Origin of the sequence: Streptomyces sp. CAU 1734, assembly GCF_039888735.1 — a bacterium.
GTDB lineage: Bacteria > Actinomycetota > Actinomycetes > Streptomycetales > Streptomycetaceae > Streptomyces.
In genome coordinates, this window is record NZ_JBDQQP010000021.1 from 1 (window position 1) to 57671 (window position 57671).

Consider the following 57671-nt stretch of genomic DNA (forward strand, 5'->3'; position numbering starts at 1 on the left):
GATGCGAGCATCCTGCGGTGGGCGGCCAACTCGGCACGGGCCGTGACTTCCTGATCTTCAGCCAAGGGAACTCCATGTGTGAGGAGACTTGAAGAGACTACGTGCTTTCTCAATGTTCAGCCTGCTCTCCACCGGTGTCGACATGCAGACCTCGCTCGCGCTCTTCCAGCGCATCTTCGAGTATCTGGATCTGCCCGTGGACATCACCGAGCCCGAGCAGCCGGTCCGGCTGGAGACGATCCGGGGCGAGGTCCGCTTCGAGAAGGTCGTCTTCTCCTACGAGCCCGGTCAGGAGCGCCGGACGCTGGACGATGTGGAGGTGACCGTCCCGGCCGGCGGCAGCCTCGCGGTCGTCGGTCCCACCGGATCCGGCAAGTCCACCCTCAGCCATCTGGTGCCCCGGCTCTACGACGTCACCGGCGGCAGGGTCACCCTCGACGGCGTGGATGTGCGCGAGCTGGACTTCGACACCCTGGCCCGGGCGGTGGGAGTCGTCTCCCAGGAGACCTATCTCTTCCACGCCTCGGTCGCCGACAACCTCCGCTTCGCCAAGCCGGACGCCACCGGCGCGGAGATCGAGGCGGCGGCCCGCGCCGCACAGATCCACGACCACATCGCGGCACTCCCGGACGGCTACGACACCCTGGTGGGGGAGCGCGGGCACCGGTTCTCCGGCGGCGAGAAGCAGCGGCTGGCCATCGCCCGCACCATTCTGCGCGACCCGCCGGTACTGATCCTGGACGAGGCGACCAGCGCGCTCGACACCCGTACCGAGCGGGCGGTGCAGCAGGCCATCGACGCGCTCTCCGCGGGCCGCACCACCATCACCATCGCGCACCGGCTCTCCACCGTGCGGGGCGCCGACTCCATCGTCGTGCTCGACGCGGGCCGCATCGCCGAGCAGGGCACCCATCAGCAGCTGCTCGATCTGGACGGCCGCTATGCGGCACTGGTGCGCAGCGACGCGCGGGCGTCCCTTCCGGTCGCCTCCTGAGCGGGCCGTTCCGGGCTCACCCCGCCGGCGCGGGCTCGCGCTCCAGCAGCCGCCCGATCTCGCGGACCGCCGCCCGCCCGGCCCGGTTGGCGCCGATGGTGGAGGCGGAGGGCCCGTACCCGACCAGATGGACCCGGGGATCCCGGACGGCACGGGTGCCGTCCATCCGGATCCCGCCGCCCGGCTCGCGCAGCCGCAGCGGGGCGAGATGGCCGGTCGCCGGCCGGAAGCCGGTCGCCCACAGGATCACATCGGCGGAGACCGGGCCGGTGGCGCCGTCGTCCCAGGCCACCCCGGAGGCGGTGATCCGGTCGAACATCGGCAGCCGGTCCAGCACCCCCTCCTCCCGGGCCCGCCGGACGGCGTCATTGAGCGGCAGCCCGGTCACCGAGACGACACTGAGCGGCGGCAGCCCCAGCCGTACCCGCTCCTCCACCCGCGCCACCGCCGCCCGGCCCGCCTCCTGGTCGAAGGTGCCCTCCACGAAGACGGGCGGCCGGCGGGTCACCCAGGTGGTCTCCGCCGCGTACGGCGCGATCTCCATCAGATGCTGGGTCCCCGACGCGCCCCCGCCCACCACGATCACCCGCTGCCCGGCGAACTCCCCGGGACCCCGGTATCCGGCGGTGTGCAGCTGCCGCCCGAGGAAGGTCTCCTGCCCCGGGTGGCGCGGCACGAAGGGCCGGTCCCAGGTGCCGGTGGCGCTGACGACCGCCCGCGCCGACCAGATCCCCTCGGAGCTGTCGACCAGCAGCCGGCCGCCGTCCCCCTCCCGCACCGAGGAGACCGCGACGGGCCGGTGCACCCGCAGGCCGAAGCGCTCCTCGTACGCCGCGAAGTACTCGCCGATCACCTCGGAGGAGGGCCGGGACCCGTCCGCGCCGGTGAGCTCCATGCCGGGCAGGGCGTGCATGCCGTGCACCCTGCCGTAGGTCAGCGAGGGCCAGCGGTACTGCCAGGCGCCGCCCGGCCGGGGCGAGTGGTCGAGCACCACGAAGTCCCGGTCCGGGACCAGGCCGGTCCGGCGCAGATGGTGGGCGGCCGAGAGCCCCGCCTGCCCGGCGCCGATGACCACCACATCGATCTCACGCACCCCAGAGTTGTTCACGTTTCTACCAACCGGGGGGTCGCGATGATTCTTCCCGCGCGCCGTGCGCCGTGCGGAGCGAGCCGTGAGGACCGGGCCGCGCGGTACGGATGCGGGCGTGCCGCATCCGTACCGCATCCCGCCACCGGGTCAGGCGTCGTCGCCCTCCAGCCGTCCTTCCGTCTCCAGGTAGACGGCGCGCAGCGCGGCCAGCGTCTCCGGATCGGGAGTGGCCCACATGCCGCGCGACTCCGCCTCCAGCAGCCGCTCCGCGATCCCGTGCAGCGCCCAGGGGTTGGCCTCCTGGAGGAACTTCTGGTTCACCGGGTCCAGGACATAGGTCTCGGTGAGCTTGTCGTACATCCAGTCGGCCACCACACCCGTCGTGGCGTCGTAGCCGAAGAGGTAGTCGACCGTCGCCGCCAGCTCGAAGGCTCCCTTGTAGCCGTGGCGGCGCATCGCCTCGATCCACTTGGGGTTCACCACCCGGGCCCGGAAGACCCGGGAGGTCTCCTCCACCAGCGTGCGGGTGCGGACCGTCTCGGGGCGGGTGGAGTCACCGATGTACGCCTCCGGGGCGGTGCCCCGCAGCGCGCGGACGGTGGCCACCATGCCGCCGTGGTACTGGAAGTAGTCGTCCGAGTCCGCGATGTCGTGCTCACGGGTGTCGGTGTTCTTCGCCGCCACCGCGATCCGCTTGTACGCCGTCTCCATCTCGGCCCTGGCCGGACGGCCCTCCAGCTCCCTGCCGTAGGCATAGCCGCCCCACACCGTGTAGACCTCCGCGAGATCGGCGTCGGTGCGCCAGTTCTGGGAGTCGATCAGCTGGAGCAGCCCCGCGCCGTAGGTGCCGGGACGGGAGCCGAAGATACGGGTGGTGGCCCGGCGCTCGTCGCCGTGCTCCGCCAGATCCGCCTGGGCGTGGGCGCGGATGAAATTGCTCTCCGCCGGCTCGTCGAGCCCCGCGGCCAGGCGCACGGCGTCGTCCAGCAGCCCGATGGTGTGCGGGAAGGCGTCCCGGAAGAAGCCGGAGATCCGCAGGGTCACATCGACACGGGGACGGCCGAGGTCCGCGAGCGGAATCGCCTCCAGCCCGGTCACCCGGCGGGACGCGTCGTCCCAGACCGGCCGTACGCCCAGCAGTGCGAGGGCCTCGGCCACATCGTCACCGGCGGTGCGCATCGCGCTCGTACCCCAGAGGGAGAGCCCCACCGAGGTCGGCCAGTCGCCGTTGTCCGTGCGGTAGCGGTCGAGGAGGGAGTCCGCCAGCGCCTGCCCGGTCTCCCAGGCCAGCCGGGACGGAATCGCCTTGGGGTCGACCGAGTAGAAGTTCCGGCCGGTCGGCAGGACATTGACGAGCCCGCGCAGGGGCGAGCCGGACGGGCCCGCCGGGACGAAGCCGCCGTTCAGCGCGTGGACGACATGGTCGAGCTCATCGGTGGTCGCCGCGAGCCGGGGCACCACCTCCAGGGCCGCGAACCGCAGAATGTCCGCGACCGCATCGCCGTGCCCGTCCGGCACCGCCGCCGGGTCCCATCCGGCGTCGTCCATCGCCTGGACGAGCGCCCTGGCCGCCTCCTCCGCCGCGTCCGCCGTGGTGCGGGTGGCCGCCGACTCGTCGAGTCCCAGCGCCTCCCGCAGCCCCGGCAGCGCCTGGGTGCCGCCCCAGATCTGACGGGCCCGCAGAATCGCGAGGACCAGATTGACCCGGTCGGCACCGGCCGGCGCCTGGCCGAGCACATGCAGCCCGTCCCGGATCTGGGCGTCCTTGACCTCGCAGAGCCAGCCGTCGACATGGAGCAGGAAGTCGTCGAAGCCGTCGTCGTCCGGGCGGTCCGCGAGACCGAGGTCGTGGTCGAGCCGGGCGGCCTGGATCAGCGTCCAGATCTGGGCACGGATCGCCGGGAGCTTCGCCGGGTCCATGGAGGAGATCTGCGCGTACTCGTCGAGCAGCTGCTCCAGCCGGGCGATGTCCCCGTAGGAGTCGGCCCGCGCCATCGGCGGCACCAGATGGTCGACCAGGGTCGCGTGCACCCGGCGCTTGGCCTGGGTGCCCTCGCCCGGGTCATTGACCAGGAAGGGGTAGACGAGGGGCAGATCGCCCAGCGCCGCGTCCGGTCCGCAGGCGGCGGAGAGACCGGCGTTCTTGCCGGGCAGCCATTCGAGATTGCCGTGCTTGCCCAGGTGGATCATGGCGTCGGCGCCGAAACCGCCGTCCTCGGCGGCGGCCGCGATCCACCGGTAGGCGGCGAGGTAGTGGTGCGACGGCGGCAGATCGGGGTCGTGGTAGATCGCGATCGGGTTCTCGCCGAAGCCGCGCGGCGGCTGGATGACGATCAGCAGATTGCCGCGCCGCAGCGCCGCGAGGACGATGTCGCCCTCCGGATTGCGGCTGCGGTCCAGGAACATCTCGCCCGGGGCCGGACCCCAGTGCTCCTCCACCGCCGTGCGCAGCTCCTCGGGGAGCGTCGCGTACCAGCGCCGGTAGTCGGCGGCCGGGATGCGGACCGGGTTGCGGGCCAGCTGCTCCTCGGTGAGCCAGTTCTGGTCGTGGCCGCCCGCCTCGATCAGCTCGCGGATCAGTTCGTCGCCGTCGCCGGAGGCGAGCCCGGGAACCGCACCGTCGGTCTCGGCGTTCCCGAAGTCGTATCCCTCCTCGCGCAGCCGGCGCAGCAGCGCGACCGCGCTCGCGGGGGTGTCGAGACCGACCGCGTTGCCGATCCGGGAGTGCTTGGTCGGGTAGGCGGAGAGCACCAGGGCGATGCGCTTCTCCGCCGCCGGTATGTGGCGCAGCCGCGCGTGCCGGACCGCGATCCCGGCGACCCGCGCCGCCCGTTCGGGGTCGGCCACATAGGCCGGGAGCCCGTCCGCGTCGATCTCCTTGAAGGAGAACGGCACGGTGATCAGCCGCCCGTCGAACTCCGGCACCGCGATCTGGCTCGCGGCGTCCAGCGGCGAGACACCCTCGTCGTTCCGCTCCCAGTCGCCGCGCGACCCGGTCAGACAGAGCGCCTGGAGGATCGGTACGTCGAGTCCGGTCAGCGCGCCCGCGTCCCAGGAGTCGTCGTCACCGCCCGCGGACGCCTCGGCGGGCTTGGTGCCGCCCGCCGCGAGCACCGTGGTGACGATGGCGTCCGCCGCCCGCAGCTCCTCGATCAGCTCCGGCTCGGGGGCGCGCAGCGAGGCCACGTAGAGGGGCAGCGCCCGCGCGCCCGCGTCCTCGATCGCGCCGCAGAGGGCGTCCACGAAAGCCGTGTTCCCGCTCATGTGGTGCGCGCGGTAGTAGAGCACCGCGATGGTGGTGTTCCCTGTGCCTGTCCCTGTGCCTGTCCCTGTGCCTGTGCCGGTGCTCCGGGGGGTGCGCTCCAGCGGGCCCCAGGAGGGCGCGGAGGCCGGTGCCTCGAAGCCGTGGCCGGTCAGCAGCACGGTGTCGGAGAGGAATCGGGCGAGTTGTTCGAGATTGTCCGGTCCGCCGTGTGCCAGATAGGCATGGGCCTCGGCGGCCAGGCCGACCGGAACCGTGGAGGCCGCCATCAGCGAGGCGTCCGGAGCCTGTTCGCCGGTGAGCACCACCAGCGGCAGCCCGCTCGCGCGCACCTGGTCGAGCCCCTCCTCCCAGGCGCGCACCCCGCCCAGCAGGCGGACCACCACGAGTTCCGCGCCGTCCAGCAGTTGGGGGAGCTCGTCCAGCGGGAGGCGGGCGGGGTTGGCCCAGCGGTAGGCCACCGGGCCCCCCGCGGCGCGTGCGCTGAGCAGGTCGGTGTCCGACGTCGACAGAAGCAGTATCATGCGCGTTCGGCCTTCCTCGGGGTGTCCACGCCCCGGGCGGTGTCGGGCGACGGGAGTTCCTGGCTCACCGGCTCCGGGTACGGCCGGGTTCACAGTGGCGGGACCGCGCCGGATTCACACCGGGCTTCCTCCCCTGTCGCCTGCTGCGGCGATGGCGGGCCGGGTGGCCCGCCGATAGGCATAGTAAGGGTCACTGAGCGGGTGTGCCTCATACCGGCTGGGATGAGGTCGGTATGCTCGCCGCCATGCCGACCAACCCCAGCGACGCCATCCTCGCAGAGAAAGCCCCGTTCCGGGGCCGGGATGACGCCTGCCCGGGTTCGCTCCGTCTGCACAGCGCGGACGACGGCGCCCTCGCACGGGTCCGAATACCCGGCGGAGAGCTGACCACGGCTCAGGCGGACACCCTCGCGGACGCGGCCCTCGGGCTGGGGGACGGCGACCTCCATCTCACCTCGCGCGGCAATGTGCAGCTGCGCGGCCTCGGCGGTGAGTGCGGCGGCGAACTCGCCCGGCTGCTCGGCCGGTCCGGGCTGCTGCCCTCCCCGGCGCACGAGCGGATGCGGAACATCGTCGCCTCCCCGCTCGCCGGTCTCGACCGCCCCGCCGACCGGTCCCGGACGGACACCGGGGACTGGCCCGCGCGCCTGGACGCCCTTCTGTGCGGCAGCGAGCGCGCCGCCGCTCTCTCCGGCCGCTTCCTCTTCGCGGTGGACGACGGCCGGGGCGATGTGGACGCCCTCGGCGCCGACCTCACCCTCCTCGCCCGCGACCGGGGCACGGCCGCCCTGCGGGTCGGGGGCACCCCGACCCTCGTCCTGCTCCCGGCGGCGGAAGCCCCGCGCGCCGCGCTGCTCGCCGCCGAAACCTTTCTCTCGGCGGCTGCCGATTTCTCCGCGGCCGCCGAGGGGGCGGGCGCCTGGCGGGTCGCCGATCTGCCGCACTCGGGCGCGGGGTTGCCGGACGCGGTCCTGGCCGCGCTGCGGTCGGCCGGAATCACGGTCCTGGGAACCGTCGACCACCCCCGCCCGGCGGAGGTGTCCCCGCCCGCGCACGGCGTGCTGGGCGGCGCGGATCCCGCCGGAGAGGGAGTGGGTGCTCCGGGCGCCGCGCGCGGGGCCGACGCGATCGGGCTCGTGCCGTCGTTGTCCGCCGTCGCCGATGGCGGTGCGGTGCGCCCGTCCGCCGGCGCCGCCGGGGCGGGTGGTTCGGACGAGACCGAAGCGGCCGGGCCCGTGTCGCCGTTGTCCGCCGCAGCCGATGGCGGTGCGGTGCGCCCGTCCGCCGGCGCCGCCGTGCCGGGTACGGACGGGGAGGGAGCGGGTGCTCCGGGGGCCGTGACGCCGCCTCCGGCGGGTGCGGGCGGTCCGGTGCGGCTCCCGGACGAGACCGGTGCGGCCCGCTCCGTATCGCCGTTGCCCGCCGCGGCGGACGGTGGTCCGGTGCGCTCACCCGCCGACGCCGACGCCGACACCGCCGGTGCGGGCGCGGACGGGGGCGTACCGCGTGCTCCGGAGTCCGTGCCGGTGCGCTCACCGCACGCGGCCGGGCCCGTACCACCGGCGCCCTCCACCGGGGACGGTGGTCCCGCGTACGCCGCCGGGACGCCGGCGCCGGCCCGGCCGCCGCACGGTGCCGGTGCGGCCCGCCCCGTAACGCCGTTGCCCGCCCCGGCGGACCCGGACAGCGGTCCGGCGCACCCGCCCGCGGACACCGGCGGCACGACCACGACCCCGAGGACACCCGAGCCCCCCACCCGCGTCGCGCTCAGCGTCGGTGTCCCCCTCGGCCGGATCACCCCCGGCCAGTGGCGGATCCTGACCGACACCGCCCGCCGGTACGGCAACGGCCGGCTCCGGCTGACCCCGTGGCGCGGGGTGATCATTCCGGGGCTGGCGCCCGGAGAGGCGGACGCCCGGCTCGCCGCGCTCGCCGCCGCCGGGCTGATCACCGGGCCGGAGTCCCCCTGGACCGGTGTCGGCGCCTGTATCGGCCGGCCGGGCTGTGCCAAATCCCTCGCCGATGTGCGCGCCGCGGCGCGGGAGACCGGACCCGCCGCCGCCCCGCCCCCCGGAGCGGTGGCGCTCCCCGTGTACTGGTCCGGCTGTGAACGCCGGTGCGGCCACCCCCACGGGGAGTGGACCGATGTGCTCGCGGTCCCCGGCGGATACCGGGTCACCCGGGTCCGCGTCACCGGCACCGTCACCGGCACGGCCCTCCTCGACGATCCCGCCGAACTCGCGGACGCGGTGCGCACCGCCCGCCGCCCCCAAGGCTGACCCGCCGCCCCGGCACCGGCCTCCCGAACAGAACGAAGAAAGTGACAGCAGAGTGTTCGAGTACGAGAAAGACGGACCGGCGATCTACCGCCAGTCCTTCGCCACCATCCGCGCCGAGGCGGATCTCGCGGGACTGCCCGCCGATGTCAGCCAGGTCGCGGTACGCATGATCCACGCCTGCGGCATGGTGGACCTGGTACGCGATCTGGCCTGGACCCCGGGGGTGGTGGCCCGCGCCCGCGAGGCGCTGCGCGCCGGCGCGCCCGTCCTCTGTGATGTGGCCATGGTCGCCAGCGGGGTCACCCGCAAACGGCTCCCCGCGGACAACGAGGTGATCTGCACCCTCTCCGACCCCTCGGTGCCCGCGCTCGCCGCCCGCCTCGGCACCACCCGGAGCGCCGCCGCGCTCGACCTCTGGCTCGACCGGCTCGACGGCGCCGTGGTCGCCGTCGGCAACGCCCCCACCGCCCTCTTCCGGCTGCTCGAAATGATCGAGGCCGGCGCCCCCCGCCCCGCCGCGGTCATCGGTGTACCGGTCGGCTTCATCGGAGCCGCCGAGTCCAAGGACGCGCTCGCCGCGCACCCGTCCGGCCTGGAACACCTGGTCGTGCGCGGCCGGCGCGGCGGCAGCGCCATAGCCGCCGCCGCGCTCAACGCCATCGCCAGCGAGGAGGAGTGAACATGCCAGCCGGCGGCAAGGTCCTGCTGTACGGAGTCGGGCTCGGGCCCGGCGATCCGTCGCTGATGACCGTACGGGCCGTGGAGGTCATCGCCGCGGCCGATGTGGTCGCGTACCACTCGGCCCGGCACGGCCGCTCCATCGCCCGCTCGATCGCCGCGAAGCACCTCCGCGCCGATCACATCGAGGAACCGCTGGTCTATCCGCTCACCACGGAGACCACCGACCACCCCGGCGGCTACCGGGGCGCCCTCAACGACTTCTACGAGGAGGCGGCGGCCAGGCTGGCCGTCCATCTCGACGCCGGGCGCACCGTGGCCGTGCTCGCGGAGGGCGACCCGCTCTTCTACGGCTCCTACCAGCACATGCACAAGCGGCTGGCCCACCGCTATCCGACCGAGGTGATCCCCGGTGTGACCTCGGTGAGCGCCGCCGCCGCCCGGCTCGGCGAGCCGCTGGTGGAGGCCGATGAGGTGCTCACCATCCTCCCCGGCACCCTGCCCGAGGAAGAGCTCACCGCACGTCTCGCGGCCACCGACTCCGCGGTCGTGATGAAGCTGGGCCGCACCTTCACCAAGGTGCGCGGCGCGCTGGAGAGCTCCGGCCGGCTGGACGAGGCCCGCTATGTCGAGCGCGCCACCATGCCGGGCGAGCGCACCGGCGCGCTGGCCGCGATCGACCCCGAGTCGGTGCCGTATTTCTCGGTGGCCGTACTGCCGAGCCGGATCGACGCCGCGCCGAGGGAGCACACCCGGGGCGAGGTCGTCGTGGTCGGTACCGGACCGGCCGGACCGCTCTGGCTCACCCCCGAGAGCCGGGGCGCGCTGGCCGCCGCCGATGATCTGGTCGGCTATGTCACCTATGTGGACCGGGTGCCGGTGCGTCCGGGGCAGCTCCGGCACTGCTCCGACAACCGGGTCGAGTCCGAGCGCGCCGAGTTCGCGCTCCAACTGGCGATGCGCGGACGCCGGGTGGCGGTGGTCTCCGGCGGCGACCCGGGAATCTTCGCGATGGCCACCGCCGTACTGGAGGTCGCCGCACGGCCCGAGTACGCGGATGTGCCGGTGCGCGTGCTGCCCGGAGTGACCGCGGCCAACGCCGCCGCCGCCCGCGCGGGCGCGCCGCTCGGCCACGACTACGCCACGATCTCGCTCTCCGACCGCCTCAAACCCTGGGAGGTCATCGCCGAACGGCTGCGCGCCGCCGCGTCGGCCGATCTGGTGCTCGCGCTCTACAACCCGGGCTCCAGGAGCCGCACCTGGCAGGTGGGCAAGGCCCGTGACCTGCTCCTGGAGATCCGCGCCGCGGAGACCCCGGTGGTACTCGGCCGGGACATCGGCGGTCCGGAGGAGTCCGTACGGATCGTGGCCCTCGGCGAACTCGACCCGGCGGAGGTCGACATGCGCACCGTGCTGCTGATCGGCTCCTCGCAGACCCGGACCGTACGGCGCGGAAACGGCGAGCGGATCGTCTGGACCCCGCGCCGCTACCCGGAACGCTGACCCCCGACGCCTCCGGGCCCTCTGGTGAGAGGGGCCGGAGGCGGTCGCGGTCAGTACGGCCGGGGGATCCCGTGGGCCTCCAGAGCCGCGGCATACCGCGCGAGCAGGGCATCGAGATCGGCGGCCAGATAGCCCGCGGTCTCCCGCGCCAGAGCGAGATCGCCCTGGTCACAGGCGTCCAGCACCTCGGCGAGATCGCCGCGGAGCACACTGAGCGAATCGCCCTGCACCACGATCCCGGGGAACTGGCGGCCCGGCATCCGCACCACGGCGTCATTCCCGCCGTCCGTGAACAGTTCGATCTCCACCCGCTTCATGGCGCTATCCCATCCGATGCGTGCGTGCTGCACCAACAGTTTCACGGAGCCGCCGGGCGGCTCTGCGGAGATCCCGCGCCGAGCCGTTCCCGTACCCACCGGGCCGCCGCCCCGGCGTCCGGCACGACCGGGATCCCGCCGGGCGCCGGCGGCCTGCGGACCACCACCACCGGCAGTCCGGCCTCCCGGGCGGCCGTCAGCTTCGGCGCGGTCGCCGCACCCCCGCTGTCCTTGGTCACCACCACATCGACACGGTGCCTGCGCAGCAGCTCCCGCTCCCCGGCGAGCGTGAAGGGCCCCCGGGCCGGCAGCACCTCCATCCGCGCGGGACACGGCCCCTCGGGCGGATCGACGGAGCGGACGAGAAACCAGAGCGCGTCGAGCCCGGCGAAGGCCGGCAGACCGGTGCGGCCGGTGGTGAGGAACACCCGCCGCCCGAGCGCGGGCAGCATCCCGGCGGCCTCCTCCAGCGATCCCGCCGTGTGCCAGTCGTCCCCCTCGACCGCCGTCCACCCGGGCCTGCGCAGTGCCAGCAGCGGTACGCCGCCGGCCGCCGCCGCCCCGGCCGCGTGGAAGCTCATGGTGCCGGCGAACGGGTGCGTGGCGTCGACCAGCAGATCCACCCGGTGCTCGCGCAGCCACCGCGCCAGCCCGTCCGCCCCGCCGAAACCGCCCACCCGGACCTCACCCGGCGGCAGCCGGGGCGCGGCGACCCGCCCGGCGAGCGAACTGGTCACCCGAGGCGGCGCGGCGGACGTCCCGGCCGGGGCGCACAGCAGCTCCGCCAGCCCCCGGGCCTCCGTCGTCCCGCCCAGAATCAGTACATGCACACCGGACCCCCGCTCACCGGGGCGGAGCGACGGCCGGCGGCAGGCACGCGTGCCGCTCGCGGCCGGCCGAATACAGATGGCTGTCGCCGAACTGCACGGCGCCCAGCGTCCGGCCGACCATGATGACGGCGGTCCGCAGCACCCCCGCCTCCCTCACCTGGTCGGCGATGGTCTCCAGCGTGCCGCGCAGCACCAGCTCATCCGGCCGGGAGGCCAGCGCGACCACGGCGGCCGGGCAGTCGGCGCCGTAGTGCGGTGTCAGCTCCGCCACCACCCGCTCCGTGTACCGCATCGCGAGATGGAGCACGATCAGCGCTCCGCTCCGCCCCAGGGTGGCCAGATCCTCGCCCGCCGGCATCGCGGTGGCCCGGTTGGCGACCCGGGTGAGGATGACGGTCTGGCCGACCGTGGGCACCGTCAGCTCCCGCTTGAGCGCCGCCGCCGCGGCCGCGAAGGCGGGCACCCCGGGCACCACCTCATAGGGCACCCCCGCCGCGTCCAGCCGCCGCATCTGCTCGGCGACCGCGCTGAAGACCGAGGGGTCACCGGAGTGCAGCCGGGCCACATCGTGCCCGGCCTCGTGCGCGGCGATCAGCTCGGCGGTGATCTCGTCCAGATTGAGCCGCGCGGTGTCCACCAGCCGGGCGTCCGGCGGGCACTCGGCCAGCAGCTCCGCCGGGACCAGGCTCCCCGCGTACAGACAGACCCGGCAGGCGGCCAGCGTCCGGGCGCCGCGCACCGTGATCAGGTCGGCGGCGCCGGGTCCGGCGCCGATGAAGTACACGGTCATGCGATCTCTCCTGAGGGGACGTGCGCGAGCGAGGGGGACGGCTTGGTGACGGACCACTGGGTCACCGGCATCGCCTGCCGCCAGCCGGTGAAGCCGCCGACCGGCACCGCGTGGGCGACCGCGAGCCGGACGAGTTCGCCGCCGTGCCGCCGGTACCACTCGGTCAGCACCGCCTCGGACTCCAGGGTGACGGTGTTGGCCACCAGCCGGCCGCCCGGCGGCAGCGCGTCCCAGCAGGCGCCGACCATCCCGGGCGCGGTCAGCCCGCCGCCGATGAACACGGCGTCCGGCACCGGCAGTCCGGCCAGCGCGGCGGGTGCCCGGCCGGTCACGACATCGAGCGCGGGCACCCCGAGGCGTTCCGCGTTGCCGCCGATCCGGGCGGCGCGCACCGGATCGCGCTCCACACTCAGGGCACGGCAGGAGGGGTGGGCGCGCATCCACTCGACGGCGATCGAGCCGGAGCCGCCGCCGATGTCCCACAGCAGCTCCCCGGGGGCGGGCGCCAGCGCGGCGAGGGTCGCGGCGCGCACGTACCTCTTGGTGAGCTGGCCGTCGTGCTCGTACGCCTCGTCCGGCAGCCCGGGCACGGCACCGAGCCGCGGTGTCCCCGGGTCGCGCCGGCACTCGACGGCGACGATGTTCAGCGCGGCGCCCGGCGGTGCGTCCCAGCCCTCGGCCGTGCCCGCCGTCACCGTCTCGTCCGGGGCGCCGAGCCGGGCGAGCACCCGCATCGGACTCGCCCCGAAACCGCGCTCCCGCAGCAGCCCGGCCACCTCGCCGGGGGTGGCGGCACCCGCGCTCAGCACCAGGACCCGGCGGCCGTCGTGGAGCACCGCGGCGAGCCGCGCGAGCGGCCGGCCGACGGCGCTGACGATCTCGGTCTCCTCCACCGGCCAGCCGAGCCGGGCACACGCGAGGGAGACGGACGACGGATGGGGCAGCACTCGCAGGCGCTCCGCCCCCACCTCTTCGGCGAGGGCCCGCCCGATGCCGTGGAACATGGGGTCACCACTGGCCAGCACGGCGATCCGGCGCCCCGCATGCGCCGCCAGGAGCCCGGCCACGGCGGGCCGCAGCGGCGACGGCCAGGCCACCCGCTCCCCGGCACAGGACTCCGGCACCAGCTCAAGCTGCCGCGCCCCGCCGATCAGCACCTCGGCCCCGGCCAGCGCCGCCCGCGAGGTCTCCGGCAGCCCCGCCCACCCGTCGGCCCCGATCCCGACCGCGGTCACGATCCCCGGGGCGGACGCGGATGGGGCTGGTGGTACGGAAGTCACGGCCGGGTTCCTTGCTCTGGGACGGCCGACGCCGGACGCGTCGGGGCACACCGGCCTCGACGGCCCGTGCAACCGGAACTTTACTGGCCGGGGTGCGCCCGGCCCCGCCCAGGTACGGCCCGTCCGGCGGTCGAACCACGCCGCCCGGAAGCCGGGTGAATCCTCCGGCGCCCCTCGTGCCTCTCATACATGTGCCCACACCATGGTGGGCGGTGAACACGGAGGTCCTCATGCTCGTCGCTGCCGTCACAACCGCGGCTGTACTCATCTGCCTCTGCACGGTCCTCGTGCTCCGCCGCCGGGCGCGCTCCCGTGGCTGACCCGACCTGGCCCGGCGAACAGCTGGTCATGGCCGCCCAGGGCGGCGACCCCGAGGCGACGGCGGCGCTGGTCTCCGGCTCCCATCCGCATGTGCGCCGCTTCGCCCACTCGCTGTGCGCCTCACCCGAGGACGCGGAGGACGCGGCGCAGGAGGCGCTGATCATCCTCTACCGGAAGATCGGGATGCTGCGGGCGGCCGGCGCGCTGTCCTCCTGGATGTTCCGGATCGTCCGCAATGAATGCCTGCGCCGGGTGAAGCAGTTGCGCCGCCCGGAGGAGTCCGCCGCCCCGCCGCGCGAGGGCCCCTCGGCCGAGGAGGAGGTACTGGAACGCCTGGAGGCGGACTGGGTGGTGAACGCGATCCTCGCGCTCCCCGCCGACCAGCGCCAGGTACTGATCATGCGCGACATCCAGGGCCGCAGCGGCCGCGCGACGGCCGCCGCCCTCGGCCTGACCCCGGCCGCGATGAAGTCCCGCCTGCACCGGGCCCGCGCGACCCTGCGGGCCGGTCTGCGTACCGGGGGAGAGCACTGATGGCCGGCCCTCCTCCCGCCTTCGCGAGCACCTCGGTCCCGCGCCATCTGGTGCGCGGGGCGGCGGGTTTCGGCGCCCTGGCGGGGTCGGTGCTGCTGTTGCCCGCGGTCGGCGTCTGGAGCCTGCTCCTGGCACCGCTGGGGCTGCTGGCGCTGCGGGGCTGTCCGATGTGCTGGACGATCGGGCTGGTGCGGACGGTGTCGATGGGGCGGCTGAAGCGGTCCTGCACCGACGGGCGGTGTGACATCACCGCAGGGAAGGGGTGAACCGCCGGGAAGGGATGAACCGCCGGATTCCCGCCCCGCGGCACCGGCGAAACGGCGCGGCCCCCGCGACAACGTGTCGCGGGGGCCGCCCCCGTGCGTGAGTCCGGGCGTCATCGGCGATCCCGGCCCCTGGTGATGCGGTCGCTATCCGGCGGCCCTGCGGTGGCGCGCGGCGCGGGCCGTGCGTTCGGCGGTCCGGGCGGGGCGGGCGAGGCGTTCATCGGCCGCCACGGCCAGGCAGGCGGCGATCAGCACCACGTTCTTGATCACGTACTGGCCCTCCAGGGTGGGAGTGGCCAGCTGCCCGTCCCACATCTCCCCGGGGAGGAAGAGCAGGGCTGAGAAGGTCCCGGCCATGTGGAGGAAGAAGGCGACGAGCACCGGGCGGAGCAGGATCCCGGTCAGCAGGCCCACGCCGATGGTGGTCTCGAAGAGGGCCAGCAGCGGGCGGGTGGCCTCCATCGGGACCAGGCCGAAGCAGAGGATGTCCATGGTTCTGGTGGCGACATCCTCCGCCGGGCTGGCGCTCGGCACGAACTTCATCGCCCCGAACCAGATGAAGATGAGACCGACGGAGACTCTGATCACGGTGGTGCTGTGCGGGCGGTAGTGACCCAGTGCGGTGCTGAGGACGGCCCGGCTCCGCGGGAGCCTCCCCGGCCGGTCCATGTGGAGGGGGTGCTCGGTGACGCTCTCCCGCGTGGTGGTGCCGGTCCGTCCTCCGATGTGACCCGTCATGGTGGAGTCCTTCCTGATGACGTGGGTCCCCGCGGGCGGCCCGCCGCGCGCTCGGCACGGGCGGGAGCCGTTCGTTTCCGTCTCGATCGATGGGCCGCGGGACGGCGCCCGGGGAGGGGACGTCTCCGGATCGAGTCGCGGGGATCGCTGTCGCACGCCCTGCCGCGCCGGTCGAGCGCGGGTCCCCAGGGTGTCGATGAGGGGACACCGCGGCGCGGTGGAGGCCGCGTCACGGTGCGGTACGGAAAGTGCCGGGTCGGGCGGTCGCCGCCCGGAGCGGTGGCCGAAGTGTCGTGTCCCGGCGGTGAGTTGATGTCCGCCGGCCCCGTGCCGTCCCCCGTGGACGGTGAGGTGTTCCGGCCGCCCCTCGGACGGTGTGCCGTTACCCGGGCGTGGTCGACACCGCCGGGTGCCCGGCGGCATCCGGCGGCGCGGTGGTCAGTGGCGGCCCGTACGCCGCTGGGGTGGGTACGCGGTGGTCCGCGCGGGTCTCATGCCGTCGGCGCCGGTCCGGACTGCCGGCGGGTACGCGGGAATCGCGGCGTGATCCACTCGGATCGGTGGCAGGCCGGCGTGACCGGTCCCGGCGGACGGGCCGTTCGGGCTCGCGCTCGGCACCGGCGAGGTGGGGGTTCGCCGGTTACGGGGCGTGAGGTGTGCGAACGGTGGTCGCGGAGACCCGGTCCCTGGTCCGGAGTCGTCGTCGGGGGAGTGGGGCTGAGGCGGGCGCGTCACTCCGGAGCGCTCCGGAGGCTTGTGTGCCCTCATGTGCGGCGTGATGGACGCCGACAGAATGCCTGTCAACGTGTAACTCCTTGTGGGGGGTTGATGAAACGGCGGCATGCGCTTGCATCGGATGACACGTTATAAGTTCGTATCCACTTCCGTAAAGGTCTGGACCAATATCCCTTTATCGCGCACGGCCGCGCGTGAATCGGCGCCGCAGGGCGAAGCGGTACCAAAAGTGATGCTCAGGCATGAATAGCTTCATCATCTTCCATTCACGGCAATCGGGCTGCCAGCATCGGCGCACCGTCACCGCATGAGGGAGAAACGATGACAAACCTCAGACGTCTGACCGCCACTGTCCTGCTGGCGGCCGTCGCTCTCGGGGCCACCGCCTGTGGCCGCTCCGACAAGGCCGGACCGGGCTCCGGCGGCGAGCCCGCCGCCGGGGGAGGATCCGGGACCGCCGCCGAGCTGCTGCCGGCCCAGTACAAGAAGAGCGGTGTGCTCCGGGTCGCCACCGCCGTCGGGTACCCGCCGATGGAGATGTACAAGCCCGGCACCACCGAACTGACCGGTGTCGACCCCGATCTGGCCGAGGCCATCGCCGGCGAACTCGGGCTCGAACTCGAACTCACCAACGCGGCATTCGACGGACTGATCCCCGGACTGAAATCGGGCCGCTTCGACCTGGTGATGTCGTCCATGACCGACAGCCCCCAGCGCCGGCAGGCCGTCGACTTCGTCGACTACTTCCGCACCGGCGGCGTGATCATGACGGAGAAGAAGAACCCCCAGGGGATCAAGACCCTGGCGGACCTCTGCGGAAAGGCCGTGGTCCTCGCCAAGGGCAGCTCCAACCTCGCCATCGGCGAGGAGCAGAACGCCAAATGCACGGAGAAGATGCGCATCTCGCAGAGCGAGGACGCCCCCACCGGCCTGCTCCAGCTCGGCAGCGGGCGAGCCGTCGCCACCATCGTCGACTATCCCGTCGCCCAGATGTTCGCCAAGAAGAACACGGCCTACCGGGTCCTGCCCACCCAGTACGGCACCGCGCCCTGGGGCATCGCCGTGGCGAAGAACCAGAGCGGACTCCGCGACGCCGTCCAGAAGGCCCTCCAGGGCCTCATCGACGACGGCGGCTACAAGAAGATCCTCGACACCTGGGGTGTCGGCGGCAGTGCGGTGCCCAGAGCCACCGTCAACGACGGCCAGTGAGGCGGGCGATGAACACCGACACGACCCCCGGCCGGCCGGGGCCCCCGCTCCACAAGGAGAGCACCGGGCCGGGAGGGGACGACGACCTCGCCCTGCGGGTGACCCGCAGGCCCCGGCCCGCGCGCTGGTTCGCCGTCGCCGGCGCTCTCCTGTTCACCGGCTGGCTGACCTGGACCGTCATCGTCAACCCCAACCTCCACTGGGACATCGTCGCCCGGTACCAGTTCGACGCGGTGATCCTGCGCGGCCTCTGGGTGACCGTCCAGCTCACCCTCGTCTCGATGATCACCGGTATCGCCATCGGTGTCCTCATCGCGGTGATGCAGCTCTCCGAGAACCCGGTGCTGCGCGTCATCGCCGGCGCCTACACCTGGTTCTTCCGGGGCACCCCCCTGCTGGTCCAGCTCATCTTCTGGTTCAACCTCGCCCTGCTCTTCCCGGTGATCAGCATCGGCGTCCCCTTCGACGGGCCGAAACTCGTCGAGTGGCAGACCAACGCGGTCATCACCGGATTCGTCGCCGCACTGCTGGGCCTCTCCATCAACGAGGGCGCCTACATGGCCGAGATCGTGCGCGCCGGAATCCAGAGCGTGGATCCCGGCCAGCGCGAGGCGGGTGCCTCCATCGGGATGTCGAACCGGCAGATCCTCTCCCGGGTCATCCTGCCGCAGGCGATGCGGGTGATCATCCCGCCGTTCGGCAACCAGTTCATCTCGATGCTCAAGACCACCTCGCTCGTCTCGGTCATCGCCGGAGCCGATCTGATGACCGTCTCCCAGCATCTCTACCTCGCCAACTTCGAGGTCATCGCCCTGCTGATGGTCGCCTCCATCTGGTACCTGGTGCTCACCACGGTCGCCAGCGTCGCCCAGCACTTCATCGAACGCCGGTACAGCCCCGGCGGCCGGCCCGTCCGCCGCAGAGTCCTGGCCAACCTGGTGCCCGGACGCACCGGAAAGGGAGCCACCGCGTGAACACCCCCACCACCCCCGCCGGCACCCCCGCCGAGGACACGGCGCCCGCGGACGGCGTCGTCCTCCGCGCCCGCGGCATACGGAAACGATTCGGCGACACCGAGGTCCTGACCGGTATCGACCTGGAGGTCCGCACCGGCGAGGTGCTCTGCGTCATCGGCCCCTCCGGATCCGGCAAATCCACCCTGCTGCGCTGCTTCAACCATCTGGAACGGATCGACGCCGGACGCGTCTGGATCGAGGGCGAACTCGTCGGCTGGGAACACCACGGCCCCGCCGGCCGGCTGCTGCGCGAACGCCGCCCCCGCGACATCCGGCGGCAGCGGGAACGCATCGGCATGGTCTTCCAGCGCTTCCACCTCTTCCCGCACCGCACCGCCGTCCAGAACGTGATGGAGGGCCCGCTCGCCGTCAAACGACGGTCCCGCGCCCTCGCCGCCGAACAGGCCCGCGAACTCCTCGACCGGGTCGGACTCGCCGACCGCGCCGACCACTACCCCGCCCAGCTCTCCGGCGGACAGCAGCAGCGCGTGGCCATCGCCCGCGCCCTCGCCATGGAACCCACCCTGATGCTCTTCGACGAACCCACCTCGGCGCTCGACCCCGAACTCGTCGGCGAGGTCCTCGGCGTCATGCGCGACCTCGCCCGCAGCGGAATGACCATGATCGTGGTCACCCATGAGATGGGCTTCGCCCGGGAGGTGGCCGACCGGGTCCTCTTCATGGACCAGGGCGCCGTCGTCGAATCCGGACACCCGGACGACCTCTTCACCGCCCCGCGCCACGACCGCACGCGGGCCTTCCTCTCGACGGTGCTGTGATGGGAGGCTCCCCCGGCCTGCTGCTGCGCGGCGGCACGGTCGTCGACGGAACCGGCGCCCCCGGCCGGGCGGCGGACGTCGCCGTCACCGACGGGCGGATCACCCTCCACCCGCCCGGCCGGTGCCGCGACGCCGCCGAGGTCATCGACGCAGGCGGGCAGATCGTCACCCCCGGATTCATCGATGTGCACACCCACTCCGACGCCCTGGCCACCACCCCGGACGACGCCCTCGAGGAACTGCGCCTGGCACCCCTGCTCCAGGGCGTCACCACCGAGATCTCCGGAAACTGCGGCACCAGCCTCTTCCCCGCCCTCCCCGAACGGCTCCCCGAACTCGCCGACCAGCTCCGTGTGGTCTTCGGGCTCGGACCCGTCCGGCCCGCCGCCGGCTTCGGCGCCTTCGCCGCCGCGCAGCTCCCGGCCCTGCGCCGGACCCACATCGCCTCGCTCGTCGGCCACGGCACCCTGCGCGCCGGGGTCATGGGCTTCGCCGCCCGCCCGCCCCGGCCCGCCGAACTGCGCACCATGTGCGCCCTCCTCGACCAAGCCCTCACCGAGGGCGCGGCCGGTTTCTCCACCGGGCTGATCTACCCGCCCGGCGCCTATGCCGACACCGGGGAGATCGTCGCGCTCGCCCGCGTCGCCGCCCGGCACAACAAGCCCTATGTGACCCATCTGCGGGATGAGATGTCCCAGGTGGAGACCGCGATCGAGGAAGCCCTGGAGATCGCGGCGCGCTCCGGGGCGCCCCTCCAGATCTCCCATCACAAGACCGCCGGCCGGCATGCCTGGGGAGCCACCCTGCGCACCCTGCCCCGGCTGGAGAGGGCCCGCGCGGAAGGAGTGGACGTGCTCTGCGACGTCTACCCGTACACCGCGGGCAGCACGGTCCTGCACGCCATGCTGCCGCCCTGGACCAATGACGGCGGAGTCGCCGCGCTGCTGGCCGGGCTGGACCGGAGCGAGGTGCGCGACCGGATCCGCAGGGACATCGCCGGCGGTGTGCCCGGCTGGGAGAACACCGTCGGCAACGGCGGCTGGGACCTCATCACCGTCGCCGCCGCCCGCACCCGGCCCGGGGCGGAGGGCCGCAGCATCGCCGAACTCGCCGCCGGCGCGGGGACCGACCCGGTGGAGTACGTCTGTGATCTGCTCCTGGCCGAACAGGGCGAGGTGACCATCATCAGCCACTCCATGCGCGAGGACGATGTCCGCCGGGTGCTCACCAGCCCGCTCTCCATGATCGGATCGGACGGGGTGCCCAAACCGGGCCGCCCGCACCCCCGCTGGGCGGGCACCTTCGCGCGGGTGCTCGGGCACTATGGGCGCGAGGAGCGCCTGCTGTCCCTGGAGAGTGCCGTGCACAAGATGACCGGTATGCCCGCCCGCCGGTTCGGGCTCACCGGGCGCGGAACCGTCCGCGACGGAGCCCGCGCTGATCTCGTCGTCCTCGACCCGGCCACCGTGCTGGACGCCGCCACCTTCGACCGGCCGCTGCTGCCCCCGGAGGGCGTCACCGCCGTGATCGTGGCGGGCCGGACCGCGGTACGCGACGGGCGGCCCACCCCGGTCCGCGCCGGAGAGGTGGTGAGGGTCCGATGAGCCTGGCCAGGCTGACCGCGGCGGCCCGCCGTTCGGCCGCGCTGCCGCTGGTCCTCGCCGTCTGGGCGGTCGATGTGGAGAGCGGGGAGAGCGCGGGCACCGACCAGGACACCGTCCTCCCGGTCGCCTCCGCCGCGAAACTCCTGCTGCTCGCCGAGGTCGCCCGCCGGCTCGACACCGGTGAACTCGCCCCCGAACAGCCCGTCGCCGTCCTCACCGGGGACCGGGCCGGCGGCACCGGACTGCTGGACCGGCTCAGCCGGCCCGGCTGGACGGTGGAGGACCTGTGCCGGCTCACCGCGGCCGTCAGCGACAACACCGCCACCAATGCCCTGCTCCGGCTGGTGGGCCGGGAGTCCACCGCGCGGCTCGCCGAACGGCTCGGCCTCACCCGACTCACCCTGCACGACCGGGTCCGCGACCACCGCGGCCCCGGCGTGCCGCCCGTCTTCGCCACCGGCACCGCCCGCGACCTGGCACTCCTGACCGCCCACGCGGTACGCGGGACCATGACCTCACCCGCGGCCTCCGCCCGCCTCCTGGACTGGATGCGCGGCAACACCGATCACGGTCTGGTCCCCGCCAACATCAGCCATGACCCGTACGCCCCCGGCTTCCCCGCCCCGCTCCCCGGCACCCTGCTGGTGGCCAACAAGACCGGCACCGACCCCGGCGTCCGCGCCGACGCGGGTGTCGTCGTCGGGGCGCGCCGGCTGGCGTACGCGGTGATCGCGCACTGGGACACCGCCCTCGGCCCCAGCACCGAACGGGCCGCCGTCCACGCCATCCGCGACATCGGCCGCACCCTCGCCTCCTGCGCCGGGCCGGGACGGACCCCGCCGGGGTGAGCACCGGGGCCGTACGGACACGGCGGTGTGCGCGCGGAGGCGGCCGTACGGGACACGATCGCCGGGTGAGCACCGGCCGCACCGACACGGCCGCGCACGCGCGGAGCCGGTCACCCGGGAGGGGTGACCGGCTCCGGCCGTGCCGCGGGGGAAGCACGCGCACGGCCGCTCAGGACCACTGCGTCTCCAGCAGCGAGCCGACCTCGCCCGCCGCCGCCCGCAGCTCCGCGAGAAAGGCCCGCAGCAGCGGGTTGCGATTGGTCGCCCGGGTGGCCACCCCGATCCGGCGGTGCAGCTGCGGATGGTCCAGCCGGCAGACGTGCACCCCGGCGGTGTCGCCCAGACCCAGCGCCGGAACGAGGGCGATGCCCATGCCCGCCCGCGCCAGATTGATCGTCACCTGGTAGTGGTCGCTGCGGCAGCGCACCCGGGGCAGAAAGCCCTCGGCCGCACAGGCCCGCTCCAGCACCGGCTCACCGGTGTCACCGCCCCGGGTGCCGATCCAGGTCTCGCCCTCCAGCGCGGCCAGCCGCACCACGGAGCGCCGCCCGAGACGGTGCCGCAGCGGCACCACGATCAGCTGGGGCTCGTCGAAGAACATCTCCACATCCACCGTCGCCCGGCGGCACCAGGGATCCAGCGGGTGCTCGAACACCACGGCGGCGTCCAGCCTGCCCCCCTCCAGATCCGGCACCAGCTCGTGCGGCTGGCCCAGGATCAGTTCCAGCTCCACCTGCGGACGGTTCGCCGCGAAGACGGACAGCGCCCGGGGCAGCAGCTCCAGCCCGGAGGAGGCGAAGAAACCGAGCCGCAGCAGCCCCGCCTCACCGGCCGAGTGCCCGCGCAGATCGTCCTGGGCCACGGCCATCAGATCCGCGATGGCCTGGGCATGCTCGGCCAGCCGCCGCCCGGCGGCGGTCAGCCGCAGACTCTGCGGCGCCCGCTCCACCAGCGCCACCCCGAGCTCCTGCTCCAGCCGTGCGAGCTGGTGCGAGATCGCCGACGGGCTCAGATGGAGCGCCTGGGCGGCACCCACGATGGTGCCGCTGCGGGCGATCTCCAGCAGCACGAGCAGACGGGCACTGTTCAGCATCGCCTCAGGCTAATCCGTCCGGCCGGTCCGCCCCGGAACACTCCCTACTCCCGCGCCGCGACGAGCTCACCGGCGACGGCGCCGAGGTCGTCGGCGGGGCCGCCCACATCCAGCCGGAGCAGATCGTTCTCGGTCTCCCGGCGCACCACCAGACGGGCCCGGCCGTCCCGGACGAAGACCACCGCCGGGCGCGGGAGCTTGTTGTAGTTGGAGGCCATGGCATGGCCGTACGCGCCGGTCACCGGGGTGGCCAGCAGATCCTGGACGCCGATGTCGGCGGGGAGCGCCGCATTGTCGATGATCACGTCGCCGCTCTCGCAGTGCTTGCCGACCAGCCGGGCCCGCAGCGGGCGCGGCGCCCGGGGGCTGCGCGGGAGAAACGCCTCGTACCGGCTGGAATAGAGCGCGGGACGCGGGTTGTCGCTCATCCCGCCGTCCACGCTCACATAGGTCCGCACACCCTCGATGCGCTTGACGGTGCCGACCCGGTACAGGGTCAGACCGGCGCGGGCGGCGATGGAGCGGCCCGGTTCGACGGAGAGCGGCCCCGTCCAGCCCGCGCCGCGCGCCGCCTCCCGTACCGCGTCCGCCCACTCGGCGAAGGACGCGGGCCGCCGGCCGGCCTCGTACGCCACGCCGAGTCCGCCGCCGACGGTGAGTTCGCGTACGCCCGTGTCCACCGCGAACCGTGCGATGGCCGCGGCGCCCGCGGCCAGCTCGGCCGCGTCCAGCACCTGGGAGCCCACATGGGCGTGTACGCCTTCGAGGATCATCGCGGGCGACTTCGCCGCCCGCCCGACCGCCACCAGGGCGACCCCGTCGGCCAGGCCGAAACCGAACTTCGAATCGTGTCCGCCGGTCCTGATGGACTCGTGGGCACCGGCGGCGACACCGGGCGCGACCCGCAGCAGCACCCGTACCGGGGGCAGCGCCTCGGTCCCGTGCAGACGCTCGATCCGGTCCATCTCGTCGAAGCTGTCGACCACCACATGACGCACCCCGGCGCGGGCGGCGGTGCGCAGCTCCGCCTCGTCCTTGTTGTTGCCGTGCAGCACGATCCGGCCGGCGGGAACCCCCGCCGAGAGCGCCACCCGCAACTCGCCCCCGGAGGCGACATCGAGCAGTACGCCCTCCTCATGGGCGAGGCGGGCCATCGCCGTGCAGAGAAACGCCTTGGAGGCGTACGCGACCCGGTCCCGGCCGAACGCGGCGACCGCCTCGCGGCAGCGCTGCCGCAGATGCTCCTCGTCGTACACGAAGAGGGGGGTGCCGAACCGCTCGGCGAGTTCGGTGAGCGCGACCCCGCCCACCGACAGACCCTCCGGGCCCTCCCGGGCGGTGAGCGGCAGCAGCTCCGGATCGATGGGCTCGGTGACCGGTGACATGGTTCCTCCCGTGGACGGACTCACCGGCCATCCTCCGGGGCCGGGCGGAGGCCGAAAAGCGCTTTCTTCCGGTGGTGAGCCTCAGCTTTTCCGTTGCTCGCGCGACACGGCCGGGCCGGCCGCCCCCGGTGACCGGCGGTGACCGGTTCCGTACGGAGGGGGTGCGGAGGCGGATGCCGCTCCGCCGGATCACCGGCGGGCGGGCCTCCGCGCCGGCCGGAAAGCGGCGCCCGGGAGTGCCGGGGCGCGCCGGGCGCCCGGAAACACCGGGGGGAAACAGGGGAAGCCGCCGAAGTGAACCCGGCGCGCCCGGCCGGTAAATTCCTTGGTACGCGGCGAGTGCGGATGGTTTCGGCACCCCGGAAAGGGGCCGGTGCTGTCCCTTCACTCGCACATCGTGCTACTGTGTATGAGTTGCAGTTGTGGTTCCCAAAGACTTCAAGTGCCTTGGATGGTTCGCCATCCGTCGGGCACTTTTGTATTTCCGGTTCTTTTCCGGATGGGGCAATCATCACGGCGACGCCGCGGATCGCAAGTTGCGGACCGCGAGCTCTGCCCCAGAAGGAGATTTTGACATGGCTACTGGCACCGTGAAGTGGTTCAACGCTGAAAAGGGCTTCGGCTTCATCGAGCAGGAGGGTGGCGGCCCGGACGTGTTCGCCCACTACTCCAACATCGCCACCCAGGGCTTCCGTGAGCTCCAGGAGGGCCAGAAGGTGAACTTCGACGTCACGCAGGGCCAGAAGGGCCCGCAGGCCGAGAACATCGTTCCCGCCTGACGCTTGAAGCGCGTATGACGTGACCGGGGCCCGCACCCAAGGGTGCGGGCCCCGGTCCGTTGCTGTGTGAGCGGGGCCGGCCCGAGGCCGTTCGCGCGGTGCCGTGTCCGCACGGTTCCCGCCGGCCATGGCGCGGGCCCCGCGTCGCCCGGGACACCGGGTGACACGGGTGTGCCGGGCCGCCTTCGCGGCGGCCCGGCCTCCCATGAAGCAGGCGGATACTGGTCGGTCCGCCCCCGTCCCCATGAATCCGGGCAGCTCTTGCCCATTCCGGTGGATCCCCGGCAGCTCATTGCCGGGCGGCGCTGCGCAGCACGCCGACGCGGCCGGTTGTCACCAGTTATGCAAACGGCTCGTTCCTGCAATTCATTCGGCTTTTCACCGCCGGGAATTCCTCGATACGTGCCCTGTCGAGGAAGGTTTTACATGAACCGCACCCCCCGTACCAACGACCGCTCCGCCAATTCCCGCAGGGGCGGCCCCGCCGCTTCCGGCCGCGGGACGCAGAACCGGAGCGGTGGCCGTTCCGGCGGCCAGGGCGGCCGCTCCGGCGGTCAGAACAACCGTTCCGGCGGCCAGGGGCGACGCCCCGCCGCGCTCCAGGGCGAGTTCGCCGTACCGGACACCATCACCCCCGCGCTTCCGCCGGTCGCCGCCTTCAGCGAGCTGGAGCTGCCGGAGGAGCTGCTGAAGACGCTCACCGGCCTCGGGGTGACCGAGCCCTTCCCCATCCAGGGCGCCACCCTGCCGAACTCGCTCGCGGGCCGCGATGTGCTCGGCCGCGGACGCACCGGATCGGGCAAGACCCTCGCCTTCGGCCTGGCGCTGCTCGCCCGGCTGGCGGGCGAGCGCGCCGAGTCCCGGCAGCCGCTGGGTCTGGTGCTGGTCCCCACCCGTGAGCTGGCCCAGCAGGTCACCGACGCGCTCACCCCCTACGCCAAGGCGCTGCGGCTGCGCATGGCGACCGTGGTCGGCGGACTCTCCATCGGCCGCCAGGCCGGTGCCCTGCGCGACGGCGCGGAGATCGTCGTCGCGACGCCCGGCCGCCTCAAGGACCTGATCGAGCGCAAGGACTGCCGCCTGGACCGGGTGCGCATCACCGTGCTCGACGAGGCCGACCAGATGGCCGACATGGGCTTCATGCCGCAGGTCACCCAGCTGCTCGACCAGGTGCGCCACGACGGGCAGCGGATGCTGTTCTCGGCCACCCTCGACCGCAATGTCGACCTGCTGGTGCGCCGTTACCTCCACGACCCGGTCGTGCACTCCGTCGACCCGTCCGCGGGCGCGGTCACCACGATGGAGCACCACGTCCTCCATGTGCAGGCGGCCGACAAGTTCGCCACGACCACCGAGATCGCGGCCCGCGACGGCCGGGTGATCATGTTCCTGGACACCAAGCGCGCGGTCGACCGGCTCACCAAGCACCTGCTGAGCAGCGGTGTGCGGGCGGCCGGCCTGCACGGCGGCAAGTCGCAGTCCCAGCGCACCCGCACGCTCGACCAGTTCAAGACGGGTCATGTGACCGTGCTGGTGGCGACCAATGTCGCCGCGCGCGGTATCCATGTCGACAATCTCGACCTCGTCGTCAATGTCGACCCGCCGGCCGACCACAAGGACTATCTGCACCGCGGCGGCCGTACCGCCAGGGCCGGTGAGTCCGGACTGGTCGTCACCCTCGTCCTGCCCGAGCAGCGCCGCGAGATGAACCGGCTGATGTCGGACGCCGGTATCGCCCCCCAGACCACCCAGGTCCGCTCGGGCGAGGCCGAACTGAGCCGTATCACCGGCGCGCAGGCCCCCTCCGGTGTACCGGTGACCGTCAGCGCGCCCGTGGTCCAGCGGCCCAAGCAGCGCGGCGGAGCGCCGTTCCGCGGCCGGGGCACCCGCCCGGGCCAGCCCGGCCGCGCCGCCGGCACCTCCCGCCGCACGGCGGAGTCGCGCCAGACCGCCGAGGCCCGCAAGGCCGCGCGGGTCCGCCGCAGCGCCTGATCCACCGGGGCCCCGGCCGGGGCCCGATGCCGTACGGCTCTCTCCGGCACCCGCCGGGGAGAGCCCCCGACAGGACGTCTCGCCGAGGCGTCCTGTCCGCGTTTGCGGCAATGGCCGCCTCTGCCGAGTACCGTCCCTTGCCGTCTCATCGGTGACCCGGTATTGACGCGGTACTGAAAGAGGATGATGAGCTCCGGCTCGTAAGGGCCGGAATGCCGAATATGGCTGCACCGGATTCATCGCCCGATGCGGGGCGGAATCCGGCTTTCCCGCCCGCTGTCCTCCCGTCCGGCCGGATCGCTTTCGCGGTCATGCATTCCGGCGGGGGAAACGGGCGAATCAGCCGTACCCGTCGGCGTCTTCCCGGTGCGCCGCACGTGTTCCGCCGGACGCCGGGGCGGGCGGGCGGCGGCCCGGCCGGGGCTCGCGGAGACCCCCGTACGCCCCCTGTGAGCCGCCCCACCGGCCCGCCGCCGCCCTGCCGGGCGACGAAGTCCGGCACGGGCGTCCCGGCGGGCGGCGGTGCCGCCGAGGGCCCTCTCGCGCCCGTGCGCCGGGGCTCCGCATATCGCGGTCGGGATGCCGCCCCGCTATCATCGGGCAATGGTTCATCGGGCACGGGGCCCGATGCTTGTTGGGGGTTGTCGTGGTAGCTGGTCGTGTGGTGCGTTTCGACGGTGTACGGGGTTATGGATTCATCGCTCCCGATCACGGCGGGGAGGATGTATTCCTTCATGTGAACGACATGCTGATGCCCGAGTCGCAGGTGCATTCGGGTGTCGCGGTCGAATTCGAGATCGAGATGGGTGACCGCGGTCTGAAGGCGTCGTCCGTCCGGCTCGCGAAGGGGGCCGTGGGCGCCGCTCCCGCGGTGCCGGCCGCGGCCAGGCATCTGGACGGCGAGGATCCCATGTGCGATGTGCTCAGTGTCAGTGAATTCTCGCGGGATGTGACCGAGCTCCTTCTCGCGGCCGTGCCCTCGCTGACCGGGGATCAGATTCTGCGGATCCGCAATGAGATGGTGCAGTTCGGCAAGCGCCACGGCTGGACCGAGGGCTGACCGGCCTTGCCCGCCGGGCCGAGCCGAGTGCGGGAGAGTGAAGTGAACCGGAACCGGGTGCCCTGACGGCGCCCGGTTCCGCCGCGTTGCGCCCCTGTCGCACTCCCGGTTCCGCCGCGTTCCGCCGCCCTGCCGTGCTCCCGCTTCCCGGCCCGGCCGCCGTCCGCCGCGGCGAAGTACGCCAAATCCCCTGGTACACCGCGATGTTCGGGCTACGATGCGTCTGCTCCGGTCCGTACCGGGGTGGACAATTTCATGCGCACACGTCGGGGAAAGCCGGTGGGAATCCGGCGCTGACCTGCAACCGTGAGCAGCGCTCCCGCGCTGCGAGCCGGACCGCCCGGTGTGCCGCGCGCGTCGCTTCCCACTGTCACGGTCTGCAGCGCGGAGCCCCCGATCCACCGGCACCCCGGTGCCCGGCCCGCCCACCGGCGGACCGGAACCGGACGGATCCCGGGTCGTGTGGGGTCGTGCGGCGGACCCCCTGCCCGAAAGGCCCCACCGTGCGCCAGACACTCGCCCGCCGTGCCGTGATATCCGCCGCAGTACTCGGCCTCACCCTCACCGCGACCCCCGCCGTCGCCACCACCGGGACCGTCGACACCAACAAGCCCGTCAGGGTCACCCTCACCGTGCAGGGCCCCGAGGGCAGGCTCTTCAAGGGGAGCATCCGCACCAAGGGCCACGACGTGACCCCCGCGACGGGCGGCACCCACAAGTGTGACGGCACCAATGGCGGGCAGTACGCCACCCCCGTGCCCACGCCGACCGCGGCGCTCGACGACGCCGCGCGGAAGAGACACTTCACCTGGGACGGCACCTGGTACCCCTCCTTCGACGACTACTTCGTCGAGAGCGTCAAGGGTGTCAGCGGCGGCCCCTCCGCGTACTGGAACATCTCCGTGAACGGTGTCTCCACCCCGGTCGGCGGCTGCCAGTTCAAGCTGAACGCCGGCGACAAGGTCGCCTTCACCTGGACCGCCTTCTAGGCCGTCTCTCACGGATCTTGCCGGGCTCGCGTGCCCGGCACGCAGGCCACCCGGGCCCGGCGGCCCGGGTGGCGCCCCCGCTCCCCGGTCCAGCCCGATCCGTGCGAGACGGCCCGGCCGGGTGCGCCGGTCCGCCCCCTCGCCCGGGGCCGGACCGGCGCACCGCCGGCCGGTCGCCCACAGCTCGAACACCCCCTGTTCGACGCGCTGGTGAGCGCGGTGAGGCTCCGCCGGCACGGCATCACCGGCCCCTTTCGCCCCAGGGTCACCAATCTTCCGGCATACCGGATTTCAGCGATGGAAACGGGCTACAGTTTCAGCCACGCGCCAAGGTCACAGGGGGCAGATGTGGATCCTTTGCTGTTGGCAGCGGGAACCGCCGTGGTGTCCGCGATCACCGCCGAGGCATGGGCCGAGGCCCGCCAGGCGGTGATAGGTCTCTGGCAGCGCTTCACTCCGCAGGGGCGGACCGAGAGCATCGCGCTCGCCCTCGACGAGGACGCCCGGGCCATCGAGGCCGCCGCCGCGGACACCCCGGCCGATGACCGGGTCGCCCTCCGCCGGGAGCAGTTGGCCGAGGACTGGCAGAACAACTTCCGGATGCTGCTCCGCGACCACCCCGAGGCCCGGGAAGCCGTGATCGCCCTGGTCCGCGACGAGCTCGCGCCCCGGATCCCCGAGGAGCGGCAGCGGGAGCAGATCATCAACCGCATCACCCATGTCACGGTGCACAGCGTCACGGTGCGGGACGAGGGACGGTCCGTCGTCGCGGGCGGCGATGTGACGGAGAACCACCGGGGGTGAGCGGGGGACCGGATTCCGCCGCCGGGGCCGGGCGCCCGCCCGGCGCGCACTCCTCCGTGTCGGTCGGAGCCGTCTCGGCCCGCGACCACGCGACCGTGCACATCGCCGGACAGGACATCGTCCTCGTCACCGGCACCCCCTACCGGCTCACCCCCTGGCCCGCCGTCCCCGAGCTCCTCACCTGGGTGGACGCGCGGACCCAGCCCAGCCGGCTCCTCAAGGCGGGCAACGGAGTGGTCCCCTTCCGCCGGCGGGAGGCGGAGATGGACGCCTTCCACACCTGGCGCCTGACCGGCGGCGCGATCCGCATTCAGCTCATCCACGGGGGCGGCGGGCAGGGCAAGACCCGCTTCGCCGACGAGGTGGCCCGCCGCTCGATGGAACGCGGCTGGGGTGTCTGGTCCGCCCCCGCCCTCCGCAGAACCGACGCGAGCGGTGTCTTCACCGGTCCCACCCCGGCGGAGCTGAGCGGCGCGCGCGGCATGCTGGTCGTCGTCGACTACGCCGACCGCTACGACACGGACGCCCTCACCACCCTGCTCGAACTCGTCCGGGGCATCGCCAACGTCCCCGTACGCATACTGCTGCTCGCCCGCCAGACCGGTGCCTGGTGGCATCACATCTGGTCGCACTTCGGCAGTGAGGGCATCGACTGCACCGCCATCGCCCTCCCGCCCCTCTCGCCCAGGGCCGAGCAGCGCCCGGCGGAATTCGGCGTCGCCCGCGACCGCTTCGCCGAGGTCCTCGGCCACGCGCCCGCCCGCCGCCCCGGCAGACGGCCGGTACCCCGCCACGACTGGGGGCATGCGGCGTACGAGCTGGTGCTGACCGTGCACATGGCCGCGCTCGTCGCCGTGCTCGCCGAGCTCTCCGGCGACGAGATCCCGAGCAACCCCCTGGACGTCTCCCTCTATCTCCTCGCCCGCGAACGCACCCACTGGTCCATCGTCAACGGCCCGCACGACACGCTGGATTCCCGCCGCATGGACAAGGCCGTCTTCGTCGCCACCCTCACCGGCGGACTGCCCTCCTACGCCCAGGGCGAGCGGGCGCTCCGGCGTCTCGGCCTGTCGCCCGGTGAGATCGACGTGCTGATCGACGACCACCGGCTGTGCTACCCGCCGCCGCATCCGGACTCCCCGGCCCGCCGCTCGTCCCGGGGCGAGCCCGTACTCGAACCGCTCTACCCCGACCGGCTCGGTGAGGACTTCCTCGCCCTCACCATCCCCGGGCACCGGGTGCGCCACTACCCCTCCTATCCGGCCGCCGTCACCTGGCCGGCCCGGCTGCTCACCCCCGACGAGAGCGGCTTGGCGCCCGAATGGACCCGACCGGCGCTCACCACCCTGGTGGAGACCGCCCGCCACTGGACCCATGTGGCCGAGGACCAGCTCGCCCCGCTGCTGCGGGCCCACCCCGAGCTGGCCGTGGCCGCCGGGGGCGGTGTCATCGCCGCCCTCGCCGAACTCCTGCCCGGGGACGTGGAACTGCTCTCCCTCATCCGCTCCCGGCTCCCCGCCGAACGCAGCGCCGATCTCGATGTCGGCGCCGCCGCTCTCGCCGGACCCCTCGCCGGACACGACGCCGCCCAGGCGGAGTCCGGCCCCGAACTCGCCCGCGGCACCGACGAGCTCGTACGGGTCCACAGCCGCGCGGGCGAGCTGGACACCGCCCTGCGCTGGAGCCAGGGCGCGGTGGAGTCCTGGCGGCTCCTCGCCGGGCGCGACCCGGCCGCCCACGGCCGCGATCTGGTGCGCGCCCTCATCACCCACGCGGGATGCCTGACGGCGCTGCGGCTCACCGACGAGGCGTCCGCCGCCGCGGAGGAGGCCGTGGCGGCGAGCCGCGGCGCGGTGCCGGGCGGCCCCGGCCGGGCCGAACTCGCCTATGCGCTGCTCAATGCCGCCGGAGCCCGCCGCCAGGCCGGCCGGGAGGACGGCGCCGACGCGGCGGCCGAGGCCGTCGGCATCCTCCGTGCCCTCACCGTCGAGAAACCCGACCGGTACGGCACCGGGCTGGCGACCGCCCTCACCCTCCTCTGCGAACTGCACATCACCGATGACGACCCGGCCCGGGCCGAGGCGGCGGGCAGGGAGGCGGTGAGCCTGCTGGACGTCCTGGCGAAGCAGCGGCCCCCGCTGCGCGCCGAACTGAGCCGCGCGCTCAGCGAACTCGCCCGCGCGCTGGCCCAGGCCGGCACGGTGGGCAAGGCGATCCCGCCGGGCAGCCGGGCCGTCCGGCTCCGCCGGGAGCTCGCCCGGGACAATCCGCTGGCCTTCAACCCCCGGCTCGCGATCTCCCTGATGAACCTCGCCGGATACCACGCCGACCTGGACGACCACCGGACGGCGGTGCCCCTCGCGCGGGAGGCGGTGGACGTCTTCGAGCAGTGCGCGCGGACCCTCCCGCGCGCCTACGGCGGCAAGCTCCTGGCGGCGGCCGAGAATCTCGCGCGGATTCTCGAACGGGCCGGCCGCTACCCGGAGGCGGACGCCGTACGCCGCAGGCACCGGCTCCCCGATCCGGAGTAGCGGTCCCGCGCCCGGGGCACCGGCCGGTCACCGGAGCGCGTGGCGCGCCTCGGCCGCGTTCGTCGCGAAGGAGTGGTCCCAGAGGCAGATCAGGCTGCGGTCCGCCACGGCCGCCCGGACACGGGCGTTGAGGTGCAGCAGAAACGAGGTCAGCCGGGGCTGCCCGGCACCCCACTTCCCGGCGTACCACTCCCCGGTGACCTCGTGCAGCAGCAGGGCCGCCGTCGGCCCGGTGCAGACCGCCAGCAGATCCCCCTCCCGGGTCACCATCGGATCCCACCGCATCAGGGCGTCCGTTCCCGGCAGCAGGGCCGCTCCGCCCGGGCCGGGATCGCTCAGCGGGAACACCGTCGACCAGGTCCGGTCCCGCAGCCGCAGCACCATGCCGTCACCGACACCGAAGGCCAGATGGGTCCGTGACGGACGGTCACCCAGTGGGGACAGCAGCCCGGTCAGCGCCACCCCCATCGTCCCGGTCTCATCGGCGCCCGGTTCCGGCAGCCATCCCCGGCCCTTCGCCTCCACCCGCATCGCCCGCCCCACACACCGCGTGATCAGCCGCAGCGCCTCGGAGGGATCGGCGTCGAAGTCCGCGCCGTCGCCCGCCTTCGGATCGCCGTCGCCGGGCCGTTCGCCCGGGGGCGCCATGTCCCGCACGGCGGCCTCGGCCAGCCACGGCACCAGCGAAGCGGCCTGGTTCTGCACCTGGTCGGAGAGCGTCCGGCAGGCGAGCGCCGCCGCCGACTGCGACCACGCGCCATCGGGGGCGCCCGCCGCGACCGCGCTCAGCAGGGTCGCGTCACCCAGTCCCAGGGGCATCCGGAGCAGTACCGCGTCCCGGCGGTGCTGCTGCCTGCGCCGGTGCCGGTCACCGCAGACGGAGGCCGCCCGCACCACCACCGCGCCCATGTCGGCCCCGTCCAGAGTGCTGTCCGCGGTGGCGTCCGGACTGAGCGGCAACTGCTGCGGAACCGCGTGGGCCAGGGGATCGGCCTCCGGGAGCGGCGGCAGCATGCTGCCGCCCATCGCGAGCATCCGCACATCCTCCAGATCGGAGAGCACCGGTTCCTGCTCGTCCTCGGACCAGGTGACGGTGTGCAGATTCTCCGCCTCCTCGCGCGCCTTCCGGGCCGCCGCCACGGCGCGCGCCGTCTCGGCCTTCGCCTCGTCGTACCGGGTCCGCAGAAGCTGTGCGTCGGCGCGCAGCCGCTCGGTCTCCCCCTGGGCCCGCCGGATGTCCGCCCGCGCCTTCTCCACGTCGCCGCGGAGCTGTTCGGCCCGCCGCTCCGACGCACCGGCGCGCCGGTGCGCCTCGTCGCGTTCCACGGTGATCTCCTCGACGGACGACTCCCACTGCGCCAGACGGCTCTCCAGCGCCGCGATGGTGCGCGCCTGGGCGTCGGTGCCCGCAGTGTCGCCCGCGACGGGCCGGGGCACCGGCGGGGGCGGGATGTGCCGCGGGGCCGGGTGCGCGGCCGGACCGTACGGATTGGCCCGCCGGGCGGGCGCCGGCCGGGTGCGGTCCCTCCGCACCAGCAGGACGATCGCCACCGCGGACGCCAGCAGCAGCACACTGAGCACGATGATCATCGGGGACTCTCCTCCCGGCCGCGCGGCCGGCTGTCGGGAATGGGGCACGGGTCCTCGCCGGCCGGGCCGGCGGCGGCCGTGCCGGGGTCCGGCGCGGACGCGGCGGCCGGGGACGCCCGCGTCCGCCGCCCCGCACGGGTGGCGAGCAGCCCGGCCGCGCAGGTCTCGAAGCGGTCCCACCGCTCCTCCCGGCCCGGTACGGGACCGGGACCCGGCCGGGCCGGCGCGTCCGATGGGTGTACGTCTCCGGTCGCCGCCGCCCGCTCTCCCGGCGCGGGGGCCGCACTCCGCTGTTCCCGGGCTGGCGCGTGTCCGGTCCCGGCCGGTGATCTCGCGGGTGCGAGGTGTCCTCCGCGCGGTTCCGCGGCCGGTCCGGCTCCGGTCCCGGCCGGCGGTCCCGGCTCCCGCCGTCCCGCGGCCGGTACGGCTCCGGCCCCGCGGGGCGCACCCGGCGGGGGAGTGCGGCCGTCGAGCGGGCCGAGCGGCCAGCCCCGGGTGACCGCGGTGTCCCGGCAGACCAGCCGCACATCGCCGAACGCGGCGGCCAGCCGGCGCCGGGTGAGCTCTTCAAGCGCCCCGGCCCGCTCCCGCACCACCTCCTCGACACGGTCCGACAGCTCCGCCAGACCGCACCCCACCCGGTCGATGCGCGCCTGCTCCACCAGCGCCGGGTTCGGCGCGACCGTACCCGGGGCGCCGGACCCGGCCGCCGCCAGGAGGGCGGTGACCTCCCGGGCCTCGTCGACGGCGAGCGCATGCACCAGCGGGCGGAATCCGGCCGGGCCGCCGACGGCCGGCCGGAACCGGGCAGCCAGCCAGCGGCCCAGATCGGGCATGGACGCCACACCTGTGCGCCGGGTCGTGGTAGCGACGTACACCGCGACCGGGCCGTACGGCAGCGCCCGCAGCACCTCCGTCCAGCCGCGCAGCCAGCGCACCGTCTCCGCCCGCGTGCCGGGCGCGGCGGCGGGCCGGGTGGACAGGGCGTCCGCCGGGAAGACCACCAGGACGGCATGGCAGTCGCCGACCAGCCGCCGAACCGCACCCGCCGTGTCCGTGTCCGGCTGCCCCGCCGGAATGTCCAGCAGCTCCACCGGCACCCCGCCGCGCGCCGGCGGCCCGGGACCGCCGGCCGTGACGCCGCCGTACCGGGGCACCGGGTCCTCCGCCCCGCCCGGCGGCAGGGATTCCGCCGCGCCGCCCGGCTCCGTCATCCCGCCGGTGAGCAGCCCGGCCACCCCCGGATCGGGCCGGCCGCGCAGCACCCCGATCCGCACCGGCCCGCGGCCCGCCGGTGCCGTCGCGTCGGCGGCGAGCCGAGCGGTCAGCCCGCCGCGCCGGCCGGCGGATGTCCGGGCGAGCAGCCGTGCCGCCTCGCCCCGCCGGCCGGGCGGCGGGGCTCCGGGCCGCGAGGCGGTCATCCCTCGTTCTCCGGCAGGATGACCACGGCACCGACGCCGCCGGCGTCGTCGGGATGCCGGGCCGGGGCGTACAGCACCCACTGGACCAGATTCGCCGCGGCTCCGCTCCGGCCGGCGACATTGCCCTTGGTCAGCCGCAGCACCTCCTCCCTGACCCGCAGATCCCCGGGGTTCAGCGGGAATTCGAAGCCGCCCCGCCGGGCGGCGGCGCTCATCTCCGGCCAGGGCGCGCTCCGCCAGCGCCACCACCAGCTGCCCGGTGCCGGGGGCGTCGGGTGGAGGACCGAGCCGATCAGCGCGTCGAGCGCGTGCTCGGTCATGAACCGGTCCTTGTGGCTCCACCCGCCCTCCTGGGTGGAGACCAGCCGGCCCAGCTCGGTGATCAGTTCACCCGGGTAGTACTCCAGTGCGGCGGTCGGCGCCGCGCGGTTGATGCCCTTCCAGCGCAGCGTCAGCAGGGGGTCCAGCTGGATCAGCCGCAGTATCCGGGCCGCGCGCAGCGCCCAGAGCCGTCTGCGGGCCTCGGGGGACGAGGGGTCGGGCGGGCAGGCCCCGCCCGTCACCACACGGGCCGCCGTGCGGATCTTCTCCGGCACCTCGGGGCCGAGCGGCAGATCGTTCCCCGAACGGAGGCTGAGACGTTCCACCGGGAAGTGGCCGGGGAGAGCGGGGACGAGTACGTCGGGATCGTCGATGCTCTCGTCCGGGTCGGGACCCGGCGGCGCGTCCGCGCGCAGGGCGTCGTACACCCCTTCCGCCTCCATGGCCTCCCGCAGTCTCCGGTGCCAGACGAGCCGCTGTTCGGGTTCGACCCGGAGCAGCGCCATGTGACAGCGGACCCAGTGGGCGTCCACCGTGCGCGGCACGGGGGGCGGGGTGCGGACGCCGGCGGTGAGCGTGGGGGCGGGTGCGCCGAGCCACGGCCGCAGCTCCGGATCGGCGGTCAGTTCGGTGTGCAGCCGGGTGAGGGTCTCGATCAGCCGGTCCCCGGGGCCGGGCGCCGTCTTCCGGCCGGGGAGCGGTTTCGCGGGTTTCCGGGGCGGCGCGGCGACCGTCGAGCCGGAGCCGGAGCCGGAGCCGGAGCCGGAGCCGGAGCCGGACTTGGGCTTGGATCCGGACCCGGAGCCGGAGCCGGACTTGGACGCGGACCCGGACTCGGCGCCTGTGTCCATGGCGAGACCGGTGCCGCCGGGGTCCCTGTCGGCCTCCGTTCCCGTGTCCGTGTCCGCGCCGCCGTCCGCCTCGGCGCTGTCCGTCCGCGCCCCGGGGGAGTGATCCGCCGCTTCCGCCGCCGCGATACCCGTGTCGTCCGTACCGGAGCCGCCTCCGCCCGGCGCCCCCGGACCGCCATCCGCTCGCGATTCCGGTTCCGGTTCTGTCTCCGTCTGCGCCTCCTTCTCCGGCTCGTCCGGTGTCCCGCCGGACGGGCCCGGTGCGTTCGGCGACGGTGCCGCGCTCACCGCCCCGGGGCCGCTCCCCGATGTGCGTGCCACCCGTACCAGATAGCCCAGATGCAGCCCGGTCTCGGCCAGCAGCGCCGTCGCCAGCGGCGAGTCCCCGTCGAGCCGTTCGTCGTACGGCGGGGTCGCCGACAGCGCTCGGTGGAAGTCGATCAGCGCCTCCAGCAGCACCTCCCGGCTCGCCGACTCCAGCGCCAGCAGCTCCGTCATCAGATCCAGCAGATCCGTCAGCAGACCGCGGGTGGCACCGGCCCTCTCGCCGGCCGCCGCCTTGGCCCAGGTCACCCCCCGGGGCACCAGGGTGAGAGAGGTCTTCTCGGTCATCAGTGCCCTCCGGTGAACGGGTTCCACTCGTCCTGGAAATCGGAGCGGCCCTCGTCCATCGGCCGCCGGTACACCAGCCCGGCGCCGCGCTCCATGTCGCGCAGATTGAGCGCCGGCGCGAACGGCACCGCCCCCCGGAAGACCGACAGCCGCCCGCGCGCGTCCAGCGTCGCCGTGTGCAGCCGCTGCCGGCCGTGGATGGCCGACTCCGGCACCGGCAGGCTGTCCAGCCGCACCGGATTGCCGCCGCCGTCGTCCAGATGGAATTCGTACTGGCCCCTGATCGGCGGCACCGGAACGACCGCCGTCCGCCCGGCCACCGTGCGCCGGCCGCCCTCCGCGTCGGGGTGGAAGGACTCGGTGAACCAGTCGTCCTCGGCACCGGCCCGCGGCCGCGGGAACACCTCCGCCAGCCCGCCGTCCGCCGTCTTCACACAGAGCCGCCCCGGCAGCCGGCAGCGTCCCAGATCCGGCTCGAAGACCGCGCCCGGTACGAGCTCCGCCAGATCCAGATGGTGGCGGGTGCCGTCCACGAAATAGTGCGGGCGGCCGTTGCAGAGCAGGATCTGCGGATACAGCTCCTGGTCCACCTCGACCAGATAGCGCACCCCGCCCTGCCGCTGCGGATGCCATACCGGAGTCGTCAGATCGATCCGGTCGCGTTCCGCCGCCAGCACCAGATCGAAGCTGCCCCACTGGATGGACCGCGACGCCGAGGTGATGCGGTGCAGTTCCACCATCCTCGGCAGCACATTCCACGCGGAGCGCACACCGAGCGTCCCGCGCTCGTCCAGTTCCACGAACGGCTCCCCGGCACGCAGCAGCACCACCGGCCGCTTCGCCCCGGCCAGCGGCCCCAGATCGCACGGCAGGCTGGAGAACAGGCCATGGGTGACGATGTCCAGGTCGGTCATGCGCGGATGCGCGACCCGGTCGCCGTCGCGCACCGTGTCCACGACCCGCGCCCGTGCCCGTACGCCGTGCGCCCAGGCCGCGCCGAGCGAGGTCGCCTGCTTGGCGGCGAAGCCGGTCTCGATCGACAGGGCCGCCGGATTCCACCCGAACTTCAGCTGATGGCCCGCATCGGCCCGGGAGAGCACATCGGTCACCGTGCCGCGCACCAGATCCATACTGCTGCTGCGGCCCGAGAGCACCACCTGGTCCAGCACCGGCTCCGGCCCGGTCTCACGGCCCTCGGCGGCCGCCGCCGCGTTCCGCTCGTGCTCCCGGGTGAAGGTGGTGCGCACCAGATCGGCACCCATCTCCGCGGCCCGCTGGAGGACCGGGAGCATCAGCTTCCGGAACTGTTCCGGATCGAGCGGCAGCGCCGCCGCCGGCTCCCGCAGCCGCTTCGGCCTGCCCTTGACGATCTCGGCCACCTCGTGCGGTTCCAGCACCACCGGCTGCCGCGCGCCGTCCGGGCCCGTCCCGGCCGCCGCGCTCAGCGCCCGCTTCTTCGCCTCCGCCAGCCGCCACAGATCGTGGAAGCGGTCGCGCGGACGGCCCTGCTGCTCATCCGGCAGCGTCACGTCCCAGGACGTCGGCAGGCAGCTGTCCAGCGTCTCCTTGATACGCGGATGCACGATCGTGTCGAGATGACGCGCCGCCTGGTCGGCGACCTGCGCCGCCAGCGACCGGCCCGGCGGTCCGGTCCCGGCACCCTCGCCGTCCGGTTCGAGGAGCGCGTCGATCATCACGGCCTTGAGCCAGTAGAAGACCTGAAGGGTGAGCAGATCGCCGCCGAGCTGCTCGTGCCCGGTCGAGCCGAGGAGAGTGGGCTCCAGCCGGTAGCGCCGGCCGGCCACCTTCCGTACGCCGTCCGGCCGCGGGGGCGTCTCGTCGACCAGGACGAGCTGGATCAGCGCGATGTCGGTGGTGCCCCCGCCGATGTCGATCACCAGCATGGTGCGGTGCCAGGTCGGCGGCGACACCGGCAGCGTACGGCCCGTCCCGGGCTCCGCCCCCTCGGCGGGCGGCAGTGTCCGGGTCACCCTCCGCGAGCGGGCCCGCAGCGCCTCCAGCCCCAGATTCTGATTCCCCGACAGCTCCCGCATCACGAAGAACAGCCCGGCGGCCAGCCCCTCGTCATAGTCGGTGACCACCCGGGGAGCCCCGAGCGCGGCGCCCACCAGGGCCCCGAGCCGCCGCTTCACCTCGGGCAGCACGGTCGTCGGATAGGTGACGATCACGGTCTGGATGGTGCTGCCCGGATGCGAGGTGTCGGCGGTCAGCCGCTCGGCCGCGCGCACCAGCTCCAGATACAGATACTGGGAGAGATGGACCGCGGAGAGATCACTGCCCGGCACCCCGGGCGGCTTCGACCGCATCACCAGCCGCTTCAGTCCGCTGACCGCGCCCTGTTCGTCCGCCAGCCGGAAGGCACGGTGCTCCGGCGCGGCCGGCGCGCTCTCCTCCGTCTCGCCGCCCGCCACCTCGACCAGACAGCTCGGCGGGGCATGGGTGGTGCTGCCGTCCGCCCCGGGGAAACCCACCGGCCGCAGCTCGTGCAGATCGAGCGGAGGCGTCTCGGTGACCCGGGTGTATCCGGCATGCAGCCGGGGCACCAGCCAGGAGCGCAGCTCCCGCCCGGCATGGTGGTACGCCTGCTCCACGGCGAGCTGAAGCGCCGACACCGCTTCCTCGCCGCCCTCCGCCACCAGTGCCAGCGCCTGATGCCCCGTCACCCGCTCCTCGGTGGAACCGCGCAGCACCAGCTCCCCTTCGAGCAGCGCGGTCACGGCCGCACGCCACTCCGCGGGGACCCGTGCCCCCGGATCGCTCTCCCGCTCCGGCTCGTCCGGGCGGTGCTCCGGCAGGGTGAGCAGTTCGGTGAGGAAGGCGCCCAGGGCCCGGCACTGATCCGGATCGATCGCATGCCGCCGGAGCTTGGCCGCGTTCTGGAGGGTGACCGTCGACGCGGTGGTGCCGAAGTCGACGACCACATACTCCTGATGGTGGGTGCCGGACGGTTCCCGCAGCGGCAGGAATTCGGGTACGGGATCGCTCTGCGGGACCGCCGCCGGCTCCTCTCCCGGGGGTGCGAATTCCAGCTGTACGGAGTGGCTGAGCGTGTCGCGCCCGGCCGGGCCCTGGTAGTCGATCTCCCAGCGGGTGTCGACCAGCAGCGGCTCACCGGGGTTCCGCGCGCCGCCGCCGTGCGGGGTGCCGCCCCAGTGCACATGGAGCGCGCTGATCCAGGCGTCCCGGACCAGCACCAGCCTGCCGGCGACCTTGGCGGCGCCCTCCCGGTCGGAGGACCAGTCGGTCCCGAGCGCCCGGGGGAGGGCGGGATGGAGGTCCGTCCCGGGCGCGGGCCGGACGACCAGCCGTTCGGGCAGCTGAATGCCGAGATAGGCGCTGCCCGGCTCATGGGCGGGGTGCAGGACGACCACGGGGAGCGGATAGCGCCGCTGGTACTCGTACAGACGGAAGGAGCGGTCCCCCGTCCGTGTCACGTACCCGGCCGGCACCGCACCGGGGTCCGGTACCTCGAAGGAGAGATACGGAGTGGCCATCAGAGCGTCCTCCATGAGGTGATCAGCCGGTCGATGGGCCTGCCGCCGTCTTCCGGTGACGCGGTGCCGCCGGACCCCGGGTCCTCTCCGGGCGGCCCGTCCGGCCCGCCGGGTGAGCCCGCCGGCTCCGTCCCGTCGGCGGACGGCGGCTCCGGGTCCGGCGGGCGGATGTCGTCATCGGCGGGCAGGAATCCCGCCGCTTCCTCGTAGTACGCGATCAGCGGGTCCACCCGGGACGCCAGCAGCCGGTTCAGCCGCGCCGTGACCAGGGAGGCGCCCTGGTCCGCCGCGTACAGCCGCAGCTGCGACGCCGTCAGCGGATGGCGTTCCTGACTCTCCGTCACCGAGTCGAGATCGGGCATCAGATGGTGCCAGGGCATCGCGTGGTCGGCCTGTGCGGGAAAACGCTCCGCCGGATCGTCCGCCGGGACCGGCTCGCCGGCGGCCTGTCCGCCCGCCGGGGGCTCCCCGGCCTGCTTCGTGACCACGAACCCCGGGTCCAGAGCGGTCCACAGCGCGCTGAGCCGGTTCTCGGCCTCGGCCGGGTCCCCGAGATGGGTCAGAAGGACCTCCTCCAGCAGGGACACCGTCGCCGGCTCCTCGAACCAGCTCCGCAGATCGGCGAAGGCGTCCATCCACGCCGTCCGCCAGGCGCCGAGCCACTGCTCCAGCCGCCTCTCCTCGGCCGCGATCCGGCCGGTGACCAGGGCGGTGAATTTGGTGATGTAGCCCTGGGAGGTGTCGGCGGTGGAATCCGCCGCGGCGGCGGGCGCGGCGGTCCGGCCCGGCAGCATCTTGCGGGGCCGCTCCATCGCGTCCGGGTCCGGGCTCTTGGTCACCAGCCCCTTCCGGTCGGCGCGGGCGCGCCGCATCAACTGGTCCCACTCGGCCCAGTCGTAGATCTCCTTCAGCACCTCGGCGGCGGCCGCCGCCGGCCCGGGCGGGGCGGGCAGCCGGACCACGGCCCGCGGGGGCCCGCCGCGGTCCGCCGGCCCGTCCGGAGCTCCGTCCGCGTCCGGACCGGGCGGCTCCGGACGCCGGGCGCTCGCCGTGCCGGGGCCCGGCAGTCCGCGCAACTCCCTCAGCTGCGAGAGCAGTTCGTGCAGCAGCAGCCGGTACTCCCGGATCCTGAGGAGCAGTTCGTGGTACTCGGCCGCGTCCGTCTCCGTGCCGTCCAGCTCCTGGCGCACATGGAACTGGAGCGCGAGCAGCGCCGACCACAGCTTCCGCCGGGACGCCTCCGCCCGGTCGAGCTTCTGCGCGGCGCCGTTCGCCCGCAGCTGATGCTCGATCAGCCGGTGCAGGGCCGCGATGCCGCCGTCCTCGTCCGCGTCGCGCAGCCGGCCCGCCCACGGGCCCCGCGGGTCGGCCTCCGCGAACCGGGCCGCCGTACCCTCCCAGCGTGAACCCGCCTCCTCGGCCAGCTTGTTCAGCGCGTCCTCGATCACATCCCGGGTGCCCTGGGAGAGCTCGGCGTACGGCAGTCCGTACCGGTGAATCGCGGCCACCGACGAGGTGAGCACCACCGCGTTCTCCCGGCCCCGGACGAACTTCTCCGCATGGACATGGATGCCGTTGAGGGAGTCGGAGCGGCGCAGCAGCTCGGCCCGCGGCAGTGTGATGTCCGGGAGGGTCGGCACCAGGACTCGGTCGAAGGCGTTCGCCGCGACCAGGGCTGCCTCGGCGAGCACATCGGCACCGCGCTCGTCGCGGGCGAGCATCCCCCAGAACTGCTCGACGCCCCGGCTGCCCGGCCGCCGGGCGTCCAGCACCACCAGGGTTGTGTGCACCTCGGCCAGTTCGGCGCGGCTCAGATGGGAGTCCCGGCCGTAGGAGCCCGCGCCGCCGATCCCGGGGAAGTCCAGGAACTGCAGCGGGTGTTCGGCGATCAACCGGTGCAGATCCCAGTGAGCGGGGGAGACATGGACGTCGTACACCACCTTCTTGACCAGCATGAAGCTCCGCCCGAGGGCCTCCGCGTCGGTCTCCACCTCATCCGCGGTGAAGGGCTGGATGCGCGGCAGCGGGCGCACCCCGGGGATGCGCTCCTCGGTCCCGTGGTCGAGCGCCCTGCGCACCAGCTTCGTGTCCACCCGGCGCTCCGCGCCGAGCAGCCCGCTCTGGCTGAGCACCGCGTCACGGATCCGGCAGAGCTCGGTGGCGGCGGCGCGGTGGGTCGCCGAGATCCGTACCGGATCCACCTCGGGAGGGGGCGCGCCGGGGCCGGCGGCCGGCCACAGACAGGTGGTCCACTGATCGAACGGGCCCCAGCCGCGCCGGTCGGTGAACGGGTCGTAGTCACCCAGGACATGCCCGGCGCCGAGCTCCGGATGGTCCTCGTCCACCTCGCGGGCGAGGTCGCTCATGATGGACCGCACACACTCCGAGAGCTCCGCGGCGGTGAGGTAGTGCACCTCGGCCTTGGGGGCGGCCCAGGTCGTCCGCCGGTTCCGCGGCTCCCCGTCCGCTTCCGCGGTCGTGGTCGTGCCGGTGTCCGTGTCGCCGGACGGCGGGGCCTGGTGCAGCCGCAGCACCGTGATGTTCCCGGTGGCCTTGCGGTCCTCGACCGGGAGAAGGTCGGGCTTGCCCAGAAGGGACCCCAGGAGCAGTGATTTGCCGACGGTGAACTCGCCGACCACCCCGAAGGTCACCGGCTTGTCCACCCGCTCCCGGAGTTCCCGCTGGAGCCGTACGACTTCGGCGTGACGCTCCTGGGCCTCCTGCGTTCCCGGTATTTCCTGCCGCTGGAGCATGGCTCGGGTGTCGTCGGCGAGCCGGCGCAGATCCGCCAGGCTGAATTGGGGAGCCAAGGGGTTCTCCTCCTCGTTCCGTGATCGTGATGCGCCCGGTGGGCCGTGGCCGTGGCCGGGGTCGGGATCGGATTCCTGAAGTTCGGGATGGGGAATTCGGGAATCGGGAAAGGTGACGCCGGGCATCGGGGGCCGGCCGGGCCGGACCCGGGAAGGTGCCCGCGGCGGCCCGCCGGGCTCAGCTCCGCAGGAAGAAGAGTTCGATGGTGGCGGTGCCCGGCGCGCGGCCCCGGGTGGTGTTCCGGTAACCGCGGATGATGTCCTCGTCGTACGCCGGGAAGAAGCGCGGTGCGACGGAGGGCAGCAGGCCGGCGACGGTCCGGGCGTACACCCGGCTCGCGCTGTCGGTGACGGGACAGGAGCCGCAGGAACCCGCCGTGCCCCAGATGATCACCAGGGCCGCGGTCCTTCCGGGGTACGCCTCGATCGCGTCGGCGATCTTCGCGCGCAGCGCCCGGCGGGCGCCCGCCTCTCCGGCGACCACCGCCGGGGCGTTCGCGGTCACGGTGAACTCCTCACTGTCCGGATCGAGTCCGGGCCTCGCCGCTTCGGTTGTGCCGGAGGGGCCCGGCGAGGGCACCCGGGAGGCGGTGGGGCCGGCCGCCGGCCCCTCCCCGCCGCGGTCGCCGGTGTCCGGGGCCGCCCACTGGCCGCCCAGCGCGATCACGGCGAGGACCAGCAGCAGATCGGCGAAGAGCCATCCCGCGCCCTGCGCCATGCCCCCGGCGGGCCGCCGCCTCACCGCTCCTCCGCCCCGGCCCGGGACCCGTGCCCCGGCCCGCCCCCGGGCCGGAGCCGCTGGGTGCGCGGCTCCTCCTCGTCCCGGTATCCCTCCGGCACCGCATCGGCGGGCCCGGGCGCCGGGAGCGGTACGCCGTCGCCGCGCCGGCCCGGCGCGGCCTCCCCGGGGGCGGGGGGAGGCCCCGGCAGCTCCCCGGGCGGTTCATGACCGCGAGTCCCCCGCTCCCCGGACCGCCCGTGACCGTCCGCCCGCTCCCGGTGCGCGCTCGCCGGTACGCCGCCGGCCGCCGGGCCCGCCGGGCCCGCCGTGACCGGCTGCCCCGCCTCCGCCGCCGGACCCGGCTCGGACCGCCGCTCCCGGGCGGCCGGCGGCCGGGTGAACTCCACGGTGGCGGAGGCCCGCGGCCCGGACAGGGCGCGTCCGGCCCCGTCCGTCCCCGGCCCCGCCCCCGGATCGGCTCGGTCGCCCAAGACGGTGCCGGCGGCCACGGGGCCGGGAGCCGTGCTGCCGGCGGGCCCCGCATCGGCATCCGGGCTGCCGTCGCCGTCCGCCACGCGGCCGGGATCGGCGCGGCCGGGATCGACGCGGCCGGGATCCACCCGACCCGGATCCAGCGGGCTCGGATCCACCGCACCGGGATCGACGCGGCCTCCCCCCGCCGCACCGCCCGCCGCCGATGCGCCGGGCACCGGCACCGGGACCGGCATCGAATCCGGCACCGCGCCCCGCCCCGCCGACTCCTCGATTCCGGCCACCACACGCCGCAGCGCCTCGCGGAACTCCGCGATCCCCGACCGCAGCCCGTCCTCCGTCTCCGCCCTGCTCCGCCGCGCGGCGTCCTCCGCCTCCTCCCACCGCCGGGCCAGCTCCCGCGACTGCGCGAGGCGCGCCGCGAGCTCTGCCGAGACCGCCTCGGCGTCCTCGCGCAGACCGGTCGCCAGGGCGAGAACGGCCTGGTCGTACGCCCAGCCGATCCGGTCGGCACCATCGGCGGCGGAGCTCCCCAGCGCCTCGGGAAGAGCCGCGACCGTACCGTCGAGCCGCCCCACCACCCCGGCCAGCTCACCCGCCGCCGACTCCAGCGAGGCGCGCGCCGAGCCGAGGTTGCCGCCCATCGCCTCGGCGGTGCGGTCCAGCAGCTCCGCGCCGCGCCGTGCCGCGCTCTCCTCCCGGGCCGCCGCCTCGCCGGCCGCCGTGCCGATCCGCGCCGCCGCCTCCCCGGCGGCGGCCGTCAGCTCCCCGGCCGCCGTGCGGGCCGCCTCGCGGACCTCCCGGCCCATGTCGTCCATCACCCGGGTGACCTCCGCGGAGAGCACCTCCGCGCCCTTCCCCGCGTCCCTCGCCGCCCTGGACGCGGTGCTCGCGGAGGTCTCCACCGCCGACGCCGCCGTGCGCAGACCGGTCACCCCGAGGCTCAGGGCCTCGGCCGCCGACCTGGTGAGCGCGGAGGTCCGCCGGGCCTGCGCGATCAGGTCCCGGCTCTCCTTGTGCAGCGCCGCCGCCAGCTCGCCCAGCGCCCGCAGATCGGCAGCCGCCTCCTGCAACTCGCGGGCGAACCTCAGCGGTTCGGTCTGAGCCGCCTGCGCGGCGAGTGTCTGCACCTGGGCGAGTGCGCCGGCGAGGCGGGCGGCGAAGAGGCGTACGGAGGCGTCGTCCGCGTGCTCCTGCCGTTGGCGCAGGGCGGCGGCGGTGATCAGGCCGCCGAGCGCCAGCACGGTATGGGCGACCATGACATCGAAATGGAACACCGGCCACAGATGGCCGTCGAAGCCCTGCTGCCACAGAGCGAGGAAGGACTCCCCGCCGCCTTTCCCGGTGTCCCGCATGCGCTGGTACGACCAGGCCGCCGCGCCGAGTCCGGCCCAGGTCACCAGCAGCGGGAGGAAGACCAGTACACCGGTGGACCCGGCGAGCGTCCGGGCCCAGCGCTCCCGGCGGACCGCCCACCGCCGGTCCGGGCCGCGCGCCGCCGCCCCGGCCGCGGCGCTCCCCGCCCCCGGAGGCACATCCAGGAACATGTCCTGGTCCGCGTAGATCCCGGCGAGGTCGGTACCGGACCACCGGGCGAGCAGTTCCGGTGTGCCGATCTCGCCGGCCAGTTCCTCCAGCGCCCCGCGGTGCACGGCCACCCGCGCGTCCGCGGCGAGCAACCGTAACTCTTCGGCCAGCCGGCGCGGATCGCGCGCGGTCGGCCCGGCCGTCAGTGCATCGCTCCCGACCATGGCACCCCCCAGGTCCGGCAGTACTCCAACGCCCCGCTTCCGCAGGGCAGGCATACCGAACTCGGTGCCCGTGCGCCGTAACGCGCAGCCACCGAGCCGAACCCCATTAGGCCATAGATTCAGCCAATCGGACCATCAGTTCGACGCAACGTGCGTCCGATTCGGGGGCGCGCACGGGGCGCATGCGCCCCTCCGCCGGACGGGCCCGGAATGCTGCCCGTCCCGGGCACCGGCAAACCCGGCCCGCCCGCCCGCGAGCCCCTTTTCCCGCGACCCGGCCCGGGGCCCCCGGCCGGCCCCTTCCCCGCCGCCGCGGGGCCCCGGCCCGCCTCCCCGGCCGGTCCGGGCCGCGCGCCGACAACATGCGGGCGACCGCGACCAGTGCTGAGATGGGATGCCCGGCATGATCCGGCCGGTCCATCGCCCGGGCGGCCCGGCCCGCCCCGGCCCGGGCGTTCTCCCCGGCCTCGCCGACCGCGCCGAACGGAGTGCCCATGAGTGTCCAGCCCGCCCCGGAACCCGCCCCCGAGCCCGTCACCGCCCCCGCCGGCGGACCCGACTTCGGCGACACCACCGACTTCGCCGACGCCGACCGGGGGTTCATCGGCGCGCTCAGCCCCGCCGTGGTGACCGGTGACGGCGACCGGACCGTCTACGACAACGACTCCTACGCCTTCCTCCGGGCGGAGTGTCCGGCCACGGTGCACCCCAGCCTCTGGCGGCAGGCCCAGCTCTGCTCGCGGCAGGGTCTGTACGAGGTCGCCGAGGGCATCTACCAGGTGCGCGGCCTGGATCTGTCCAATATGACGCTGGTCGAGGGGGAGCGCGGGGTGATCGTCATCGACCCGCTGATCTCCGCCGAGACCGCCGCCGCCGCGCTCGCCCTCTACCGGGAGCACCGGGGCGACCGCCCCGTCACCGGGATGATCTACAGCCACTCCCACGGCGACCACTTCGGCGGCTCCCGGGGCGTACTGCCCGCGGGCACCGGGGACGGCGTTCCCGTCATCGCCCCCGAGGGCTTTCTCGAGCACGCCGTCAGCGAGAACGTCTACGCGGGCACCGCGATGACCCGGCGGGCCGTCTTCATGTACGGGGACCGGCTGCCGAAGGGGCCCGGCGGCCAGGTGAGCGCGGGCCTCGGCATGACCACCTCCACCGGCACCATCACCCTCGTACCGCCGACCCGTGACATCACCCGCACGGGACAGGAGGAGACCGTCGACGGCGTACGGGTGGTCTTCCAGCTCACCCCGGGGACCGAGGCGCCCGCCGAGATGAACTTCCTCTTCCCGGACCGGCGCGCCCTCTGCCTGGCCGAGAACGCCACCCACACCATGCACAACATCCTGACCCTGCGCGGCGCGGTGGTGCGCGACGCCCGGATCTGGTCCCGCTATCTCGACGAGGCGATCGGCTTCTTCGGCGACGGCTACGACGTGGCCTTCGCCTCGCACCACTGGCCCACCTGGGGACACGACCGGGTGGTCGGCTATCTGGCCGAACAGCGCGATCTGTACGCCTATCTGCACGACCAGACCCTGCGGCTGCTCAATGACGGCCTCACCGGATCCGAGATCGCCGAGTCCCTGCGGCTGCCGCCCGCCCTGGAGCGGGCCTGGCACGCACGCGGCTACTACGGCTCGCTCAGCCACAACGTCAAGGCGATCTACCAGCGCTACATGGGCTGGTTCGACGGCAACCCCGCCCATCTGTGGGAGCACCCGCCCGTCGAGCAGGCCAAGCGGTACGTGGAGGTGGCCGGCGGCACCGAACCGGCCCTCGCCAAGGCCAGGGTCTACGCGGCCGACGGCGATCTGCGCTTCGCCGCCACGCTGCTGAGCCATGTCGTCTTCGCCGACCCCGCGCACAGCGAGGCCAGGGAGACGCTGGCCGGGGTGTACACCAGACTCGGGCACGGCGCGGAGAACGGCACCTGGCGCAACTTCTATCTCACCGCCGCGCAGGAGTTGCGCCACGGCGAGAACGCCGCCCTGCTCGACAGCACCAACCCCGAGCTGGTGGGGGCGCTCACCACGGAGATGCTGCTCGACTCGATCGCCGTCCGTGTCGACGGGCCGAGCGCCTGGGACGACGAACTGACCATCGATCTGGTCCTCACCGACGAGGCGCGGCGGCACCGGCTGACCCTGCGCAACGGTGTGCTGACCCACCGGTCCCGTCCGGCCGGCGGGGCCCCGGGCGGCGAACCGGCGCCGGGGCTCACCCTGACCCTCACCCGGCCGCTGCTGCCGGCCGTGCTGGCGGGGCGGGGGCTCTCGGGGGTGGACACGGAGGGCGATCCGGAGCTCATCGCCCGGCTGCTCTCCCGTCTCACCCGGCCGGTCGCGGACTTCCCGGTGGTCACCCCGTGAGGGCTTCGGGACAGGGTGGTTGAGGCGCCAGGAGGAGGAACGCCTCAACCACGTCTCTGTCCCGCGCCGGCGGTCCGGGGCCGGGACCCGGTCCCGCCGGCGCGAGGGTGCGGCGGGCCGGTCAGCGGCCCTGCAGACTCCTGACGTTGTTCCCGAAGGTCCAGTTGCGGGAGCCGTCCCAGTTGAGCGACCAGGTCATCAGGCCCTTGAGGGCGTTGTTGTAGCCGCTCCACGCCTGGGCGACCAGGCTCGGTGACATATGTCCGCCACCGGCGCCCGGCTGGGCCGGCAGACCCGGTGCCTGCTTGTCATAGGGCACCCGGATGGTGGTTCCCTGAATGACCAGTCCCCGGTTGAGGCAGTCGGTCTGGGCGCGGAATCCGGCCACCGTCCCGGCGGAGTACGAGTCACCGGAGCAGCCGTACATGCTGCCGTTGTAGTACTGCATGTTCAGCCACCAGAGGCGGCCGTTGTCCGCGTACTTCTTGATGATCGGCAGATACGAGCCCCAGATGGAGCCGTAGACCACACTGCCGCCGGTGACATAGGCGGTCTCGGGCGCCATGGTCAGGCCGAAGTTCGACGGCATCTGGGCGAGCACCCCGTCGATGATGCGGATCAGATTGGACTGCGAGGCCGAGAGCTGGTTGATGTTGCCGCTGCCGACCAGGCCGGTCTCGATGTCGATGTCGATGCCGTCGAAGTTGAACCGCTTGAGGATCGGCACGATGGTGGCCACGAAGCGGTCCGCGACGGCGCTCGAACTGAGATCGATACCGGCGGCGGCGCCGCCGATGGACATCAGGATGGTCTGGCCGTCCTGCTTGGCCTGGCACATCTCGGCCGGGGTGGGCACCTTCACATTGACGTCCATCCCGTCCTCCCACAGGACGGTGCCGTCCGAGCGGATGACCGGGAAGGCCGCGTTCAGCACGTTGTAACCATTGGCGCGGATACGGCTGTCGGTGATGGGGATCCAGCCGAGCGGCGGGTGGACGCCGTTCTTGGCGCCGTCCCAGTTCTCCCAGTAGCCCTGGAGTACTTTGCCGGCGGGCTTGGACTTGACGGCACAGGTTTCGGCCGGTGGTGGTGCGAGGGGGGCGGGGCTCGCCGCGGCGGGGATCTGACCGAGGAAGGCCAGGGCCAGACCGGCGCCGAGCAGACGCAGCGTGTGACGGATCACGGTGTGCTCCTTTCATGCCGTGCATGCCGTTGGTGCGGTAACGGGCAGGGCAGGCCGGAGCGGCCAGGGGGGAAGGTGCCGTGAACACCGCTGGGGAGGGCGGCGCTACATCGAGTGGGGATGGGTGTGGGGGTGTGGGGGTGGGGGGACACGATCACCTCCTGGACGTGGGGGCCTGGAGACGTACGTGGTGGTGTGATGGGCATCACCGTAGATTTGGTCTGGACCATCCGTCAATGGGTCTGGACCAACTCTCCACGGGGTCTCCAGCACGCCCGGCACTCCCCGCGGCCGGCCCCGGAACAGCGCTCCAGGGGCGGGGAGTTCGGGCCCGGGAGGAAGATACGGGCCCGGGGCCGCTCGCCGGCCGGCGGCTCCGGTGGTGCTCAGCCGGTGCCGGTCGTCCGGGTGGCGGATCGGGCTACTTCAGGGCCCACAGCTGATAGGGCCAGTGGGAATCACAGCGCCATTCATTGATGATGCCCAGATCGTCGGCCAGGTGGTGGCCGATGCGCAGGCAGTGCTCGTACGACGAGTGCGGGCCGTACGAAACCCACTTGGGCACATACGGATCGGCCTGCGCGGCCGGCGCGGTCAGCACTCCGGCGCCCATCAGCGCCGCAACCGCCGCGGCGGTGGCGAGAGTTCTTCGCAAGGACATGACGGTACGTACTCCACTCCATCGGGAACACCGGAGCCGATGCCCCGGTGGCGACTGAAGCTTCCCGTCGCCCACCGCGCAGGACAACGGGAAGTGCACATTCCCATTGAGCGGTTGTTCCGGTACCGTCCGCCCGCCGGGGTCAGACGCCCGGTGTCGCCCGCACCACCCCGGCGGCGATGGCCGAGGCCAGCGCGGCGTGGTCGGCGGCGTTCTGGCCGGCGTACCGCAGCGAGAACTCGGCGACACCCCGGTCGAAGGCATCGCCGCCGCCCAGATAGGCGGCGATGGCGACCCGGTCGCCCGAACGGGCATGGGCATGCGCGAGCGCCGTGCCGCAGAGCCCGGCGTACCGGCGCAGCGTCCCCGGTGCCATCGCCTCGACATCGGCGGACCCCTTCATGTCCCGGAACTGCCGCCAGTAGAAGTGGCGGCCGTGCGGCCCGGTGACCCAGCCGAGGAAGATGTCGCTCGCCGCCTGCAACAGCGACTGCCCCGCCACCACCCGGTGCCCGTGATGGCCGTACGCGCTCGGGCCCAGCCACTCCTCCAGCACCGACCGGCCCGCCTCCTTGATCTGGAGGAAGAGCGGATCCCCGGTGTCCCGGCCGGTCAGCAGCACGATGAAGCAGCGGGTGCCGACACTGCCCACCCCCACCACCTTCCGGGCGACATCCACCACCCTGAACCGGTCCAGCAGCCTCCGGCGGTCCTCCGGGAGAGTGGAACGGTAATCCGCGAAGATCTTGCCGATCGTGTTCCGGTCGTACGCCCCGGCCGGTTCCAGCAGCGGCGGATCGCTGATGATCCGGCGCCGCCCGTTCACCACCTCGGTCAGCTTCCGCTGGGCCTGAAGACTGGTGCGCCGCCGGGCATGGGCCAGTTCCGCCGCCACCCGCTCACGGTTGGCCGGACGCACCAGCGGCAGGACATCCGCGGTGTCGATCCGGGCATACCAGACATCGAGCTCGCCGGCCGACGCCAGCGCCCGGATGGTCCGCCGGTACGCCCCGGCCGCCTCCCCGGCCGCGCGGCGTGCCTGCCCGGCGGAGTGCGTGTTCTCCAGCGCGGCCACCGCGACACTCGCCGCGAGCCGCTTCACATCCCACTCGAAAGGGCCCGGCAGTGTCTCGTCGAAGTCCTGGAGATCGAAGAGCAGGGCACGCTCGGGGGACGCGTACAGCCCGAAGTTCAGCAGATGGGCGTCACCGCAGAGCTGGACCGCCAGACCCGTGTTCTCCAGCGCCGCCAGGTCGGCGGCCATCACCCCCGCCGCGCCGCGCAGAAAGGCGAACGGGGAGGCCGCCATCCTCCCGTGGCGGATGGGCAGCAGCTCCGGCACCCGGTCGATGCCCTGCCGGGTCAGCGTCTCGACCGGATCGGGCCGGTCCGCGGAGACCGCCCAGGCACCGTGCGACGACCTCGGCACGGCCCTGCGCGCCGCCTTTCCCCGGCTCGCCCGCTCGGCCGGTGTCCTCATGGGACCTCCCGTGGACAGCTCCGCCCGTGCCCAGTCAACGCCGCGCCGGGCACCCCCGCATCTCGGCCGCGCCGGGTACCCCCGCATCTCGGCCGGCCGGACCGCACCGCGCCCGGTGCGGTCCGGCCGGGGGCTCAGTGGCCCTCGCCCGAGGTGACCGAGAGCCGCTTGGCGAAGCTCCGGCCCCCGTCCGCGGACTCGTAGACACCGTCCTGGGTCGCCGCCACGATCCGCCGGGCGTCGATCGCGGTCAGCGCCTGGGGAGCCCCGCCGGGGACCCTGCCCGCCGGCTTCCAGCTCCGGCCGCCGTCACCGCTCAGACTCAGCCCGCCGTCCGCCGCCACCCCGTACAGGGCGTCCGGGGCGGCCCAGGACACATACACCGGCCGGGCCTTCCCGGCCGGGCCGAAGGTGCGACCGCCGTCGGCGCTGGTGACCAGCCCGGACTCGGTGGTGGCGAGCACCCTTTCGGGGTCGCGGGGGCTCACCGCCAGATCCAGCGCGGCCAGCTCGGCGCGCTTCTCCCAGCGCACCCCGTCCTTGCTCACCCGCAGCAGACCATTGGTGCTGTCGTACCCGTACACGGTCTTGTGCGCGTACTCCAGTGAGTGGAAGTCGACCTCACCGACGAGCGACCGGTCCTTCCAGGTCCTGCCGGAGTCGGTGCTCTCGATCAGACCGAGATTGCCCGGGGCGTCCCGGCCGGGAGCCGGATGGCCGCTGGCCAGAAAGGTGCCGTCGGACGTGATGGTGAAGCCCATGAAGTCGTCCCGGCGGTCGCCGACGAGCTGCGGCTCACCCTTCGCGTCCGGGGTGTGGACGCCATTGTGCGTGGCGACATAGAGCTTGCCGTCGTCCGGCCCCACGCCGACGCCGTGGATGTGACTGATCGCCGCGGACGGCCCGCCCGGGGCGGCGTCCGAACCCCCGCCGGAGCAGGCGCCGAGAGTGAGTACGAGGGCGAGCGCGGCGGCGGATGCGGACAGCGCGGTCTGACGCTTGTTCATGAGTTCCTGATCATGTGGGTGAGGTGCGCGGGTACGGGCGTACGGGGCCGCCGGTCTCCCCCCGCTCGGGCGGGAGACCGGCGGCGGCCGGGGTCAGAGCCGCGCGAGGATCTTCTCGAACGCCGCGATCTCGGCGGACTGGTTCGCGATCACCTCGTCGGCGAGCTTCCTGGCCGTGGCGTTCCGGCCGTTCTTCCGCTCCTCCTCGGCCATCTCGACCGCGCCCTTGTGATGGGCGACCATCAGCCGCGCGAAGGCCCGGTCGAACTCCACTCCCTCGGCGGACCTCAGCTCCGCCATGTCCTTCTCGGTCATCATCCCGGCCATGGCCGGCTTGCCGGAGCCCTCGGAGCCGTGGCCGGCATGCGCGTCACCCGCGGAGACCGGCTTGCCCCAGGCCCCGAGCCATGACGTCATCTTCCGGATCTCGGGATCCTGCGCCCCGGCGATCTCCGCGGCGAGCTTCACGACCTCGGGGTCCTTCGCCCGGCCGTCCGCCAGCGCGGACATCTCCAGGGCCTGCTCGTGGTGCGGGATCATCATCTGCGCGAACATCACATCCGCGTCGTTGAAGGCGCCGGGCGCGGGGTTCTCCCCGGCGGGCGCGGCGGATGAGCTCGGCGCGGCGGACTTCTTGCCTCCGTCGCCGTGGTCCATGCCGCTCATGCCGCCCCCGCCGCCACAGGCGGCGAGGAGCAGCCCGGCGGCGGTGACGCCGGCGGCCAGGACGATACGGCGACGGGCCCGCGCGGCGCGCGGGGTGGTGCTGACGGTGTTCACGGGAACCTCGAACTGTTCGGCTGATCTACGGGTAACGCCTGCTCAACGAGTGCGCGGGCAGCGGGAAGCGCTCGCGCGGCAGGCGGTCTAGATCCGCAGTACCGACAGCTGTATGAGATCCGGCCCGGGCGGCGGAGGATTGGGCCGCACCGCGGACACGACGGCGGCGCGCAGCGCCACCAGCCACTCCGCCCGGCGGCCGAACGCGGCCCGGAGCAGAGCGAAGAGGGCCCAGGTGGTGAGCACGGCGACACAGAGCGACGACATGTCCATCGCCATGCCCTCCGCGTGGCCGCCCTCCGTGTGGGCGCCGGGTGCGGTGGCCGCCGTGGTGTCCGGTGCCGTGCCCGCTGCTGTGCCCGACGCCGGGGTGCCGGGGCCGGCGGTGCCGCTCGCGACGGCCGCGTGCGCGGCACCGGAGCCGGTCTCCGGATGACCCGTCGTGTGCATCGCGAAAACGCCCAGCGCCAGCACGACGACGAGCAGCAGATGCCCCCAGGCACCGGCCGCTCGGATCCGCTGGCTCGCACTCACTGATCTGACCTCCGGAAGCGACGATACCCAAGGCGCGGTCCGCGCTTGCGGGCTCCCCCTTCCACTAAGCCGCTTCGCGGACGGTGTGCGTTTGCGGGGTTCCAGCCCGGGCCCGGCGTCTGCCGCTGGCGGGGCGGGGTTTTGGTCACCCTGACCCGGGGTGGGCGCCGCCTCAATCGCCCGGCTGGGCTTGGGTGTGTGCGGGTTGCCCGTATGCCCGGGTGGGGTTCTTGTGTGTGCGGGTTGGGTGCCGCTCCGGTTCGGTACTGGGGCTGCATGATTTACGGCGCGCGCACCCGGTCTTGTTTTGTTCACTCGGGTTTGCGCCACAAATCACGCTTGATGCCCCAGTACCGCTCCTGCGCGTCCCCCCTTCCGCGAGTGACCCCAGTGCGTGATCACAGTGGTCTGTCTGTCCGCGCGTTCCGAGACGGTTTCACAAGGCGGGGAACCCCGGTCCGGAACGTCACGCGGAGGCCGGATCGTGATGGGCGTCAGAGTGGGCGGGTGCCTCTGGGCGGGCGCTCCCGCACCGGAAACAAGCGGCTTGCGATCGGGGGCCGCTTATCGGGCGATGCTCGTGGAGGGGGTGTGCAGGGTCGTCCCCGGAAGAGCCGGCGGTAAGACCCGGGTACGCAAAGCAAGGACCCGAGTTCCGCCGGCTCTGAGGAGTCGAGCCCGGAGGACCCCCGGGCCGAACCAATGCGACGGTGTCCCGCCCCGTACCCGCGCCCCGGACACGACCGGGCTGGACAAGGGCCCGAGGCACTGCAAGGCGCCGAAGGCGTCTGTAGGCCCGCACCCCGGGCGACCCGAACGACGCGGGGCGACGACGCGACACCGCTCACGCACCCGCCCGCACCAACAGACAACAGCACCAAACCAAGCCTCGCCGGCGATTGAGGCGCGGGGGCCGGGGCGGAGCCCCGGGAAAGGGCACTCGCGCCCCCGGGCAAGGGCACGCGGACCCCATCGGCCCGCTCAGGGCAGGCCCAGCCACCCGTAGGCCGAGCGGGCCGTGAACTCCGCCTGGCCCCCCGCGTACAGCAGATCCGCCGAGGCGAACGCCGCGTCCCCGGCCGTCGCGGCGACGTAGGGGATCGCGATGCACCGCATCCCCGCCGCCCGGGCCGCCGCCGCGCCCGGCGGGGCGTCCTCCAGGACCACGCAGTCCGACGGGGCCGCTCCCAGCAGCTTCGCCGCCGCGAGGAAGATGTCGGGCTCGGGCTTGCCCCTCGGGACCTCCTCCGCCGAGACGGTCACCGGGATGAAGGCGTCCAGGCCGGTCCCGGCGAGCACCGCCGCGATGGCGGCCCGGGAGGAGCCGGAGGCCACCGCCATCGGTACGCCGGCGGTGTGGAGCAGCTCCACGAAGGCCCGCATCTCCGGGTAGACCTCGGTCGACGCGGCGGCCAGCTCCAGGTAGTGGCGGTTCTTCCCGGCCAGCAGCTCGGCCACCGGCGCGTCGATCCGGTACTCCGCGCGCAGCGCCTCCAGCGTCTCGCGGGTGCCGATGCCGATGAAATCGGTGTGCCGCTCCCAGCCGAAGTCCGTCACTCCGTACTCGGCCAGCAGCCGCCGTCCGGCTTCGTAGTAGTTGGGCTCGCTGTCCACCAGCGTGCCGTCGAGATCGAAGACGACCGAAGGGTTGCGTGTATGGCTCATGCACCCAGCATGCCAACTCCGGTGCTCACCGGGTGCGCCCGGCCTCCCGGCCCACCGACTCCACCAGCGGCAGCAGCCGTTGCGGCACCCGCTCGCGCAGGGCGACCTCGGTGCGGGTGCGCACCACCCCGGGGAGCTGGATCAGCCGCTGGATCACATCCTCCAGATGGCCGTTGTCCCGGGCCGCCACCCGTGTGAGCAGATCGCCGCCGCCGGTGATCGAGAACGCCTCGATGATCTCCGGCACCGCCGCCAGGGCGTCGCCGACCTCGTCCAGATGGCCCTGGGTCACCTCGATGTGCACAAAGGCGAGTACGGGATGACCGAGCGCGGCCGGGGAGATCCGGGGCCCCGTGCCGGTGATCACCCCGTCCCGTTCCAGCCGGTCCATCCTCGCCTGGAGGGTGCCCCGGGCGATGCCGAGGAGCCGGGCGTACTCCCGGACACTGGTCCTCGGCTGCTCGATCATCAGCCGGAGAATGCGGGTGTCGAGTGCGTCCACCGCCATGGTCGGCCTCTCCGTGATCGCGTGATGCTGGTCCCGACCGTACCAATGGCCCGTCGCGGGACGCCGCCGTCCCCGTGTGTCATCCATCCGCGCGAACACCGCATCCGGCGAACCCCCGGAACCGGAAGGATGAGGAAAATGTCCCGAATCCACCTGGGGTGGCACCATGGCGGTCTCCGTCGTCCTGTTCACATCGGATCTGCGGCTGCACGACCATCCGCCCCTGCGCGCGGCGCTCCGCTCCGCCGATGAGGTGGTGCCGCTCTTCGTGCCGGACCCCGGCATCCGCGAGGCCGGATTCGACGCCCCCAACCGCAGGGCCTTTCTCGCGGACTGTCTGGCCGATCTCGACGCGGGGCTGCGGGAACGCGGCGGCCGGCTGATCGTCCGCAGCGGGCGGACCGCCGAGGAGGCCGTCCGGGTCGTCCGGGAGACCGGCGCGGACGAGGTGCACCTCGCGGCGGGAGTGAGCCGCTGGGCGGTCCGGCGCGAGGAGGAGCTCCGGCGCGAGCTCTGCGACCGGCTGGTGGTGCACGACTCGGTGATCACCGCCGTCGCGCCGGGGGCGGTCCTCCCCGCCGGATCCGATCACTACGCCGTCTTCACGCCGTACTTCCGGCGCTGGTCACAGCACCCCCTGCGGGAGCCGCACGGTGCCCCGCGCCGGATTCCGGTCCCCGCCGGCGTCGCCTCGGAGCCGCTGCCCTCCCGGCAGGTCGCCGGCACGGCGCCGGGTCTCGCGCCGGGCGGGGAGAGCGAGGGCAGACGACGCCTCGCCGCCTGGACGAGGCGGGGGATCGACGCCTACGAGGACCGGCACGACGATCTGCCCGGTGACGCCACCTCGCGGTTCTCCCCCCATCTCCACTTCGGCTCGCTCTCGCCGGTGGAGCTGGTCCACCGGGCGCGGGCCCGGGGCGGGTCCGGCGCCGAGGCGTTCGTCCGCCAGCTGTGCTGGCGCGACTTCCACCACCAGGTGCTGGCCGCCCGCCCGGCCGCCGCTTCGGACGACTACCGGGACCGGCACGACCACTGGCGCTCCGGGCACGACGCCGCCGAGGAGATCGCGGCCTGGAAGGAGGGCCGCACCGGATATCCGGTGGTCGACGCGGCCATGCGCCAGCTCCTCCACGAGGGCTGGATGCACAACCGGGGCCGGCTGCT

The 57671-nt window shown here is 73.7% G+C and carries 41 protein-coding genes, 3 pseudogenes and 2 riboswitches (1 of these 46 running past the window's edge); of the genes and pseudogenes, 20 read left to right on the forward strand and 24 right to left on the reverse strand.

Annotated elements, in window-relative coordinates; all coding sequences use genetic code 11:
* Window positions 1–118: 118 nt before the first annotated feature.
* Window positions 119–994 (forward strand): annotated as a pseudogene (locus tag AAFN69_RS30830) (ATP-binding cassette domain-containing protein); the annotation flags it as partial.
* Window positions 995–1010: 16 nt separating this feature from the next.
* Here the strand turns inward: AAFN69_RS30830 and AAFN69_RS30835 are convergent.
* Window positions 1011–2102: an NAD(P)-binding domain-containing protein gene (locus tag AAFN69_RS30835; protein ID WP_347732180.1), complete on the reverse strand. Its 1092-nt coding sequence runs from the start codon at window positions 2100–2102 to the stop codon at window positions 1011–1013.
* A 129-nt stretch (window positions 2103–2231) separates the two neighbouring features.
* Window positions 2232–5870: a cobaltochelatase subunit CobN gene (cobN, locus tag AAFN69_RS30840; protein WP_347732181.1), complete on the reverse strand. Its 3639-nt coding sequence runs from the start codon at window positions 5868–5870 to the stop codon at window positions 2232–2234.
* A gap of 53 nt (window positions 5871–5923) precedes the next feature.
* Window positions 5924–6001, reverse strand: a riboswitch (cobalamin riboswitch).
* 114 nt (window positions 6002–6115) lie between these two features.
* Here cobN and AAFN69_RS30845 point away from each other — a divergent pair.
* The 4 genes and pseudogenes from AAFN69_RS30845 to AAFN69_RS30860 form a co-directional block, all read left to right on the forward strand.
* Window positions 6116–6811, forward strand: a pseudogene (locus tag AAFN69_RS30845) (hypothetical protein); the annotation flags it as partial.
* Between the two features lie 822 nt (window positions 6812–7633).
* A pseudogene (locus AAFN69_RS30850) lies at window positions 7634–8149 on the forward strand (hypothetical protein); the annotation flags it as partial.
* 52 nt (window positions 8150–8201) lie between these two features.
* Complete coding sequence (locus AAFN69_RS30855; RefSeq protein ID WP_347732182.1) at window positions 8202–8828, forward strand: precorrin-8X methylmutase; 627 nt, start codon at window positions 8202–8204, stop codon at window positions 8826–8828.
* A gap of 2 nt (window positions 8829–8830) precedes the next feature.
* Window positions 8831–10330: a precorrin-2 C(20)-methyltransferase gene (locus AAFN69_RS30860; protein ID WP_347732279.1), complete on the forward strand. Its 1500-nt coding sequence runs from the start codon at window positions 8831–8833 to the stop codon at window positions 10328–10330.
* 50 nt (window positions 10331–10380) lie between these two features.
* Here the strand turns inward: AAFN69_RS30860 and AAFN69_RS30865 are convergent, their stop codons facing one another.
* Genes AAFN69_RS30865 through cbiE form a run of 4 tightly spaced genes read right to left on the reverse strand, consistent with a single transcriptional unit; the run spans window position 10381 to window position 13547 of the window.
* A complete protein-coding gene (locus tag AAFN69_RS30865; protein ID WP_347732183.1) occupies window positions 10381–10647 on the reverse strand; it encodes a hypothetical protein in 267 nt (88 codons plus the stop codon).
* A 41-nt stretch (window positions 10648–10688) separates the two neighbouring features.
* Complete coding sequence (locus tag AAFN69_RS30870) at window positions 10689–11477, reverse strand: cobalt-precorrin-6A reductase (RefSeq protein WP_347732184.1); 789 nt, start codon at window positions 11475–11477, stop codon at window positions 10689–10691.
* A gap of 13 nt (window positions 11478–11490) precedes the next feature.
* The gene (gene cobM, locus AAFN69_RS30875; RefSeq protein WP_347732185.1) at window positions 11491–12267 is read right to left on the reverse strand and encodes a precorrin-4 C(11)-methyltransferase; all 777 of its coding nucleotides are present in this window, start codon (window positions 12265–12267) and stop codon (window positions 11491–11493) included.
* Window positions 12264–13547, reverse strand: coding sequence for a precorrin-6y C5,15-methyltransferase (decarboxylating) subunit CbiE (cbiE, locus tag AAFN69_RS30880; RefSeq protein ID WP_347732186.1), 1284 nt, complete (start codon window positions 13545–13547; stop codon window positions 12264–12266). Before cbiE ends, cobM begins: the two co-directional genes overlap by 4 nt.
* Before the next feature lie 312 nt (window positions 13548–13859).
* Between cbiE and AAFN69_RS30885 the strand changes: the two genes are divergently transcribed.
* Complete coding sequence (locus AAFN69_RS30885) at window positions 13860–14402, forward strand: sigma-70 family RNA polymerase sigma factor (protein WP_347732187.1); 543 nt, start codon at window positions 13860–13862, stop codon at window positions 14400–14402.
* Window positions 14402–14668, forward strand: a complete 267-nt coding sequence (locus AAFN69_RS30890; RefSeq protein ID WP_347732188.1) for a hypothetical protein — start codon at window positions 14402–14404, stop codon at window positions 14666–14668. Before AAFN69_RS30885 ends, AAFN69_RS30890 begins: the two co-directional genes overlap by 1 nt.
* A gap of 144 nt (window positions 14669–14812) precedes the next feature.
* Here the strand turns inward: AAFN69_RS30890 and AAFN69_RS30895 are convergent, their stop codons facing one another.
* Window positions 14813–15406: a DoxX family protein gene (locus tag AAFN69_RS30895; RefSeq protein ID WP_347732189.1), complete on the reverse strand. Its 594-nt coding sequence runs from the start codon at window positions 15404–15406 to the stop codon at window positions 14813–14815.
* 1056 nt (window positions 15407–16462) lie between these two features.
* Between AAFN69_RS30895 and AAFN69_RS30900 the strand changes: the two genes are divergently transcribed.
* From AAFN69_RS30900 to AAFN69_RS30920, 5 genes are all read left to right on the forward strand, one after another.
* Window positions 16463–17350: an ABC transporter substrate-binding protein gene (locus AAFN69_RS30900; RefSeq protein ID WP_347732190.1), complete on the forward strand. Its 888-nt coding sequence runs from the start codon at window positions 16463–16465 to the stop codon at window positions 17348–17350.
* Between the two features lie 8 nt (window positions 17351–17358).
* Window positions 17359–18324, forward strand: a complete 966-nt coding sequence (locus AAFN69_RS30905) for an amino acid ABC transporter permease (protein ID WP_347732191.1) — start codon at window positions 17359–17361, stop codon at window positions 18322–18324.
* A gap of 77 nt (window positions 18325–18401) precedes the next feature.
* Complete coding sequence (locus tag AAFN69_RS30910) at window positions 18402–19145, forward strand: amino acid ABC transporter ATP-binding protein (RefSeq protein WP_347732280.1); 744 nt, start codon at window positions 18402–18404, stop codon at window positions 19143–19145.
* Complete coding sequence (locus AAFN69_RS30915; RefSeq protein ID WP_347732192.1) at window positions 19145–20749, forward strand: D-aminoacylase; 1605 nt, start codon at window positions 19145–19147, stop codon at window positions 20747–20749. The genes AAFN69_RS30910 and AAFN69_RS30915 overlap by 1 nt, the downstream gene beginning before the upstream one ends.
* A complete protein-coding gene (locus AAFN69_RS30920; protein ID WP_347732193.1) occupies window positions 20746–21597 on the forward strand; it encodes a serine hydrolase in 852 nt (283 codons plus the stop codon). Before AAFN69_RS30915 ends, AAFN69_RS30920 begins: the two co-directional genes overlap by 4 nt.
* A gap of 169 nt (window positions 21598–21766) precedes the next feature.
* Here the strand turns inward: AAFN69_RS30920 and AAFN69_RS30925 are convergent, their stop codons facing one another.
* Window positions 21767–22690 (reverse strand): LysR family transcriptional regulator, encoded by a 924-nt coding sequence (locus AAFN69_RS30925; RefSeq protein WP_347732194.1) that lies wholly within the window; start codon window positions 22688–22690, stop codon window positions 21767–21769.
* Window positions 22691–22734: 44 nt separating this feature from the next.
* A complete protein-coding gene (gene lysA / locus AAFN69_RS30930) occupies window positions 22735–24075 on the reverse strand; it encodes a diaminopimelate decarboxylase (protein ID WP_347732195.1) in 1341 nt (446 codons plus the stop codon).
* A gap of 575 nt (window positions 24076–24650) precedes the next feature.
* Here lysA and AAFN69_RS30935 point away from each other — a divergent pair.
* The 6 genes from AAFN69_RS30935 (at window position 24651) to AAFN69_RS30960 (ending at window position 32230) form a co-directional block, all read left to right on the forward strand.
* Window positions 24651–24854, forward strand: a complete 204-nt coding sequence (locus AAFN69_RS30935) for a cold-shock protein (RefSeq protein WP_018536328.1) — start codon at window positions 24651–24653, stop codon at window positions 24852–24854.
* Between the two features lie 426 nt (window positions 24855–25280).
* On the forward strand, window positions 25281–26846 hold the full coding sequence (locus AAFN69_RS30940) for a DEAD/DEAH box helicase (RefSeq protein ID WP_347732196.1): 1566 nt from the start codon (window positions 25281–25283) through the stop codon (window positions 26844–26846).
* A 646-nt stretch (window positions 26847–27492) separates the two neighbouring features.
* Window positions 27493–27906: a cold shock domain-containing protein gene (locus AAFN69_RS30945; RefSeq protein WP_347732197.1), complete on the forward strand. Its 414-nt coding sequence runs from the start codon at window positions 27493–27495 to the stop codon at window positions 27904–27906.
* Window positions 27907–28128: 222 nt separating this feature from the next.
* Window positions 28129–28266, forward strand: a riboswitch (cobalamin riboswitch).
* A 143-nt stretch (window positions 28267–28409) separates the two neighbouring features.
* Complete coding sequence (locus tag AAFN69_RS30950) at window positions 28410–28895, forward strand: DUF4430 domain-containing protein (protein ID WP_347732198.1); 486 nt, start codon at window positions 28410–28412, stop codon at window positions 28893–28895.
* A 363-nt stretch (window positions 28896–29258) separates the two neighbouring features.
* Window positions 29259–29699 carry a hypothetical protein gene (locus tag AAFN69_RS30955; protein ID WP_347732199.1) on the forward strand — a complete coding sequence of 147 codons (441 nt, stop codon included), beginning with the start codon at window positions 29259–29261 and terminating at the stop codon, window positions 29697–29699.
* Window positions 29696–32230 carry a tetratricopeptide repeat protein gene (locus AAFN69_RS30960; RefSeq protein WP_347732200.1) on the forward strand — a complete coding sequence of 845 codons (2535 nt, stop codon included), beginning with the start codon at window positions 29696–29698 and terminating at the stop codon, window positions 32228–32230. Before AAFN69_RS30955 ends, AAFN69_RS30960 begins: the two co-directional genes overlap by 4 nt.
* Before the next feature lie 27 nt (window positions 32231–32257).
* Here the strand turns inward: AAFN69_RS30960 and AAFN69_RS30965 are convergent, their stop codons facing one another.
* From AAFN69_RS30965 to AAFN69_RS30995, 7 genes are all read right to left on the reverse strand, one after another.
* Window positions 32258–33820: a hypothetical protein gene (locus AAFN69_RS30965; RefSeq protein WP_347732201.1), complete on the reverse strand. Its 1563-nt coding sequence runs from the start codon at window positions 33818–33820 to the stop codon at window positions 32258–32260.
* Window positions 33817–35241, reverse strand: coding sequence for a hypothetical protein (locus AAFN69_RS30970; protein WP_347732202.1), 1425 nt, complete (start codon window positions 35239–35241; stop codon window positions 33817–33819). The genes AAFN69_RS30965 and AAFN69_RS30970 overlap by 4 nt, the downstream gene beginning before the upstream one ends.
* Window positions 35238–37025 carry a hypothetical protein gene (locus AAFN69_RS30975; RefSeq protein WP_347732203.1) on the reverse strand — a complete coding sequence of 596 codons (1788 nt, stop codon included), beginning with the start codon at window positions 37023–37025 and terminating at the stop codon, window positions 35238–35240. The genes AAFN69_RS30970 and AAFN69_RS30975 overlap by 4 nt, the downstream gene beginning before the upstream one ends.
* Entirely contained in the window at window positions 37025–40555 is a 3531-nt protein-coding gene (locus tag AAFN69_RS30980; RefSeq protein ID WP_347732204.1) for a hypothetical protein, read from the reverse strand. The genes AAFN69_RS30975 and AAFN69_RS30980 overlap by 1 nt, the downstream gene beginning before the upstream one ends.
* On the reverse strand, window positions 40540–43350 hold the full coding sequence (locus tag AAFN69_RS30985; protein WP_347732205.1) for a hypothetical protein: 2811 nt from the start codon (window positions 43348–43350) through the stop codon (window positions 40540–40542). The genes AAFN69_RS30980 and AAFN69_RS30985 overlap by 16 nt, the downstream gene beginning before the upstream one ends.
* A gap of 178 nt (window positions 43351–43528) precedes the next feature.
* The gene (locus AAFN69_RS30990; protein ID WP_347732206.1) at window positions 43529–44092 is read right to left on the reverse strand and encodes a hypothetical protein; all 564 of its coding nucleotides are present in this window, start codon (window positions 44090–44092) and stop codon (window positions 43529–43531) included.
* Window positions 44089–46314 carry a hypothetical protein gene (locus AAFN69_RS30995; RefSeq protein ID WP_347732207.1) on the reverse strand — a complete coding sequence of 742 codons (2226 nt, stop codon included), beginning with the start codon at window positions 46312–46314 and terminating at the stop codon, window positions 44089–44091. The genes AAFN69_RS30990 and AAFN69_RS30995 overlap by 4 nt, the downstream gene beginning before the upstream one ends.
* Before the next feature lie 494 nt (window positions 46315–46808).
* Between AAFN69_RS30995 and AAFN69_RS31000 the strand changes: the two genes are divergently transcribed.
* Window positions 46809–48689: an alkyl sulfatase dimerization domain-containing protein gene (locus tag AAFN69_RS31000; protein ID WP_347732208.1), complete on the forward strand. Its 1881-nt coding sequence runs from the start codon at window positions 46809–46811 to the stop codon at window positions 48687–48689.
* A 121-nt stretch (window positions 48690–48810) separates the two neighbouring features.
* Here the strand turns inward: AAFN69_RS31000 and AAFN69_RS31005 are convergent, their stop codons facing one another.
* The 8 genes from AAFN69_RS31005 to AAFN69_RS31040 all read right to left on the reverse strand — a co-directional run bounded on the left by AAFN69_RS31005 (window position 48811) and on the right by AAFN69_RS31040 (window position 56507).
* Window positions 48811–49869 (reverse strand): chitinase, encoded by a 1059-nt coding sequence (locus AAFN69_RS31005; protein WP_347732281.1) that lies wholly within the window; start codon window positions 49867–49869, stop codon window positions 48811–48813.
* Between the two features lie 424 nt (window positions 49870–50293).
* Window positions 50294–50533 carry a hypothetical protein gene (locus tag AAFN69_RS31010; RefSeq protein WP_347732209.1) on the reverse strand — a complete coding sequence of 80 codons (240 nt, stop codon included), beginning with the start codon at window positions 50531–50533 and terminating at the stop codon, window positions 50294–50296.
* Between the two features lie 142 nt (window positions 50534–50675).
* On the reverse strand, window positions 50676–52013 hold the full coding sequence (locus tag AAFN69_RS31015) for a DUF2252 domain-containing protein (protein ID WP_347732210.1): 1338 nt from the start codon (window positions 52011–52013) through the stop codon (window positions 50676–50678).
* Window positions 52014–52147: 134 nt separating this feature from the next.
* A complete protein-coding gene (locus AAFN69_RS31020; protein WP_347732211.1) occupies window positions 52148–53020 on the reverse strand; it encodes a F510_1955 family glycosylhydrolase in 873 nt (290 codons plus the stop codon).
* A 93-nt stretch (window positions 53021–53113) separates the two neighbouring features.
* Window positions 53114–53800, reverse strand: a complete 687-nt coding sequence (locus AAFN69_RS31025; protein WP_347732212.1) for a DUF305 domain-containing protein — start codon at window positions 53798–53800, stop codon at window positions 53114–53116.
* Between the two features lie 87 nt (window positions 53801–53887).
* Window positions 53888–54334, reverse strand: coding sequence for a DUF6153 family protein (locus AAFN69_RS31030; protein ID WP_347732213.1), 447 nt, complete (start codon window positions 54332–54334; stop codon window positions 53888–53890).
* A gap of 981 nt (window positions 54335–55315) precedes the next feature.
* Complete coding sequence (locus AAFN69_RS31035) at window positions 55316–55999, reverse strand: HAD family phosphatase (protein ID WP_347732214.1); 684 nt, start codon at window positions 55997–55999, stop codon at window positions 55316–55318.
* Window positions 56000–56024: 25 nt separating this feature from the next.
* A complete protein-coding gene (locus tag AAFN69_RS31040; RefSeq protein ID WP_347732215.1) occupies window positions 56025–56507 on the reverse strand; it encodes an Lrp/AsnC family transcriptional regulator in 483 nt (160 codons plus the stop codon).
* Between the two features lie 166 nt (window positions 56508–56673).
* Here AAFN69_RS31040 and AAFN69_RS31045 point away from each other — a divergent pair, with 166 nt between their 5' ends.
* Window positions 56674–57671: the 5' portion of a deoxyribodipyrimidine photo-lyase gene (locus tag AAFN69_RS31045; RefSeq protein ID WP_347732216.1), read on the forward strand. Its footprint extends 364 nt past the window's final position; the window shows 998 of its 1362 coding nt (coding positions 1–998); it begins with the start codon at window positions 56674–56676; its stop codon lies off the right edge, out of view.

What these genes read in the sequence shown, in the direction of transcription:
- cobN (WP_347732181.1), bottom strand. Translation starts at nt 5,870, where the DNA reads ATGATACTGCTTCTGTCGACGTCGGACACCGACCTGCTCAGCGCACGC.
- AAFN69_RS30860 (WP_347732279.1), top strand. Translation starts at nt 8,831, where the DNA reads ATGCCAGCCGGCGGCAAGGTCCTGCTGTACGGAGTCGGGCTCGGGCCC.
- AAFN69_RS30865 (WP_347732183.1), bottom strand. Translation starts at nt 10,647, where the DNA reads ATGAAGCGGGTGGAGATCGAACTGTTCACGGACGGCGGGAATGACGCC.
- cobM (WP_347732185.1), bottom strand. Translation starts at nt 12,267, where the DNA reads ATGACCGTGTACTTCATCGGCGCCGGACCCGGCGCCGCCGACCTGATC.
- AAFN69_RS30890 (WP_347732188.1), top strand. Translation starts at nt 14,402, where the DNA reads ATGGCCGGCCCTCCTCCCGCCTTCGCGAGCACCTCGGTCCCGCGCCAT.
- AAFN69_RS30895 (WP_347732189.1), bottom strand. Translation starts at nt 15,406, where the DNA reads ATGACGGGTCACATCGGAGGACGGACCGGCACCACCACGCGGGAGAGC.
- AAFN69_RS30900 (WP_347732190.1), top strand. Translation starts at nt 16,463, where the DNA reads ATGACAAACCTCAGACGTCTGACCGCCACTGTCCTGCTGGCGGCCGTC.
- AAFN69_RS30905 (WP_347732191.1), top strand. Translation starts at nt 17,359, where the DNA reads ATGAACACCGACACGACCCCCGGCCGGCCGGGGCCCCCGCTCCACAAG.
- AAFN69_RS30915 (WP_347732192.1), top strand. Translation starts at nt 19,145, where the DNA reads ATGGGAGGCTCCCCCGGCCTGCTGCTGCGCGGCGGCACGGTCGTCGAC.
- AAFN69_RS30920 (WP_347732193.1), top strand. Translation starts at nt 20,746, where the DNA reads ATGAGCCTGGCCAGGCTGACCGCGGCGGCCCGCCGTTCGGCCGCGCTG.
- AAFN69_RS30925 (WP_347732194.1), bottom strand. Translation starts at nt 22,690, where the DNA reads ATGCTGAACAGTGCCCGTCTGCTCGTGCTGCTGGAGATCGCCCGCAGC.
- lysA (WP_347732195.1), bottom strand. Translation starts at nt 24,075, where the DNA reads ATGTCACCGGTCACCGAGCCCATCGATCCGGAGCTGCTGCCGCTCACC.
- AAFN69_RS30935 (WP_018536328.1), top strand. Translation starts at nt 24,651, where the DNA reads ATGGCTACTGGCACCGTGAAGTGGTTCAACGCTGAAAAGGGCTTCGGC.
- AAFN69_RS30940 (WP_347732196.1), top strand. Translation starts at nt 25,281, where the DNA reads ATGAACCGCACCCCCCGTACCAACGACCGCTCCGCCAATTCCCGCAGG.
- AAFN69_RS30965 (WP_347732201.1), bottom strand. Translation starts at nt 33,820, where the DNA reads ATGATCATCGTGCTCAGTGTGCTGCTGCTGGCGTCCGCGGTGGCGATC.
- AAFN69_RS30970 (WP_347732202.1), bottom strand. Translation starts at nt 35,241, where the DNA reads ATGACCGCCTCGCGGCCCGGAGCCCCGCCGCCCGGCCGGCGGGGCGAG.
- AAFN69_RS30975 (WP_347732203.1), bottom strand. Translation starts at nt 37,025, where the DNA reads ATGACCGAGAAGACCTCTCTCACCCTGGTGCCCCGGGGGGTGACCTGG.
- AAFN69_RS30980 (WP_347732204.1), bottom strand. Translation starts at nt 40,555, where the DNA reads ATGGAGGACGCTCTGATGGCCACTCCGTATCTCTCCTTCGAGGTACCG.
- AAFN69_RS30995 (WP_347732207.1), bottom strand. Translation starts at nt 46,314, where the DNA reads ATGGTCGGGAGCGATGCACTGACGGCCGGGCCGACCGCGCGCGATCCG.
- AAFN69_RS31000 (WP_347732208.1), top strand. Translation starts at nt 46,809, where the DNA reads ATGAGTGTCCAGCCCGCCCCGGAACCCGCCCCCGAGCCCGTCACCGCC.
- AAFN69_RS31010 (WP_347732209.1), bottom strand. Translation starts at nt 50,533, where the DNA reads ATGTCCTTGCGAAGAACTCTCGCCACCGCCGCGGCGGTTGCGGCGCTG.
- AAFN69_RS31015 (WP_347732210.1), bottom strand. Translation starts at nt 52,013, where the DNA reads ATGAGGACACCGGCCGAGCGGGCGAGCCGGGGAAAGGCGGCGCGCAGG.
- AAFN69_RS31020 (WP_347732211.1), bottom strand. Translation starts at nt 53,020, where the DNA reads ATGAACAAGCGTCAGACCGCGCTGTCCGCATCCGCCGCCGCGCTCGCC.
- AAFN69_RS31035 (WP_347732214.1), bottom strand. Translation starts at nt 55,999, where the DNA reads ATGAGCCATACACGCAACCCTTCGGTCGTCTTCGATCTCGACGGCACG.
- AAFN69_RS31040 (WP_347732215.1), bottom strand. Translation starts at nt 56,507, where the DNA reads ATGGCGGTGGACGCACTCGACACCCGCATTCTCCGGCTGATGATCGAG.